Origin of the sequence: Rhodococcus rhodnii NBRC 100604 (assembly GCF_001894925.1) — a bacterium.
Lineage (GTDB): Bacteria > Actinomycetota > Actinomycetes > Mycobacteriales > Mycobacteriaceae > Rhodococcus_F > Rhodococcus_F rhodnii.
The window spans coordinates 114,759-172,429 of the sequence record NZ_BCXD01000005.1; the positions used below are offsets into that span (position 1 = coordinate 114,759).

A 57,671-nucleotide genomic window follows, 5' to 3' on the forward strand; every position below is an offset into this window, starting at 1 on the left:
GATAGTGCGGATCGTGTGCGGCAGATACGTCACGGGACGCGACCCGGCTCTCCTCGCACAGGATCTCGAGGCGATCGACGACACCGCCGGGTCCTGGGACGGGCCGCGCTGGAACGTCGCGCCGACGACGTCCGTGCCGGTCCTCGCATCGCCGCGTGGTGAGCGCCGGATCCGGATGATGCGATGGGGACTCGTGCCCCAGTGGGCGGACCCGGCAGCCGGTTCCGTCCTGTTCAACGCGCGCGTCGAGACGCTGCTGGAGAAGGCGTCGTTCGCCTCGGCGGCGCGCCGACGCCGCGCGCTCGTGCCGATGGAGGCCTGGTACGAGTGGGCGGGAGAGGGACGCGACGCGCGCCCCTACGCGGTCCGGCGGCCCGATGCGGCGACGTTCACCGTCGCCGGCCTGTGGGAGTACCGGCGCGATCCCGACGCACCGGGTGCACCTCCGCTCGTGAGCCTCGCGATCGTCACGACGGCCGCGAGCGGTGCGCTGCGCGAGATCCATCCGCGGATGCCGCTCGTCGTCGCACCGGACCATCGCGCCGCATGGCTCGACTGCTCGACGGGAGACGTCCCCGCGGACGTACCCGCGGCCGCCGACAGCGCGGCCAGGGCACTCGCGCCGTACCGCGTGTCGCGGCGCGTGGGATCGATCCGTCACGACGATCCGTCGCTGCTCGAGCCGCTGGGGACCGGCGACGACGGCGAGGCCCACGAGGCGGGAGATCAGCTCACGTTGCTGTGAGCGGCGCCGTCGTGGCGTCGAGAACGGTGACGAGGTCCGTGGGCGCGATCTCGAGTTCGAGGCCGCGTCTCCCGCCGCTGACGAAGATCCGGCCGAACGACAGCGCCGACGCGTCCAGAACGGTCGGGAGCCGGGTGCGCTGCCCGAACGGCGACACTCCGCCGAAGACGTATCCCGTCACGCGCTCGGCGTCGGCGCGCGGTGCCATCGCCGCCTTCCCCGCGCCGAGCGCGCGTGCCGCGGCCTTGAGTGAGAGCGATCGCAAGACCGGCACGATCGCGACACCGAACCGGGTCGGAGCACCCGTGAGTGCGACCACCAGTGTCTTGAACACCTGGTCGGGAGCCGCGCCCGCGGACTCGAGGGCGGCGACCGCCTCGTCGCCGAACGCGGTCGAGCGCGGATCGTGCTCGTAGGTGTGCACCGTGAACGGTGTCGCCGTCCTGCCCAGCTGGGTGGTCGCGGGGGTCGCCGAGCCTGCCATGGCGTTCATTGTGCTCGGGCGCGCGAGCACGACGACACGCGGCGCGGGAACAAGCGCCCCCGCCCGCGGGTTGAACACCCTCGTAAGCGGTATCCGTCGTGCGTGAGGTGCGCACCGCGGAGACGCCCTGCCGACGAAGGGAGACCGGCGCTCGTGACCGCAACGGTGATGGACCCTCCGCCGTCCACGCGGACGACGCCCCTGGCGGTAGCCTGGGACGCGACGGCGATCGAAGGGATCAGCGTGCACGAAGAGAACGGTGTGCAGGAAGCGACCCGGCGCGGCGACGTTCCGCCGAGCGACGAGGCGGGCAGGCGGGCGACCGAGTCGCAGGACGCCCTCGTCGAGCGGTTCGAGCGCGATGCGCTCCCGCTCCTCGACCAGCTCTACGGTGCCGCGTTGCGCATGACACGCAATCCGGCCGACGCCGAGGACCTCGTCCAGGAGACCTACGTCAAGGCGTACAGCGCGTTCCGCTCCTTCAAGGAGGGGACCAACCTCAAGGCGTGGCTGTACCGCATCCTCACGAACACCTACATCAACTCGTACCGCAAGAAGCAGCGTCAGCCGGCGCAGTACCCGACCGACGAGATCACCGACTGGCAGCTCGCGGCGACCGCCGAGCACACCTCGACGGGGCTGCGTTCCGCCGAGGTCGAGGCGCTCGACGGACTGCCGGACGACGACATCAAGGCGGCGTTGCAGGAGCTCCCCGAGGACTTCCGGATGGCCGTCTACTACGCCGACGTCGAGGGATTCCCGTACAAGGAGATCGCGGAGATCATGGGCACGCCGATCGGAACGGTCATGTCGCGGCTGCATCGCGGCCGTAAGCAGTTGCGCGGACTGCTCGCGGACGTGGCGCGCGAGCGAGGCTTCGATCGTCGGGCCGGCGTCTCCGCGGGCGAGGAGGTGTCGCGATGACCCAGCAGGACGACTTCGAGTCGCTCGACTGCACCGCCGTCCTCGCGGACGTGTGGCTGATGCTCGACGGCGAGTGCGACGAGACGTCGCGGGCGCGGCTGCAACGGCACATCGACGACTGCGGCTCGTGCCTCGAGGCCTACGGCATCGAGGAGAAGGTCAAGTCGCTCGTGGCGCGCAAGTGCGGCGGCGAGCACGCACCCGACGGGCTGCGGGACCGGTTGCGGGTCCAGCTTCGGACCGTGACGGTCGAGTACCGCGAGACCGTCGAGATCCGTGAGAGTGCCGAGATCCGTGAGAGTGCCGAGATCCGTGAGAGCGCCGAGCCGCCGCGCGGATAGCAGCGGACGGAGGGAACGGCATACGAGAACGGGGCCCGGTGAGCGATGCTCACCGGGCCCCGTTCTCGTATGCCTCAGCTGTTGGGGCGCTTGCCGTGATTGGCGGCGTTGCCCTTGCGGCTGCGCTTCTTGCGACCGCGCTTGCCCATCGCGGACTCCCTTCTCGTCGACGAAGTGTGCACCCGATGTCTCCAGTGGGTGTTGTCCTCCAGTCTTCCACGCCGCGCCGGGCCGTTTCACGCCGGGACGCCGCGATGTGATTGGCTGAATGCGCACAGAGCTGCGGCTGCGGCCACAGCGGACGAAGGAGGCGCAGTGGCGACGGACGTGCGAGCCGAGATGGTGTCGACGGTGTTCGAGGTCGTCGTGAGCCCCGGGGACCACGTCGAGCCGGGCGACACGCTCGTCGTCGTCGAGTCGATGAAGATGGAGATCCCGGTCCTCGCGGAGGAACCGGGCACCGTGGGGTCGGTGGACGTCGCGGTCGGCGACGTCGTCAAACAGGGCGATCTGATCGCCACCATCGCCTGACGAGAGACCGGCGAATGTCGACACTGAGCGATCTGCTTGCCGAGTACACCGATTTCCCCGGCGAGGCCGTCGATCACCTGCAGCGCGTCGTGGGGGAGTGGCAGCTGCTCGCGGACCTCTCGTTCGCGGACGTCCTGCTGTGGGTCCCCGCGGCGGACGACGCCCACGGCCACGATCGCATCCTCTGCGTCGCGCAGGTACGTCCCACGACGGCGTCCACCGCGTATCCCCAGGACGTCGTCGGGACTGCGGCGACCGACGTCGAGCATCCCCAGGTGCGCCGGGCGTTCCTCGAGGGTGCCGTCGTACGACCCCCTGATCACGTCGCTCACGCCGCGGTACCGCCGCACGGTGAAGCACTGCCCGTGCGGTGGAACGGACGCGTCATCGCGGCGCTGAGCCGCGACAGCAATCTCTCCAGCAGGCGGACACAGAGCCCGCTCGAGGTGGCCTACCTCGACGCCGCCGAGGATCTGTGCCAGATGGTGAGCGACGGGACGTTCCCGATCGACGACGCGAGCTCACAGGTCGGATCGACGCCGCGCGCCGGCGACGGATTCATCCGGCTCGATCCGTCGGGCCGCGTCGTCTACGCGAGCCCGAACGCGCTGTCGGCCTATCACCGGATGGGCCTGTCGACGGATCTCGTCGATCGCGATCTCGCCGCCGTGACGGGGGTGCTCGTGACCGACCCGTTCGAGTCGCGCGAGGTCGCCACGTACATTCGGGAGACGTTGCACGACAAGCCCGGTCGGCCGATGGAGATCGAGGCGCGGGGCGCGACGATGTTGTTGCGCGCGCTCGTCCTCAAGCCCGCGGGCACGATCGACGGGGCCATCGTGGTGGTGCGCGACGTCACCGAGGTCAAGCGGCGCGACCGCGCGCTGCTGAGCAAGGACGCCACGATCCGCGAGATCCATCACCGGGTGAAGAACAACCTGCAGACGGTCGCGGCGCTGTTGCGGCTGCAGGCCCGGCGCACCGAGAACGACGAGGCGAGACAGGCTCTCGCGGAGTCGGTGCGGCGCGTCACGTCGATCGCCCTCGTACACGACACGCTCTCGATGTCGGTGGACGAAGAGGTCGATCTCGACGAGGTCGTCGACCGGCTCGTGCCGATCCTGTCCGACGTCGCCTCGGTGGCGACGCCGATCACGGTGCGGCGCAAGGGAAGTTTCGGTGTGCTCGCCTCCGAACGCGCGACGCCGCTCGTGATGGTGCTCACCGAACTCGTCCAGAACGCGATAGAGCACGCGTTCGAGCCCGGCGAGGCGGGAACGGTGACGATGAGCGCGAGCCGGTCCGCGCGCTGGCTCGACGTCGTCGTGCACGACGACGGACGTGGCCTGCCACCGGATTTCCGGCTCGACCGCTCGGATCGGCTCGGCCTCCAGATCGTGCGGACGCTCGTGGGCGCCGAACTGGGTGGCTCGCTCGGGGTGCACGCCTCGCCCGACGGCGGCACCGACGCCGTGCTCCGGGTGCCGTTGGGGCGCGCCGGTGCGTCGCGTCGCGAACGTCAGGACGGCGAACGGGACTGACGGGCAGCCGGATCGGCCGGTACGGGACACCGGAGCCGGACGGCGCGCATCAGAAAGGCCCGGCACCAACGGTGCCGGGCCCCGACGGAGCGACTCGCGCTCCCGCGTCTCAGACGTTGCTGCGTGCGCGTGTCCGAGCGTTGCGACGCTTGAGCGCCCGACGCTCGTCCTCGCTCATTCCGCCCCAGACGCCGGCGTCCTGGCCGGACTCGAGTGCCCACGAGAGGCATTCGGCGGTCACAGGGCAGCGATTGCAGACGAGCTTCGCATCGGCGATCTGCGCGATGGCCGGGCCGCTGTTTCCTACGGGGAAGAACAGCTCCGGATCTTCGTCGCGACAGATGGCATTGTGCCGCCAGTCCATTCCGTGTGCTCCTTACTGGGCGCGCGTCGAGGCGCCGGGTTCGTATGTGTGGGGTGTCACGCCGTGTTCATCTGTGGAAACAGAATGTTTCAACACTGTTGCTTGTGAATGCTTTCACGAACTGGCTGGATGTCAATAGAATCCGGCGCGGCCGTGGTCGAACTCACTTTTTCGTCCGCTCGGCGGCATTCGCTCCTTTTTACCGCAGCGACGAACGTGCCGGCAGGATTATGAGCCATCGCACAACGATCCGCACGGCGAGAAGCTGGAGGAACGGACGTGAGCCGTGTCTCACTCGGCGGCGGGCGCGATCACGTCCAGTGCGTCGGGGACGGAGCGAAACTCCACGTCATCGCGTTCGCCGAGGTAGTCGCCGTCGAGTTGCAGCGGCATCGGCTCGCTCGCGGTGATCCGGATCCAGTCGACGTCGTCGGCACGGACGAGATCCGGGCTCGTCGGATCGCCGCCCTCGGCGAGCATGTTCCGGGCGGTCCGCAGGCTCTTTATCACGCCCATCGTTCGCATCGCAAAGATGCCGAGGCCGGTGTCGAAGGAGGTCCCCGGATTCGTGTGTACGGGGCGCTCGTCGAGATATGTCCACGGGCTCGTGTTGGAAACGAACGAGTAATGAACTCCGTCGATCGGCTCGGCGCCGGGGAGTGCCACGGTGAGTCGTGCGGGTGAACGCTTCTCGGTGAAGAATGTCCGAATTGCCGAGCGCACGTACTGCCCCGAGGTCGCGGCGACACCGCGCTCGCGGTGATCCTCGACACGTTTGCAGACCGCCGCGTCCAACCCGAGGCCCGCGTTGAACGTGAACCAGCGGTCGCCGCACGAGCCGAGCCCGATGCGACGGCGCTGCCGTGTGGCGAGGAGATCGATGAGCTGGTTGGTCGCGACGAGGGGATCGGCGGCGACGCCGAGTGCGCGCGCGAAGACGTTGGCGGAGCCGCCCGGCACGACCGCGAAGGGGACGTGCGGCAGCGGCGCGTCGCTCGGTGGTCCCAGCAGGCCGTTGACGACTTCGTTCACGGTGCCGTCGCCGCCGTGCACGATGATGAGGTCGGTGCCGTCCGTCCCCGCGTGATGGGCGAGTTCGGCGGCGTGGCCGCGGTGTGTGGTGTGCGCGACCGACAGCGTGAGCGTGCTCGCCAGCGCGTGTGCGAGCAGATCGCGCCCCGCGGGGGACGTCGATGTCGCATTGGGGTTCACGATCAGCAGGGCACGCACGGGTCGTCAGCGTAGCGGCAGCGTGTCCGTGATCACGCGGGCGATACACCGATGTCCGATTCGCGCGACTGGTCGATGCCGGGCCGGAGGCCGGCATCTAGGCTGGCTGCCGTGTCGAAGCAGTCGTCGTCCTCGTTCGTCCTCCCGGCTCCGCGTACGGTGCGGATCGCCGGCGCCCTCGTCGGCGCCCAGGGAGCGATCGGACTCGTCGTCGTTCTCGTGCTCGTCGTGCGCGGGCTCGGCGGCAGCGATCAGTCGGTCAGCAGCAGCTACGGCACGGCCGGCTGGTTCGCGATCATCTTCGGTGCGGTGTTCGCCGCAGGTGTCGCGCTGCTCACCGGGCGCCGGTGGGGACGTGCGATCGCCGTCGTGGCGCAGCTGCTGCTGATCCCGTTCGCGTGGGCACTGCTCACCGACTCGCATCAGACGCTCCTCGGTGCCCCGCTCGCGGTCGCGATCGCCGTGGCGATCGTGTGCCTGTTCGCGCCCGCCACGTCGCAGTGGATGGCGCAGGAGTACGGCGGCAATTCCGAACTCGACGACGCGGACCGCGGCCCGGGCACGAGCGACGGCGAGCAGGACGGCGACCCGCGCGGCTGAGCGCCCCCGTCCGGCGTCAGGTGCCGGACACGTTGTGCTGCACCACCTGTGGGACGCCGTGCTCGAAACCGAGCACCGTGTACGCCCCGGGGGAGAGGGCGAACCGGCGGCCCTCGACGACGGGAGCGTCGATCCACCGCGCGACGAGCGCCCGTGAGAAGTGGCCGTGCCCCACGAGGATCACGTCGCGAACCGGGAGCTGCGAATGGGCCACGGACCACACGAGATCCGCACGCGACTGGACGTGCTCGACCGATTCGCCCCCGGGCGTCGGATGCGTCCAGACGGTCCAGTCGGGAGTGTGTTCGCGGATTTGTTCCGTCGTGAGCCCTTCGAACTCGCCGTAGTCCCACTCCGCGAGGGCGTCCCACCGCCGAGCGATCTCGAGACCTGCGAGTTCCGCCGTCCGCACGGCACGCTCGCGCGGGCTCGTGAGGACGAGCGGGTCGGTCGGCCGGAGCGCCGTGAGCGGGCCCGCGAGGGCCGCTGCCCGACGCCGGCCCTCGTCGGCGAGCGGGATGTCGGTGCGGCCCGTGTGACGTCCGGTGCGCGACCACTCGGTCTCCCCGTGCCGGATCAGGACGACCCGGGCCGATCCGGCGCGGTCGGAATCGCGTCCGCTGCCGGGGACCGCCGCGCCGCGAGGTGCCGAGGTCACGGCGCGCCCGCGCGCGTGTGAGGCTCGCCACGAGGCTCGTAGTGAGGGAAGATCGTCACGTGACGACAGTACTGGCGGTGGCGAATCAAAAGGGTGGAGTCGCGAAGACGACCACCGTGGCGTCCCTGGGCGCCGCGCTGGTGGGTCTCGGGCAGCGCGTGCTGGTGGTCGATCTCGATCCCCAGGGATGTCTGACGTTCTCGCTGGGACACAACCCCGATCGGCTCGAGACGTCCGTCCACGACGTGCTCGTCGGCGACGCCGAGGCGCGTGACGTCGTCGTCGGCACCGAGGAGGGGGTGGACCTGCTGCCCGCGACGATCGACCTCGCGGGCGCCGAGGCGTTGCTGCTCATGCGGCCCGGTCGCGAGTTCACCCTCGCGCGGGCCCTCGCCCCGATCCTCGACGACTACGACACCGTCGTGCTGGACTGCCCGCCGTCGCTCGGCGTGCTCACGCTCAACGGGCTGACGGCGGCACGATCGGTGCTCGTGCCGTTGCAGTGCGAGACACTCGCGCACCGCGGCGTCGGTCAGCTCCTGCGCACCGTCCGCGAGGTGCAGCAGATCACGAATCCCGACCTGCAACTGCTCGGTGCGCTCCCGACGCTCTACGACGCGCGGACGACGCACAGCCGCGACGTGCTCGCCGACATCTCGGATCGATACGGGCTGCCCGTGCTCGCGCCGCCGATCCCGCGCACCGTCCGATTCGCGGAGGCGACGGCCTCGGGCGCGACGGTGCTGTCCGGGCGTGCGAACAAGGGTGCCGCGGCGTACCGCGATCTCGCGGACAATCTCGTGAAGCACTGGGCCGGTTCGGAACTCGTCACGCTGGGCTGAACCGGCGCCGCGTCACTCGTAGACGGTGACGGTCTCGCCGATCTGCTCGACCACGGCCGCCCCGACCGTCGCGGTGAAGACTGTGCCCTCGGCCTCGGGCCGGGCGAGACCGATGCTGCGCGCCGGCACCCCGGTGCGGGGGTCGAGGACCGCGATGCCCCCGTCGACGGGGGCGAGGACCTGCCCCGCCATCACGGTGCCGGGACCGAGCGTGCCGGGATAGACCCACCGCGGCGCGAGATCGGTACCGGTGAAGCCCACCAGATCGGTGCCCGACCACCACAGCACGGTGTCGCCCGAGCGGACCGACGTCGCGTCGTCGCTCGCGGGTGCGTCGAGCGGGCTCACGGTGACGAGCGTGCCCGCGCCGTCGTAGATGCCGACCCGCGGGCCCTCGTCCCCGACGGGCGGCAGATACAGCGCGGTGCGTTCGCCGGCGACCGCGACGATGCGGGGCACGGGCCCGCCGGACTGCGGTGCCTCGGTGAGAACGCGCGACGCGAACTCCTCGGGCTTCTGCGCGTCGTCCGGCGACGGGTCGAGCAATGTCAGGCGGGCGCTCGGCTCGCCGGGGCACTGCTCGACGACGGCGACGCGCTGCGAACTCGCGTCCGCGTCCAGCAGCGTGCAGCCCGACCGCGGCTGCGCGTCGGGCGTGACACGGGCGTCCACGCGCCCGTACTCCAGCGTGCGGACGAGATCCGACCGCCACACCTCGAGCCGGGTGTCGCCCCGGACGGCGAGATAGGTGTCGTTGCCGCTCGTCGTGACCTCGGAGTCGGCGTCGTTCGTGCGTTGCGCGGCTCGGACGCCGTCCGAGCCGCGCAGCGAGGTCGCCTGTGAGCACCCGCGGGCGTCCCGATACACGGCGACGGCGTTGTGGAACGCGGGTGCGACGGTGCACAGCGCGTGATCACGCTCGTATCGCCACGCCTGCTCGCCCGTGCGCGCGTCGTGGCCGACGACGGCACCGCCCTCGGCGGTCACGACGGCTCCGCCCGCGGTGACGGGCCCGGGCACGTCGCTCGTCGCCGACCACACGGGCTGCAGGGTCTCGGGGACCGACAGCGGCGTGTGGGGATCGGCGACGGGAGGTGACGCCGTCACCGACGTCGTGCCGCGGGCGTCGCTGCGCAGCCACACGACCGTGAGGGTCAGGGCGACGACGACGGCGAGCCCGACCGCGACGACGACGTCGATGCGCGAGCGGCGTTCGGGTGCGGGCACCCCCGAATGCTATTCGGTCGGTGCCGAGGCGTCGGGAGTCGCGGTGGGTGTGCCGTTCGCGCCGCCACGCGATCCGCCGCGACGGCGACGGCGACGCTTCGGTGCGCCGGTGGCGTTCTCGGCGGGTGCCGCGGTGTCGGTGGCCTGCTCGGCCGGCTGCTCGGTCGCTCCGGCCTTCGCGGTGTCGCCACCGTCCGTCCGGCCGCCGCGCGTGCGCCGGCGGCTGCGCGTGCGTGCGGGGCGTTCCCCGCGCTCGACGCGTTCGCCCCTGTCGCTGCGGTCGCTCGACGCGCCGCGGTCGCCCGCGGACGTGCGCGCTGCGGCGATCCGCCCCGTCGCGTCGTCGGGGATGCCCAGCTCGGCGAACAGATGCGGCGAGCTGCAGTAGGTCTCGACGGGGTCCGCGACGCCGAGCTCGAGCGCCTTGTCGATGAGCTGCCAGCGCGGCACGTCGTCCCAGTCGACCAGCGTCACGGCGATACCCGTGCGGCCGGCGCGGCCGGTGCGGCCGATGCGATGGACGTAGGTCTTCTCGTCCTCGGGGCACTGGTAGTTCACGACGTGGGTCACGTCGTCGATGTCGATACCGCGGGCGGCGACGTCCGTCGCGACGAGGACGTCCGTCTTGCCGTTCCGGAACGAGGTGAGCGCCTTCTCGCGCGCACCCTGGCCGAGGTCGCCGTGGACGGCGCCGACCTTGAAGCCGCGCTCGGCGAGATCGTCGGCGACCTTCTGCGCGGTGCGCTTGGTGCGCGTGAAGATCATCGTCGCGCCGCGGCCCTCCGCCTGCAGCACGCGGGCGACCAGCTCGGGCTTGTCGAGCGCGTGAGCACGGTAGACGTGCTGCGTCGTGCGTTCGTGCACGGCCGAGGTCTCGGCGTGCTCGGCGCGGATGTGCGTCGGCTGCGTCAGGAAGCGGCGGGCCAGCGTGAGGATCGGGCCGGGCATGGTCGCCGAGAAGAGCATCGTCTGGCGTGCGGCCGGAACGCTGGAGAGGATCCGCTCGATGTCCGGCAGGAAGCCGAGGTCGAGCATCTCGTCGGCCTCGTCGAGGACGAGAACCGCGACCTTGCCGAGGATCAGGTGGTTCTGGTTCGCAAGATCGAGGAGCCGGCCGGGCGTGCCGACGACGACGTCCGCACCCGCGCGCAGTGCGTCGATCTGGGCCTCGTAGGGGCGGCCACCGTAGATCGAGACGACCGAGAGCTTGCCCTTCTTGCCGCTGCCGGCGAGGTTCTTCGCGGCGCTCTCGAGGTCCTCGGTGACCTGGATGCACAGCTCGCGCGTCGGGACGACGACGAGGGCGCGCGGAGTTCCGTCGAGCGGGGTCGCGCTGCCGTCGGTGGCGCGCTGGAGCAGCGGAACGCCGAAGCCGAACGTCTTGCCCATACCGGTGCGGGCCTGGCCGATGAGATCGTCGCCGGCGAGTGCGAGCGGCAGGGTCAGTTCCTGGATCGCGAAGGTGCGATGGATCCCGGCGTCGGCGAGCGCGTCGACGATCTCGGAGCTGACGCCGAGTTCGGCGAACGTGGGAGCGACGTGCTCGGCGGGAACCTGTGCGGTCACGTCGGGCTCGGGATCTCCGGTGCCGGGTGTGCTGATGTCGGGATTGCTGATGGTGGTCAGGGTGATGCCTTCCTCGTAGCGGCACGCACGCACGAGGTGAGTCGGGACACGGACTCGTTCGGTCCGGGCCGGCCGTCGTCGGACGGCTCGAGTGCCTCTCCGAGGCGGTTCGCGTGAACTCTCGCTGCTGCGCCGGTTTCGGGACGGGCGAGCGGGCTCGCGAGCGAACCGTCGGTCGGTGCGCGCACATTTCCTTGCGGAAACCGGCGCGATGTCTGCGCTTCGTCGGTTCGACCGTGACCGCCGCATCGGGCGAGCGGCTGGGCGACCTGTCGGTTTCCGTCGCCCATTGTAAACGCCGCGCGGGGGTAGGACGATTCCGCACTAGAGTTCGGCGCATGGATTCCGACACGACTCCCGATCCCTCGCACGCGACTCCCGAGGCCCCGCAGCGGCCCGTGTCGGCGATTCCGCCGGACCATCCAGGGGTCGGGGAACTGCTCGCGGTGCTCGCCTACGGCGAGATCTCGGCGTTCTACCGGCTCGCCGACGACGCGAGGATGGCGCGCACGCTCGAGGGCAAGGTCGCGCTCGCCGCGATGGCGTCGGCCGAGATGCGTCACTTCGAGGTGCTGGAATCCGCGCTCGTGGCACGGGGTTTCGACGTCTATGAGGCGATGGATCCGTTCGTCCGGCCACTCGACGACTATCACGCGTCGACGCATCCCGCGACGTGGCTCGAGGCGCTCGTGAAGGCCCACGTGGGCGACGGGCTCGCGGCGGACTTCTATCGGGAGATCGCCCACCGGCTGCCCGCCGAGGTCGCCGAGATCGTCGAGGAGGTGCTCGCCACGACGGGGCACTCCGAGTTCGTCGTGCACGAGGTGCGTGCCGCGGTCTCCGCGAGCACGCGCGACAAGGATCGGCTGATGCTGTGGGGACGGCGGCTGCTCGGCGAGGCGATCACGCAGGCCCAGCTCGTCATGTCGCGGCGCGATGCGCTCACGGATCTCGTACTCGGTGCTGCCGGCGATCTCAACGGGCTCGCCGAGCTGGTGGGCGGCATGCAGGCCAAGCACGGCGAGCGGATGGCGACCCTCGGTCTCGTCTGACGCCGCGGCAGGGAGACACTCGCCTGCTGTGCGTGTTCGCTCTGGGCACAGCGCGGGCGGCGGCGCGGGGACTCGCGCCTGCACTAGCCTGACGAGGACAGCCGCAGTTTCGCAGATATCGGAGGTTGGTCGTGGAGGTCAAGATCGGGCTGGTCGACAGCCCGCGTGAACTGGTCGTGTCGAGCTCGCAGACCTCCGAGGAGGTCGAGAAGCTCGTGTCCGGAGCACTCGAGAACGGTGCGGGCGTGATCTCGCTCGTCGACGACAAGGGACGCAAGTACCTCATCCAGGCCTCGAAGATCGGCTACGTCGAGATCGGCGCGACCGACTCCCGCAAGGTCGGTTTCGGCGCCTCCTGACGCAGGGAATCCGAACCCGCAGGACACCGAACGAGCGACGGGCCCCAACGAGCGACGGCCCCGGATGCGATCGCATCCGGGGCCGTCGCTCGTTCGGTCGTGTGGGGGCGACTCAGCGTTCGGCCTGCAGCGGGACGTGCGAGAGGCCGCCCCACGCGAGCAGCACGGTGTTCTCGACCGCCTCTTCCTTGGGGATCGGGCGTGCGGCCTCGAGCCAGTAGCGCGCGGTGAACTGGCTCGTGCCGACGAGTCCGACGGCGAGCATCCGTGCGCGATACGGGTCGAGGCCCGAGTCGTGGGCCACGAGATCGAAGACGGCGTCGACGCACGCCTCGGTGGCCTGCTCGACGCGGCGCTGCACCTGCGGCTCGCCCATCATGTCCGACTCGAAGACCAGCCGGAAACCCTGCGAGTCGTTGTCGACGAAGTCGTAGAACGCCTGGACCGCGGCGCGTACGCGCTGGCGGTTGTCGGTCGTCGAGCGCAGTGCCTGCCGGACGCCGGAGACGAGGCTGTCGACGTAGTTCTGCAACACGGCGACGTAGAGCTCGAGCTTGCCCGGGAAGTGCTGGTAGAGCACGGGCTTGCTGACCCCCGCGCACTCGGCGATCTCGTCCATCCCGGCCGAGTGGTATCCACGGGAGACGAACACTTCGCTCGCGGCCGCGAGGAGCTGCTGGCGCCGGGCGTCTCGGGGCAACCGGGTCCCGCCGCGTCGTGCCCGGGGGCTCTCGCCCTGGGCGGCGCTCGTGCGTTCCGCGAGTTCGGTCATGTCGAATCCCATCTGCACACCATGCTGCATCCGCCCGGGGTGGGGGCGTCACGTGCTCTGCGGTTCCTCCGGTCCGGGGTCCGTCCGGGGGGCGCTGTCGCCTTCCGATTCGGTCACCGCGAGCTCACGACGTAGTGTGCGTCACATCGTGAGCGTTCGTGTCACTCTACTCGCCGGGTGTCGTCGTGAATCCGCACGGGCGGTTCGCGTGTGCAGTGTCACCCTGACCGTTCCGCGTAGCCGAACGGTGGCTGGTGCCGCGCGGCGACACGCTGTGCGACGGCGGCCGAGGCGGATCTGTGACCGCGCGGCGGCGCTGTGAGATTCTGGCGGGGTGACCGACCGGCAGAACGGCCTCGGCGACCGCGATCGCCGGGAACGCTACCTCCCGCCCTCCTACCCGCCTCGCATGCGCGGCGGTGCGGGCACCGGTCTCCACGAGGGGCCGTACGAGCGCGACCCGTACGCGCGGGGGAGCAGGGATCCCGCGCCGTACGGCGACGGCACTCGCCAGCCGCTCCGGGCCCGCTGGGATCCGACGGCGCCCGACACGCAGCGCGCGAGCCGGCGACCCACGCGCAACGTCCGCAAGCAGACCAGGCTCGGCCGGTTCGTCTCCACCTACGGCTGGCGCGCGTACGCGATTCCGGTGCTCGCCGTCGTCACGATGCTCGTGGTGGCGGATGCCGTGCGAGGACAGCCCGACGTCGTCGCGGGGCCCGATGCGGGCATCACGCAGGAGGCCGAGCCCGCGCTCGATCCCGGGACACCGCCCGCGGCCGACGGCGACTTCGCCGCGAGCCTGCCCTCCGGTGTGCTTCCGGACGGCGGGCCGTTCACCGAGCGCGGCGCCGGCACGTGGCGCGTCGTCCCGGGCACGACCGAGCGGATCGGCCAGGGCACCGAACGCGAGTTCACCTACACCGTCGAGATCGAGGACGGCGTCGACACCTCGGGCTTCGGCGGCGACGACTCCGTTGCGCGGATGGTCGATCAGACGCTCGCGAATCCGAAGAGCTGGATCGGAGACGAGCGGTTCGCGTTCTCGCGCGTCGACACCGGTGAACCCGACTTCCGCGTCTCGCTCACCTCGCACCTCACGGTGCGCGACACGTGCGGCTACGCCATCCCGCTCGAGACGTCCTGCTACGACCCGGACATCTCGCGGGTCGTGCTCAACGAGGCCCGCTGGGTGCGCGGCGCGGTCGCCTTCCAGGGCGACATCGGCTCGTACCGGCAGTACCTCGTGAACCACGAGATCGGCCACGCGATCGGGTACGCGGCGCATCAGCCGTGCGAGACGCAGGACGGCCTCGCGCCGATCATGATGCAGCAGTCCTTCGGGACGGCGAACGACGCGATCGCCGACCTCGACCCGGGCGGCGTCGTCCCGCGGGACGGCCTGGTGTGCCGGTTCAACCCGTGGCCGTATCCCCGTGCATGAGCGACCCCACGGGAACGAATCCGGTCGTACGGGTGTTGACTTCGTGCACGTACGTCTGTGAAGGAGCCGACCGTGCCTGACGCGCCGAACACCACGCTGCCGCCGCTCGTCGAACCGGCCGCCGAACTGAGCCGCGAGGAGGTCGAGCGCTACAGCCGCCACCTCATCATTCCCGACGTGGGGACGGTGGGGCAGCGACGACTGAAGAACGCGAAGGTCCTCGTCATCGGTGCCGGCGGGCTCGGTTCGCCCGCGCTGATGTATCTCGCCGCCGCGGGCGTCGGGACACTGGGGATCGTCGAGTTCGACGAGGTCGACACGTCGAATCTGCAGCGCCAGATCATCCACGGGAGCTCCGACGTCGGCCGCCCGAAGGCCGAGAGCGCGCGCGACTCGATCCGCGAGATCAACGAGTTCGTCGACGTGCGGCTGCACGAGTTCCGGCTGGAACCGGACAACGCCGTCGAGCTGTTCGAGCAGTACGACCTCATCCTCGACGGGACCGACAACTTCGCGACCCGTTATCTCGTCAACGACGCCGCCGTCCTCGCGCACAAGCCGTACGTCTGGGGCTCGATCTTCCGGTTCGAGGGTCAGGCGTCGGTGTTCTGGGAGGACGCCCCCGACGGCCGTGGCCTCAACTACCGTGATCTCTACCCCGAGGCGCCGCCGCCGGGGATGGTCCCGTCGTGCGCCGAGGGCGGCGTGCTGGGTGTCCTGTGCGCGTCGATCGGGTCGATCATGGTCACCGAGGCGGTGAAGCTGATCACCGGGATCGGGGAGACGCTGCTGGGTCGGCTCATGGTGTACGACGCACTCGAGATGAGCTACCGCACGATCCGCATCCGGCGTGATCCCGAACGCGAGCCGATCACCGGCCTCATCGACTACGACGCGTTCTGCGGTGTCGTCTCCGAGGAGGGCACCGAGGCCGCGATCGGATCGACGATCACGGCGACCGAACTGTCCGAGATGCTGTCGTCCGGCCGCGACATCGCCGTCGTGGACGTCCGCGAACCCGTCGAGTGGGACATCGTGCGGATTCCCGGGGCGACTCTCGTGCCGAAGGACCGCATCCTCTCCGGCGATGCGCTCGCGGAACTGCCGCAGGACCGGCCGATCACGTTCTACTGCAAGACGGGGATCCGCTCCGCCGAGGTGCTGGCCGCGGCCAAGAAAGCGGGCTTCTCCGATGCGACCCACCTGCAGGGTGGCGTCGTCGCGTGGGCCAAGCAGGTCGATCCCGCACTGCCCGTCTACTGACGTCGCCCCCCGCGGGTCTGCACCCGATCGGCGTGTCGTGGGCGGTAGCGTGTCGCTCGTGAGCACAGGTCAACCTCCCGAGCACGTGTGCTCCACGTTCGGCCTCAAAGGCGTCGAGCCCGTTCCCCTCGGAGCGGACTGGGACGGCGGCTGGCTGTGTGGAGACGTCGTCCTCTCGCCGGTGGCGGATCACGCCCGTGCGGCGTGGTCGGCGAAGGTCCGCGAGACGCTCGCCGTCGACGGTGTCCGCCTCGCACGTCCGGTGCGCTCGACCGACGGCAGGTACGTCGCGTCGGGGTGGCGGTGCGACACCTTCATCGAGGGATCGCCCGAACCCAGGTACGACGAGGTCGTGTCGATGGCGGGCCGGCTGCACGCGGCGACCGCGCAACTCGAGCGGCCGCGGTTCCTCACCGCCGCGCCCGTCGCGCCGTGGGCGGAGGTCGATCTGTTCGCCGCCGCCGATCGCGCGGCCTGGGAGACGACGCCCCTGCGCAGCGCGCGCGGCGCGCCCGAACTCGACGATCCGTCGCCGGATCGGCGCACGAGCCTCGATCTGATCGGTTCGCTCGCGACGCTCCGGACGCCCGTCGCGTCCCCGGATCAGCTCGTCCACGGAGACCTGTTCGGGACGGTGCTGTTCTCGGGTGCGCTCGCCCCGGGGATCACCGACATCACGCCGTACTGGCGTCCCGCTGGGTGGGCCGCGGCGGTCGCCGTCGTCGACGCGATCTCGTGGGGCGGTGCCGACGACGAACTCATTCGCCGCTGGGAGGATCTGCCCGAGTGGCCGCAGATGCTGCTGCGCGCGGTGCTGTTCCGCCTCGCCGTCCACGCGTTGCATCCACGATCCACCGAGGACGCGCTCCCGGGCCTGACCCACACGGCCGACGTCGTGCGGCTCATGCTCTAGCAGTTACAGATCGCCCCACAGTTCGTCGAAGAGCGAGCGTGCCGCAGCGACGGCGGCCACGGGGTCGCCCGCGGCGACGGCCTCGACGAGCGCGGCGTGATCGCCGTGGAAGCCGCGGTGCGTCGCCGCGACGTGCTGGGTGATCACGTCCTCGATCGTCGGCAACAGCGAGTCGTAGAACTCCAGGTAGACGGCGTTGTGGCTCGCCTCGACGATGCCGCGGTGCAGTGCGACGTCGGCGGTGACCGCGTCGTCCCACCGCTCCGCCTCCCACTGCGCCGCGCGCTCGTCGAGCCGTGCCCGGAGCATCGCGATGTCGTCGTCGGTGCGGCGCCTCGCCGCGAGTTCGGCGGCGGTGAGGTCGAGTGCGGTGCGGAGTTCGAGCACGTCGCGGCTGTACGACGTCGCGAAGAACCGGGCGAGGGTGATGCCGACGTCGGACGTCCCGACGACGTAGGTGCCGGAGCCTTGGCGGCGCTCGAGCAGCCCCGCGTGGACGAGGCCCTGGACGGCCTCGCGCACGGTGTTGCGGCCGGTGCCGGTCAGTTCGGCGAGTTCGGGTTCGGTCGGGATGCGCGTCCCGACCGACCACCGTCCGCTCCGGATCTCCTCGCGCAGTTGTTCTGCGACCTGACTCACCAGGCCGCTGCGACGGACCCTCTTCACATCTGTCATCCGGTCATCCTATGATTTCTTCGTGAGTGTCGTACGTGGTCGTCTGCTGGTGTTCGTCGCGATCGCGGTGTCCGCACTCGTTCTCCGTCTGGCCGTCACGTCGTTCAGCCCGCTCGCCGCGGAGATCCGCGACGACCTCGGCTTCTCCACGACCGTAACCGGTGTCTTCGGGATGCTGCCGACCGTGATGTTCGCGGTGTTCGGGCTCGCGACGCCCGCCCTCGGTCGCAGGATCGGGCTCGAGTACACCGCGCTCGTGGCGATGACGGCGGCAGCGCTCGGCCTCGTCGGCCGCGCCCTGGCGCCCGAGACGGCGTCCGTGCTCGGGTTCGCGGCGCTCGCCTTCGCGGGGATGGGAATCGGCAACGTCGTCGTTCCGCCGCTCGTCAAACGGTACTTCTCGCACCGTCTCGCGGTGATGAGCACCGTCTACATCGTCGGCGTGCAGATCGGGACGATCGTTCCCGCGTTCGCGGCGGTCCCGCTCGCGGAGGCCGCGGGCTGGCGCGTGTCCCTCGGGCTCTGGGCCGTCGTCGCGATCGTCGCGGCCCTGCCGTGGATCCCGCTCGCACTGCGCGCGTCGCGCACGGCCGTCCCCGTCCCGCAGCATGCGGAGCGCACGTCCGGACGCGCGTGGCGGTCGCCGGTCGGGCGGTCGCTCATGACGATGTTCGCCGGGACGGCGCTCGTGTCGTACACGATGTTCGCGTGGATTCCGGAGGTCTTCGCGGACGCGGGCGCCTCGGCGGCGTTCGGCGGCGCGATGGTCGGGCTCTTCTCTGCGCTCGGACTCGTGTCGGCGTTCGCGGCGCCGAGCGTGTGCGTGCGGCTGCGCAACCCGTTTCCCGTCGTGGCGGTGTGCGCGGCCCTGTTCGTCGTCGCGTTCGCCGGGCTCCTGTTCGCGCCGATGGCCGCGCCCGTGCTCTGGATCGTGCTCGCCGGACTCGGGCCCAGTACGTTCCCGATGTCGCTCACGCTCATCAACCTGCGTGCGCGGACGCACGACGGCGCGGCCGCACTCAGCGGATTCACCCAGGGCGTGGGGTACGTCGTCGCGAGCACCGGGCCGCTGCTCTTCGGTGTCCTGCACGACGCGACCGGCGGATGGATCGCGCCGTTCGGCTTCCTGACCGCTGCGGTCGCCCTCGTCGTGATCGGCGGCTGGGGAGCGTGCAAGCCCCGCATGCTCGAGGATTCGTGGGGCACCGGCGACGCCGACCGTGCGTCTCACACCGAGTCCGCGTCCACGGTGAGCACAAAGTGATGCCGCGATAATCCGGCGCAGCGTCGGCGCAACACCCGCTTTCTACGGTGGCCTCATGACGCCGACACGTACGACGCCCCTGCGACGCGAGCATCACATCACCCACTGGGATCCCGAGGACACCGAGGCGTGGGAGGCCGGCGGCAAGAACGTCGCCCGCCGCAACCTCGTGTGGTCGATCGTCGCCGAGCACGTCGGGTTCTCCGTGTGGTCGGTGTGGTCGGTCATGGTGCTGTTCATGCCGACCGAGGTGTACGGCATCGACGCGGCAGGCAAGTTCTTCCTCGTCGCTGTCCCGACGCTGGTCGGATCGCTCCTGCGTATCCCGTACACCGCCGCGACGGCACGCTTCGGCGGCCGGAACTGGACGATCTTCAGCGCCCTCGTGCTGCTGGTGCCGACGATCGCGACGCTCGTGCTCATGGCGAACCCGGGCGCGTCGTACACGACGTTCCTGCTCGTCGCCGCGCTCGCGGGTGTCGGCGGCGGCAACTTCGCCTCGTCGATGACGAACATCAACGCGTTCTACCCGCAGCGGCTCAAGGGATGGGCGCTCGGACTCAACGCGGGTGGCGGCAACATCGGTGTTCCCGTCGTGCAGATCATCGGCCTGCTCGTGATCGCGACGGTCGGCAACACCGCGCCGTGGATCGTGTGCGCCGTGTACCTCGTCTTCATCGCGGTCGCCGCGCTCGGTGCCGCGCTGTTCATGGACAACCTCGACAACCAGCGCGCCGACCTCCGTGCGATGGGAACCGCGCTGCGCTACCGCGATTCGTGGATCATCAGCTTCCTGTACATCGGGACGTTCGGGTCGTTCATCGGCTTCGGTTTCGCCTTCGGGCAGATTCTGCAGATCAACTTCCTCGCGGGCGGCGACACCGCAGCGCAGGCTGCGCTGCACGCGGCGCAGATCGCGTTCCTCGGCCCGCTCCTCGGATCGCTGTCGCGGCCGCTCGGCGGACGGCTCGCCGACAAGCTCGGCGGCGGCTCGATCACGACGTGGACGTTCGTCGGAATGTCCTTCGCTGCAGGTGTTCTCGTCGTCACAGGCACGATCGACGACGGCCGTGACGGCGCCGCGAGCACCGGCATCATGACGGCCTACGTGCTCGGCTTCATCGCGCTGTTCCTGCTGTCGGGCATCGGCAACGGTTCGGTGTACAAGATCATCCCGCAGGTGTTCGTCGAGCACTCGCGGCGGATCCCAGGCGCGACCGACGACGAGCGCGCGCAGTGGGCACGGTCGATGTCCGGTGCGCTCATGGGATTCGCCGGCGCGATCGGTGGTCTCGGCGGCGTCGGCATCAACATGGTCCTCCGTGCGTCGTACGCCGGTGAGGCCGCGTCCGCGACGATGGCGTTCTGGGTGTTCCTCGCGTTCTACCTGGTCTCCATCGCCGTCACGTGGACGGTCTACGTGCGCAGGCGCCCGCGCTCGCCGGAGGTCCCGGCAGAGCCCGCGCCCGTGCCGGCAGCAGTGTGAACGAGATCGACGTGGCAGGAGTGTGTGAGATGAGCACGGTGGAAACGAGTACCCCGGATACGAACACGTCGGTGGTCGTGGTGGGGCACGGCATGGTCGCGCACCGCTTCGTCGAAGCGCTGCGGGCCCGCGACCCCGAGGGAACCCGCACGATCACCGTCCTCGCGGAAGAAGCGGTCCCGGCGTACGACCGCGTCGGGCTGTCGGGATACGTCGGCGCGTGGGATCTCGGCGCCCTCGCGCTCGCGGGCAACGACTACGCGGGCGACACCCACGTCGACCTGCGTCTCGGTGACGCCGCGACCCACATCGACCGCGAGGCCCGCACCGTCACGACGGCGCGCGGCGACGTCGTGCACTACGACGAACTCGTCCTCGCAACCGGCTCGTATCCCTTCGTTCCGCCGGTGCCCGGGCGGGAGGATCCGCGGTGCTTCGTCTACCGCACGCCGGGCGATCTCGACGGCATCCGCTCGGCGGCCGAGGCCGCGGAGCCGGGCGCACACGGCGTCGTCGTCGGCGGCGGACTGCTCGGTCTCGAGGCAGCCAATGCGCTCGTGAAACTCGGAATGACGGCGCACGTCGTCGAATTCGCGCCGCGGCTCATGCCGCTGCAGGTCGACGTCGGGGGCGGCGCTCTGCTGCGGCGGCTGGTCGAGGAACTCGGCGTCCACGTCCACACCGGCGTCGGCACGAGCGCGATCATCCCTGCGGGCGACGGCATCTCGGTGGAGTTGTCCGACGGCAGCGTTGTCGACGCGGCCCTGCTCGTCTTCTCGACGGGGGTGCGACCGCAGGACGCGCTCGCACGCGAGTGCGGACTCCCGGTGGGCGAGCGCGGTGGCGTCGTCACGGACGAGACGTGCCGCACCGAGGACCCGCACGTGTGGGCGATCGGGGAGTGCGCCGCCGTCGCGGGGACCTGCTACGGGCTCGTCGCGCCCGGCTACCAGACGGCCGAGATCGTCGTCGACCGGATCCTCGGCGGCAGCGGGGCGTTCGAGGGTGCGGACACCTCCACCAAGCTCAAGCTCATGGGTGTCGACGTCGCGAGTTTCGGTGACGCGCAGGGGGAGACGCCCGGTGCGCTCGACGTCGTGATCGACGACGCCGCGCGCGGCACGTACGCGAAGATCGTCGTCTCCGACGACGCGTCGACGCTGCTCGGCGGCGTCCTGGTCGGCGACGCGTCGGCCTACGCGATGTTGCGTCCGCTCGTCGGCCATCCGCTGCCGGGCGATCCGGTCGCGCTCATCGCGCCGATGGGTGAGGCGCCGGGCGCGGGCTCGCTGCCGGGAGACGCGCAGATCTGTTCGTGCAACGCCGTCGACAAGGCGACGATCTGCGGGGCCATCGCGGACGGCGCCACCGACGTCGCGGCGATCAAGAGCTGCACGAACGCGGGGACGACGTGCGGCGGCTGCATCCCGTCGATCACGCAGCTGCTCGCGGAATCGGGCGTCGAGCTCTCCACGGCGCTGTGCGAGCACTTCACCGTCTCCCGCGCCGAACTCTTCGAGATCGTGCAGGCGACGGGGATCCGCACGTTCTCCGAGCTCGTCCGGCGCTACGGAACGGGCAGCGGATGCGCGGTGTGCAAGCCCGTCGTCGCATCGATCCTCGCCTCGACGGGGCCGGACCACATCCTCAGTGCCGAGCAGGTGGGCTTGCAGGACACCAACGATCGCTTCCTGGCGAACATGCAGCGCAACGGCACCTACTCGGTGGTGCCGAGAATGCCCGGCGGCGAGTGCACGCCGGAGCAGCTCATCGTGATCGGTGAGGTCGCGCGCGATTTCGGGCTGTACGTGAAGATGACGGGCGGTCAGCGGATCGACATGTTCGGCGCGAGAGTCGAACAGCTGCCGGCGATCTGGAAGCGGCTCGTCGATGCCGGAATGGAATCCGGGCAGGCGTACGGCAAGTCGCTGCGTACCGTGAAGAGCTGTGTCGGTTCGACGTGGTGCCGCTTCGGCGTCCAGGACTCCGTGGGGATGGCCGTGCGGCTCGAGATGCGGTACCGCGGCCTGCGGTCGCCCCACAAGCTCAAGTTCGGTGTCTCCGGCTGTGCGCGCGAATGCGCCGAGGCCCGCGGCAAGGACGTCGGCGTCATCGCGACGGAGAACGGCTGGAATCTCTACGTGTGCGGCAACGGCGGGCAGACCCCGCGGCACGCGCAGCTGCTCGTGAGCGGACTCGACGACGAGACGCTCGTCCGGTACATCGACCGCTTCCTCATGTACTACGTGCGTACCGCCGATCGTCTGCAGCGGACGGCGCCGTGGCTCGAAGGGCTGACGGGCGGGCTCGACCGCGTCCGCGAGGTGGTGTGCGAGGACGCCCTCGGTATCGGGGCCGATCTCGAGGACGCGATGGACCGTCACGTCGCCGGTTACCGCGACGAGTGGTCGGGTGTGCTCGAGGATCCGGAGAAGCTGGCGCGGTTCGTGTCGTTCGTCAACGCACCCGACCAGGAGGATCCGACCGTCCGGTTCGACGAGGGCGGCCCACGCAAGACGCCGGTGTCGCCGGATCCCGTCCTGCTCGGCCTCCCCGCTACGTCCCGGTAACAACGACGACATCGCCTGGAAACCCGGGCTGACGACCATGACAACCAGACAGCAGCCCGACACCGACGGAGGACGCCATGACCGTGACCGACAGCCGCCCTGTGGATCCCTCTCGTTCCGGTCTCGGCGACGGCGGACGCTGGACCACCGCATGCTCGCTGGCCCGGCTCGCGCCGGGCGCGGGCGTCACCGTGCTGCTGCCGGGCGGTGAGCAGGTGGCGCTCTTCCTGCTGCCGGACGGCACGCTCCGCGCGGTCGGCAACATCGATCCCTACGGCCGGGCGGCGGTGATGTCGCGTGGCATCGTCGGCGACCGCGCCGGTGAGCCGATCGTCGCGTCACCGCTGCTCAAACAGGTCTTCTCGCTCGTCGACGGCCGCTGCGTCGACGACCCCGCGGTGAGCCTTCCGGTGTACGACGTGCGGACGTGGGCGGGCCTGGTCCAGGTGCGGCCCACCGAGCACAGCCGCTCGCCGGGTGACGACCGGTGACCCTCGCTGAGACCCCGCGGGCGGTCGCGGAGAAGCCGCTGCTGGGCTTCACGATCGGGATCACCGCCGCGCGGCGCGCCGAGGAGTTCGCGACGCTGCTCGAGCGCCGCGGCGCGGGCGTCGTCCACGCACCCGCGATCCGCATCGTCCCGCTTGCCGACGACACCGAACTCGAGCGCGTCACACGCGAACTCGTCGCGGATCCGCCGAGCATCGTCGTCGCGACGACGGGAATCGGATTCCGCGGCTGGATCGAGGCCGCCGACGGGTGGGGACTCGCCGAGAAGCTGGGATCGGCCCTCTCCTCGGCGCGTCTGCTCGCGCGCGGACCCAAGGCGAAGGGCGCCATCCGCGCGGCCGACCTGCGCGAGGAGTGGTCGCCACCGTCGGAGTCGTCCGCCGAGGTCCTCGACAGACTGCTCGACGAGGGCGTCGACGGCGTCCGGGTCGCGGTGCAGCTGCACGGCGCGACGGCCGAGTGGGAGCCCATCGCCGACTTCTGCGAGGTGCTGCGCTGCGCGGGCGCGCAGGTCGTCCCCGTCCCGGTCTACCGTTGGACGCCGGCGTGCGATCCCACGCCGATGGATCATCTCGTCGGGCTCGTCGCGTCGCGCGGCGTCGACTGCGTGAGCTTCACGAGCGCGCCCGCGGTCGTCGCGATGCTCACCCGCGCGCGGGAGACGGGCATGTTCGACGCGCTCGTGCAGTCGCTGCGGCAACGCGTCGTCGTGGCGTGCGTCGGGCCAGTGACGGCAGCGCCGTTCGAGGAACTCGACATCCCGACCACCACACCGGCGCGCTACCGGCTCGGCGCGCTCGCGCGGCACATCGCCGACGAACTCCCGCGCCGCGACCGCGTGTTCAGCGCCGGCGGCCACGAGATCGCGGTACGCGGCGGCGGCGCGGTGGTCGACGGCGAGGTGCGGGTCCTCCCGCCGGCGGCACTGTCGTTGCTGCGGGCGCTCGCGCAGCGTCCCGGTCGCGTCGTCTCGCGTGAGGCACTGCTCGCGGCGCTGCCCGGCGGGGGAGACGACACGCACGCCGTCGAGACCGCCGTCGCGCGGCTGCGCAGCGCGCTCGGCGCCCCGAAGGTCGTGCAGACCGTCGTCAAACGCGGGTATCGGCTCGCGATCGACCCGTCCGAGTGCGGTGACGTGTGATGGCGCCGTCCTCGAACTCCGGTGCACCGACGGTGTTGCTCGTCGCGCACGGCACCCGTGATCCCCGCGGCGTCGCCGCGATCGGCGACCTGGCCGATGCCGCGGCGTCGCGCACGGGAGCGCCCGTGCGCGTCGCGTTCGTGGACGTCCTCGGCCCGACACCCGACGAGGTCCTCGCCGACGCCCCGGGCCCAGTCCTCGTGGTGCCGGTCTTCCTGGCGTCGGGCTTCCACGTCCACACGGACGTGCGGGGCGCCGCGGAACGAAGCGGCAGGGCGGACGTCGTCGTCGCGCCCGCCCTCGGGCCCGATCCGGCACTGGCACGCCTGCTCGCCGATCGGGTGGCGGAGGCAGGTCCGTGCGACGCCGTGATCCTCGCGGCAGCGGGATCGTCGGATCTCCGGGCGATCGCCGACATCGAGACGGCGGCAACGCAACTCGCGGAGCACACGGGCGCAGCCGTGAGTACGGCATACGTCGCGACCGGAACGCCGCGAGTGCCCGACGCCGTGCAGAGGGCCCGCGCCGCAGGCGCCGACCGCGTTGTCGTCGCCACCTATCTGCTCGCACCGGGGCTCTTCCATTCCCGGCTCGCCGACGCGGGCGCCGACGTCGTGACGGCGCCGCTGCTGAGCGCGGGCGGGACGGCGCGCGTCGCCGACCTCGTCGCGGAGCGCCACGCCGCCCATCTCGATTCGGCGCGATCGACCCGGTAGCGACCTCAGGGCAGCGGGACGATCTCGCACACGACGTCGCCGCGGGCGAGCGGCGGCACCACGGCGAACGCGGCTGCGCCGACGAGCCCCACGAGCGTCGCCGTCCCGTGCCCGCGGCGCACGTGCCACGTGCCGTCGGGCAGCGCGTCGACGGCGACGATCCTGGCGCCGTCCGCGGCGTCGTCGACGTGGACGATGCCGCGGCGTCGCGACGGTTCGGCGGCGAGCGCGGCATCGACGACGGCGGGCAGGATCGTCACGAGCGTCGCGATCGCGGCGAACGGATTCCCGGGCAGTCCGAGGACGACGCGCCCGTCGGGCAGGACGGCCGTCAGCTGTGAGCCGCCGGGACGGCACCGCACTCGCCCGACGACGATCTCGCCACCCGCACGGGTGATCGCGTCGCGCAGGCGATCGGCCGCGCCGCCGCCCGTTCCGCCGACGACGGCGAGGACGTCCGCGTCGCACGGGCCCGAGAAGAGCGCATCGACGTCGGCTGCGGTGTCGCGCAGGTGCGTGACCTCGAGTGCCTCGGCGCCGCACGCCCGCACGAAGGACGCGACGACCGGGCCGACGGCGTCGCGGGTCTCGCCGCGGGCGAGCGGCCCCGACGTGCGGATCTCGTCGCCGGACAGAATCGTCCGGACGCGGAGCGGGCCGCGCACCGCGAGGCTCGGCACCTCCGCGGAGAGCGCCGTCGAGAGGACCGCCGGGGAGACGACCGTGCCCGCCGGAGCGAGGTGCGCGCCTGCGTGCCAGTCCTCGCCGATGCGCCGGGTGTCGTCGCCGTCGGCGTTCCCCGGCAGCGGCGTCACGAGCGAGTCGGTGACGTCGAGGTGCTCGTCGCGGACGACGCGTTCGGCGCCGTCCGGCAGCACCGCGCCCGTCGCGATGCGCACGGCGTCGCCGGGTTCGAGGACGACGGTGCTCGCACCACCGGCCGTCACGACGTCGGCGAGCGGGCGCCACGGCGGCGCGCCCGCGACGGCGTAGCCGTCCATCGCGGACCGGTCGGCGGGCGGGTGCGCCGCGGCCGCCACGAGCGGCGTGGCGAGGACGCAGCCGAGCGCGTCGACCGTTGCCCGCTCGGTGGGCTCGAGCGGAGCGACCGCGCGCGCGATCGCGGCGCGGGCGGCCCCGAGGTCCCAGCGAGCGGCGGCGCGGGCCCGGTCGAGGTCCTCGCGCGTGTCGAGGTCGCCGCAGTTCGGTACGCGCACCGCCGCGAACGAGTGCGGGAGAAGCTGTTTCATCGCGGCGTCGGTGACGTCGACGGAGTCGAGTGCGTCGCGCAGTGCGTCCGCACGCCAGGCCGCGAGCAGGAACTGGAGTCGGCCGTCGTCGTCGATGGCGACGGCGGCGGGTGCGTCGGTCTCGACGACTCGGGCGACCAGGGCGTCGATCGTGGCCGCGGTGACGTCCGGAAGGTCCGCGGCGAGCAGAACGACGATGTCGGCGTCGTCGGGCGCCGTCGCCAGGAGACCGGCCGCGACGGCGGCGACCGGTCCCGCGCCGGCGGGACTCTCGCGTACCTGCATGATCGACTCGGGCAGTTCGCCGCGTGGCGGGCCGACCACCACGACGCGGTCGGCGGACGCGACGGCCTCGAGCGCCGTGTCGAGGAGGCGGCGTCCGGCGACCTCGAGCGCGGGTTTGTCGACGCCGCCCATCCGCGAGCCGCGACCGCCGGCGGCGACGACGGCGAAGGTGCGGGGGAGTTGCCGGGCCGTCATGACACCGATCGTGCCGTACGGGGCGGCGGGCACGCTCGCGACCCGCGGGGGAGGGGCGGAGGACGGCGAGTCCACGTGAGGATTGCGCAGAATGCAAACTTGCACATGATGCAACAGCGAGCGCATACTTTCCCCGTGCCCGACAGTCAGGAACCCGGCCTGCGCGAACGCAAGAAGCTGCGGACCCGCCGCGAGATCGCGACCGCCGCGTTCGACGCCGCCGCCGAACTGGGATTCGACGCCGCGACGGTCGAACTCGTCGCCGAGCGAGCGGGTGTGTCGACACGGACCTTCTTCAACTACTTCGAGTCGAAGGAGGACGCCGTCGTCGCCGTCGTCACCGACGCCTTCGATCGCTTCCGCGACGCCCTCGACGCTCTCGATCCGAGCGGTGACCCGGTCGCGGACGTGCGCAGCGCCCTCGTCGACTTCGTCCGCACCGAGCACGCCGACATGGCGGTGCGGCAGAGCGTCTTCCGTCGTCTCGTCGACGAGAACCCGCCGCTGCACCGCGGTCTCGCCGCCGCGTTCGGCCGGATCGGATCGGAGTCGGCGGCGACGCTGGCACGGCACTATCCCGAGCGCCCCGGCGCCCAGCGCGAGGTGTCCGTCGCTCTCGCCGTCGGATTCGCGCTGCTGCGACTCGTCGTGATGGGGCAGAACGCCGACCCGGCCGACCCGGTGCGCGCCCTGCTCGACAACTACGACGTGCTCGCGACGTTCCCCGTCACGCACTCCTGATCCCGCACTCCCGACCTCCGCACTGCCGCCTCGCAGCGCGTTCCCGATCACCGCGTCACTTCGTTCACTACCGAAAGCAGTCATGACCGATTCGACCGTCACCTCCGACGTCCCCGCGCCGGGACCGGGGGAGCACCAGCCGATGGTTCTCACCCAGAAGACCGTCTGGCTCATCTTCGGCGCGCTCATCGCCGGAATGTTCCTGTCCTCGCTCGACCAGTCGATCGTCGGGCCCGCGATGCCGACCATCGTGGGCGAGCTGCACGGCGTCGAACATCAGGCCTGGCTCATCACGATCTACATCCTCGCGGTGTGCATCACGATGCCGCTGTACGGCAAGTTCGGTGATCTCTTCGGTCGCCGCGCGCTGTTCATCGCCGCGATCACGATCTTCACGATCGGTTCCGCCGGAGCGGGTTTCGCCGGGATGCTCACCGACCCGGCCTCGACGATCGGGTTCTGGGAGCTCGTCGCGTGGCGCGGCGTGCAGGGAATCGGCGGCGGCGGTCTCATGATCCTGTCGCAGGCGATCATCGCCGACATCGTCCCCGCGAGCGAACGCGGCAAGTACATGGGCCCGATGGGTGCGGTGTTCGGAATCTCGGCCGTCGCAGGCCCGCTGCTCGGCGGCTTCTTCACCGATCACCTCGACTGGCGCTGGTGCTTCTGGATCAACGTGCCCGTCGGCATCGTCGCCGTCCTCGTCGCCGTGAAGTACATGAAGCTGCCGTCGCACCGGACCGACGCGCCGATCGACTACGCCGGCATCGTCGCGATGATCCTCGCGACGGCCGGACTCGTCCTCGTCACCGATCTCGGCGGCAAGACGTACGCATGGGGCTCGCCGCAGATGATCGCGCTCATCGGCGCGACCCTCGCCGCGATAATTGTGCTCGTCCTCGTCGAACGCCGTGCCGTCGAGCCGATCCTGCCGCTGCACCTGTTCCGCAACCGCGTGTTCGTCGTGTCGACGATCGTCGCACTCGTGCTCGGCGTCGGCATGTTCGCGGCGATCGGCTATCTGCCGTCGTTCCTGCAGATGTCGTCGGGCGAGTCCGCCGCGGTCTCGGGTCTCATGATGATCCCGATGATGGTGGGTCTCATGCTCACGACGATCGGCTCGGGCCTCGCGATCTCGAAGACCGGCCGCTACCGGGTCTATCCGATCCTGGGCCTCGTCATCGCGACGGTCGCGCTGATGTGCCTGACGACGCTCACCGAGAACACCCCGATCTGGGTGATCGGCGTGATGATCTTCGGCTTCGGCGCCGGCCTCGGCTTCGTGATGCAGGTCATCGTTCTCGCCGTGCAGAACTCCGTCGACCCGCACGAGATCGGCGTCGCGACGAGCTCGAACAACTACTTCCGCGAGATCGGCGCGGCCGTCGGGACGGCATGGTTCGGGTCGCTGTTCACGGGCCGGCTCGTCGACGGCCTGACCGGCGTCGCGGCGGAGAATCCCGAGCAGGTCGCGCAGGCCGGCTTCGATCCGGGATCGATGACGCCGAAGATCGTCTCGATGCTGCCGGAACCGTTGCACGACGCCGTGATCGGCGCGTACGCACACGCCCTCGCGCCCGCGCTGTGGTACGTCGTCCCGCTGTTCGTGATCGCGTGTGCCGTCGCGATCTTCCTGCCGCAGGTGGCGCTGTCCGACGAGGCCGGGATGGTCGCGCGCGGCGAGGCCGTGAAGGGCTGAGAGCAGCGAGCACACGACCGCCGGCGCGGGCGGGTTCAGGCGAGCGGAAAGCGTGCCGAGGCGAGATCGATGCGGCCGTCGTGGACGGCGACGCCTTCCGCGACGAGCCGTTCGAGCTGCCGGCGCCGCAGGTGCGGCGCCGGCCTGCCCGACGCCGGGACCACCCGGTGCCACGGCAGGTCGGCGCTGTCGGTCCGCATGATCCACCCGACGGTGCGTGCGCTCGAGAGCTCGGCGGCGTGCGCGACGTCGCCGTACGTCACCACCCGGCCGGGGGGGAACCGAGCCCACGAGCTCGCGGACCCGCTCGACGTCCGCCTCGGTCGTCGCCGCCACCGTCAGAGCACCGACCGGACGAGCGCGGCGACGTCCTCGGGGCGCGCCTGCGGCACCATGTGATCGCAGTCGAGGTCGACCTCGCGCAGGTGATCTCCCAGCCGCTCGCGGAGCGCGCCGCGCAGCGCGTCCGTGACGTACGGGGGCTCGACGCGTGCGGCCCGGACGAGGATCGTCGGCACCGGCTCCGCGGGCACGACCAGGTCGCGGGAGAGCTCGCCCCACGCGGCGACGAGCGCCGGGACCGAGTACCGCCAGTGGGCGCGGCCGCTCGGCTCGACCACGAGATGCTCCGCGATCTCCGCATCGAGGATCTCGGGCGCGACGTCGGCCCACGCACCGTGGATCTTCTCCGAGCGGGCCTGCTCGGCGTCGTCGTAGTCGGGCGAGGCGATCGTCGCGTCGGCGACGGCGCGCATCCGCGACGGTGCCTGACCGATCGCCGGATCGAGCAGGACGAGCGCGCGCACCGCGTCGGGACGATCGTGCGCGAGGTGCAGGGCGAGGGCGCCGCCGAACGAGTGCCCGACGACGACCGCGGGCCGGTCGGTCCGCTCGCGCAGCGCCGCGAGTGCGGACGCGACGTGGCTCTCGATGTGCCACGGCGGCTCGTACGTCGAGTGGCCGTGGCCGCGCAGATCGGGCGCGATCCATCGGGCCTCGGGCACGTGGTTCTCGGCGAGGTTCGCCCACCTGCGGCCGTGGCCGGTCACACCGTGCAGGGCGAGGACGACCGGGCCGTCCTCGGGACCGTGGACGTAGGTGTTCAGCGGATCTCCCGACGCCGGCTCCGGTGCGGCGAGATCGGGCGACGGGCGTGCGGACGAGGCGGCGGAGGACATTCGCTCACTATGCCGCATTCGTCACGTACCGCCGCGGGGTGCACGGGCTGTCGGTGAGGTCTGCTGGAATGGGTGCCATGATCGACGCCGCGCCGACCCGCGCACGTGTGGGACTGCGCGCCCGGCGCGCCTCGGCGCGCGCCGTCCGTGAGTGGCCGGCCGCCGTCCGTCCCGTTCTCGACGGGCCCGCGCCGTCAGGTGGGCCGTGGCAGGTGCTCGGCGGGCCCGGCACGGGAAAGACCTCGCTCGTGATCGACGCCGCCGTCGCGCGGATCGCGTCGGGCGTGGACCCGGAGTCCGTCCTCGTCCTCACGGGCTCGCGCCGTTCGGCGCAGTTCGTCCGGGGTGAGATCACCGCGGCGCTGCACGCGTCCGGGACCGCGCACGGGGACGTGCGAGCCGCCGCCGTGACACGGGAACCGCTCGTGCGGACTCTCCACTCGTATGCGTTCGCGGTGCTGCGCGTGCAGGCGTCGCGCGACGGAATGCCGCCCCCGCGGCTGCTCACGGGCGCCGAACAGGACGCCGTCGTCCGGGAGATGCTGCGCGGCGAACTCGAGGACGGCGCGCAGCAGTGGCCGCCGTCGCTGCGGTCGGCGCTGGGCCTCGCCGGGTTCGCCGCGCAGGTTCGCGAGCTCATGTTGCGCTGTGCCGAACGCGGACTCGGCCCCGAGGACCTCGACCGGCTCGCCCACGAGCACGACCGGCCGGAGTGGGCCGCGGTCGCGCGGTTCGCGGTGCGATACGAGCAGACGATGCTGCTGCGCGCCGCGGTCGGTGCGGCGGCGCCCGAGGCCACCGCACCGGCGCTCGACGCCGCCGAACTCGTGTCCGCGGCCGTGGGTGCACTGCTCGGTGATCCCGGTCTGCTGCGCGCCGAGCGCGCACGGATCCGTCACGTCCTCGTCGACGACGCACAGCATCTCGACCCGCAGGCCGCGCACCTCGTCGGGCTGCTCACGAGCGCGGCCGAGTCGAGCGTCGTGACGGGAGATCCCGATCAGGCGGTGTTCGGGTTCCGCGGCGCCGATCCGTCCCACCTCGTGGCGATCGCCGATCGCGGCGACACCGACCGCGTCGTGCTGCGGACCGGGTACCGATGCGCGCCGGAGATCGCGGGCGTCGCACACGCCCTCGTCCGGCGGCTTCCCGGCGCGTCCGAGCATCGCGGCTGGGCACCCTCGGAATCCGAACCGGACGCGTCCGAGCCCGGCGCCGGGGGAGTCTCGGTCCGGGTGTTCGCGAGTCAGGCGAAAGAAGCTGCGGCGGTGGCAGATCTGCTGCGGCGTGCCCACATCCACGACGGCATCGCGTGGTCCGACATGGCCGTCGTCGTGCGCTCGGTGCCCGCGGTGTCGCCGCCGCTGCGGCGGGCGCTGCTCACGGCGGGTGTGCCGATGGTGACACCGGCCGCCGAGACGTCGCTCGCACGTCGCCGCGGCGTGGCCGCCCTGCTCGGCGTGCTGCGGATCGTCGGGGGAACGGACTTCACCGCCGACGACGCGCTCGCGCTCCTGTCGGGCCCCATCGGTGGCGCCGATCCGGTGTCGTTGCGCAGGCTGCGCCGCGGCGTCCGGCGCGCCGAGCTCGCCGCGGACCGGGCCGGAGCCGACGGCGAACGCGACTCCGCCGAGCTGCTGCGACTTCTCGTGCTGGGCCACGATCTGCCCGAGATCTCGCGCGCGCTCACCGATGTCGAGCGTCGCCCACTCGACCGCGTGCTGTCGGTCGTCGCCCGCGCACGGACGGCAGCCGAGCGCGGCGACGGCGTCGAGGACGTCCTGTGGGCGGCGTGGCAGGCGACGGGGCTCGAACGACGGTGGGCCGCCACCGCGGCACGCGGCGGCTCGCTCGGGGCCCAGGCGGATCGCGATCTCGACGGCATCGTCGCGCTGTTCGACGCCGCGGCGGGGTACGTCGACCGGCTGCCGGGCGCGCGGATCGCGGGATTCACGGCCTACCTCGAAGGACAGGAACTCGCGACCGCCCCGCGCGGCACGCGCGCCGAGCCCGACGCCGTGACGCTCCTCTCGGCGCACGCCGCCGCGGGGCGCGAATGGGACGTCGTCGCGGTGTGCGGAGTGCAGGAGGGCAGCTGGCCGTCGGTGCGCGCGAGCGCGAGCGTGCTGCGCACCGAACTTCTCGTCGATCTCTGGGACGGCGTCCCCGCGGGGGCGACCGTCTCGCGCACGGCGCCACAGGTCGTCGACGAACGCCGCCTGCTGCTCGTCGCGTGCTCGCGCGCGCGCCGCGGGCTGCTGGTGAGCGGCGTCGACTCCACGGGCGGCGACGCGGACCTCGTGCGGTCGCGGTTCGTCGACGAACTCGCTACGGACATCGGTGCGGTCACCGACGAACCGCTCGCGCCCGAGCCCGGGCCGCGCCGCGTCCTCGCACTCCCGTCGCTCGTCGCCGAACTGCGCTCGGTCGTGTGCGATCCCGGCGCCACCGAGGAGCGCCGCGATCGCGCGGCACGCCACCTCGCGCGGCTCGCCCGCGAAGGCGTGCGCGGGGCACACCCCGACGAGTGGTACGGGCTCGCCGCGCTGTCCACCGACGCGCCGCTGTGGCAGCCCGACGACGGCCCGGTCCCGTTGTCACCCTCCACGATCGAGCTGCTGTCGAACTGCCCGCTGCGGTGGATGCTCGAACGGCACGGCGGCGCCACCCCCGACGATCCGCGCGCCGTGACGGGCACGCTCGTCCACACCCTCGTGCAGGCGCTCGCCGGCAACATCCCGCCCGATCGCGTCGAACACGAACTCGCCGAGGCGTGGACGGGAATCGACTTCGGGTCGCCGTGGTTCTCGCGCCGCGAACTCGAACGCACGCGCACGATGCTCGAGACCTTCGCCGAGTGGCTGCGGCGCACGCGCACCGAACTCACCGAGGTGGGCGTCGAGGTCGAGGTCGACGCCGTCGTGCCGCCCGACGACCCGGACGCGCCGTCGATCCGGATCCGTGGCCGGGTCGACCGGCTCGAACAGGACGCGCAGGGCCGTCCCGTCGTGATCGACGTCAAGACCGCGAAGACGCCCGTGAGCAAGGCCGCCGCCGCCGAGCACGCCCAGCTCGCGGCCTACCAGCTGGCGGCGGCGCTCGGCGCGATCGACGGCGTCCCGGCGGGCGATCCCGGGGGAGCGCGGCTCGTCTTCGTCGCCAAGCCGAGCGCGAAGGAGGGTGCGACGCAACGGCTCCAGCCGCCGCTCGGGCCCGAAGGGCTCGACCACTGGCTCGACGTCGTGCGCGAGGCCGCGGAAGCGACACGGGGACCGGAGTTCACGGCCCGGCTCGGCGACGGCTGCCGGCACTGCCCGGTGCGGTCGAGCTGCCCCGTGCACGACGAGGGCCGTCAGGTCGGAGGAGAGGTCGGATGACGAGCATGCGCACCCCGGCGAACCCGATGGAGATGGCGAACCCGGTCGAGACGGTGGACCCGATCGAGCTCGCCGCCGGGCTGGGCCAGAACCCGCCGACGCCCGAGCAGGCCGCCGTCATCGCCTCGCCGCTCGAACCCGTGCTCGTCGTCGCGGGCGCGGGAGCGGGCAAGACCGAGACGATGGCGGCGCGTGTCGTGTGGCTCGTCGCGAACGGGATCGTCGCGCCGGGCGAGGTGCTGGGACTGACCTTCACACGCAAGGCCGCCCAGCAGTTGACGTCCCGGATCCGGCAGCGGCTCGCGCGGCTCGCGGGCTCGCCGGTGCTGCGCGAACTCGACCCGTCGGGAGAGATCCGCGAGCGGATCCTCGGTACCGAACCCGAGATCGGCACGTATCACTCGTACGCAGGCCGGTTGCTCTCCGAACACGGGCTGCTGCTGCCGATGGAGCCGAGCGCGGCGCTGCTCTCGGAGACGGAGCTGTGGCAGCTCGCGCATCGCGTCGTGAGCACGTGGGACGGCGAACTCGACACCGAGTCCGGGCCGCCCGCCGTGACGGAAGCCGTGCTCGCGCTGTCGTCCCAGATCGCCGAGCATCTCGTCGATCCCGACGATCTGCGTTCCGCCGCGGACGAGTTCGCGACACTCGCCGAGTCGCTGCCGCCCGGGCCGAAGCAACGCGCCGATCCGTCGCAGACGTTGCGTGGGTACGTGTCGGCGCAGCGCCGCCGCGTCGCGCTGCTCCCGCTCGTCGCCGCACTCGGTGACGCCCTGCGACGCGACAACGCCCTCGACTTCGGAGCCCAGATGTCGCTCGCGGCACGGCTCGCCGCCGAGCATCCGGAGGTCGGTGCCGCCGAGCGCGAACGCGTCCGGGTCGTGCTGCTCGACGAGTACCAGGACACGGGGCACTCGCAGCGCGTCCTGCTCTCGGCGCTGTTCGGGCGAGGCGCCGGTACGGGTGCCACGGCGGTCACGGCCGTGGGCGATCCGATGCAGTCGATCTACGGCTGGCGTGGTGCGTCCGCCGCGAACCTGCCCCGATTCACGACCGACTTCCCCCGCACCGACGGCACACCCGCCGGTGTGCTCGAACTCTCGACGAGCTGGCGCAATCCCCGCGAGGCGCTCGCGCTCGCGAACGCCGTCGCCGAGCCGCTGCGGTCCGGCGCCGTCGCGGTGGGCGAGTTGAGGTCGCGTCCAGGTGCGGGCGCGGGCGACGTGCGCCTCGCCCTGCACACCGACGTCACTGCCGAACGGGAGTGGGTCGCCGCCGCGATCGCGCGCGAGTACCGGGCGGCACACGAGCGCGGCGAGGCGCCCCCGACGGCCGCGGTACTCGTGCGCCGCAACGCCGACTCCGCACCGATCGCGGAAGCCCTTCGGGCTCGAGGACTTCCGGTCGAGGTCGTCGGGCTCGGCGGGCTGCTCCACACCCCCGAGGTCGCCGACGTCGTCGCGATGCTGCGGGTGATCGCCGACCCGCTCGCAGGCGGTGCCGCGCTCCGCCTGCTCACGGGCGCGCGGTGGCGGCTCGGGGCCGCCGACATCCGGGCGTTGTGGCGGCGTGCCTCCGATCTCGGTGTGCGCGCGGCGCGCGGCGTCGGTGGTGCCGTCACGGACGCCGATGCACTCGCCGACGCCGTGGGGGCCGCGATGCCCGGCGACATCGCCGAGCGCGCCGGCCTCGTGGACGCGATCTCCGACCCCGGGCCGGAACGCGCGTATTCGCCCGCGGGATACGAGCGGATCGTCGACCTCGGGCGCGAACTCGCCTCGCTGCGCGATCATCTCGGCCAGCCGCTCACCGAACTCGTCGCCGAGGTCGAGCGCGTGCTCGGTGTCGGGATCGAGGCCGGCGCACGCGCCACGGCGGGTTCCGGTCGCGAGAACCTCGACGCGTTCGCGGACGTCGTCGCCGGGTACGCGGCCAGGGGTGCGGCGACGACGAGCGGACTGCTGTCGTTCCTCTCCGCCGCCGAGACCGTCGAGGACGGGCTCGAGCCCGGCGAGGTGCAGGTCGATCCGGATCGCGTCCAGGTCCTCACTGTGCACTCGGCCAAGGGGCTCGAGTGGCAGGTCGTCGCGGTGCCGCACGTCACCGCGAAGGTCTTTCCGTCGGGCGCCGCGTCGGCGACCTGGCTCGGCTCGCCGGCGGAGCTCCCGCCGCAGCTGCGTGGCGATCGCCGCAGGCCCGACGCCCCCGACGGCATCCCGATCCTCGATCTCACCGGCCTCGAGGACCGCAAGGAACTCGAGAGCGAGATCACCGCGCACCGAGGCGAACTCGCTGACCGGCGGCTCGACGAGGAGCGTCGGCTGTTCTACGTCGCCCTCACGCGGACCGAGGGGACGCTGCTCGTGTCCGGGCACCACTGGGCGGAGACGGGCGATGCGCCGAAGGGGCCGTCACCGTTCCTGACCGAGCTCCGCGAACTGGTCGACCACAGGGCCGAGCGCGGCGACGGCGATGCCGTCGTCGAGGTCTGGGAGCCGGCGCCCGAACTCGATGCGAGCAACCCCCTCACCGCATCGCCCGTGACGGCGACGTGGCCGCCGGATCCGCTCGGTGTTCGCCGTGAACGCGTCGAGGAGGGAGCGGCGCTGGTACGCGCCGCACTCGACGCTCCGCCCGCCCCCGAACCGGTCGACGAGGGCGCGGAACCCGGACAGGAGGACGATCCCGACGACGTGTGGGCGGCCGACGTCGAGGCACTGCTCGCCGAACGCGCGGCACTGCGCACGCGAGGTGAGCGCACCGTCGCGTTGCCGTCGCAGCTCTCGGTGAGCGCGCTCGTCGAACTCGGTGCCGATCCCGGCGCGTTCGCCGCCCGGCTGCAGCGACCGCTGCCGATGAAGCCCAGCCCGCTCGCGCGCCGCGGCACCGCGTTCCACGCCTGGCTCGAACGGCGTTTCGGCGGCGAGCGGCTCCTCGACTTCGACGAGCTGCCGGGCGCGGCCGACGACGACGCCGCCCCCGACGCGGATCTGGCCGTGCTGCAGAGCGCGTTCCTCCGCAGCGAGTGGGCCGAGCGTGAGCCGCACGAGGTCGAGGTGCCGTTCGAGACCTCGATCGCGGGCATCGCGCTGCGCGGCAGGATCGACGCAGTGTTCGCCGACCGCGACGGGGGCTGGACCGTCGTCGACTGGAAGACCGGCGCCGAACCGTCGGCGGAACGGGAAGCCGCCGTCGCGGTGCAGCTCGCGGTGTACCGGCTGGCGTGGGCGGAACTCGCCCACGTCGACCCGCAGCGTGTGCGGGCCGCGTTCCACTACGTGAGGTCCGGGCGCACGATCGCGCCGGAGACACTGCCCGGCGTCGCCGAACTCGCGGGCCTGCTCAGTCCCGAGGACCCCGCCGGGCCGCGAGAGCCTGCGTGACGAGCGGAATCTGAACGGGCAGCCGGGCGACGACGAGCACCTTCTCGATAGGTGAGCGCCGGGAACTGCGCAGCCAGTCGACGGTCATCTGGGCGTTCGCGGGGAACACGGCGACGAACAGCGCCGCGGCGAGCGTTCCGCCGAGCCGGCGGGTCCGCGGCACGGCCAGGGCGGTGCCGACGGCGATCTCGGCCGCCCCGGACACGTACGTGTACGTCCGCGCTTCGCCGGGAAGCGAGCGCGGGACGATGGAGTCGAAGGGGCGTGGCGCGGCGAAATGCGTGACGCCCGCACCGATCAGGAGCGCGGACAGGCGCAGCGCCGCGGCGCGTGCCGCCCGGTCGGATGCTTTCGGAGTCATGCCTCCCACAATGCCGTACGGACGGCCCGCCCGCGCGGCGCGGTCACGCAGGGACGCCCGGCGGGGTTAGGCTCCCGGAGGCAGCAGCGGTAGCGGGACCACACGGACGGGCAGGGCGGACACAAGCGATGGCGACGAGGTTCCGCGATCGGTTCCGCCGATCGGAGAGCTTGACCGATCGGCCGGACTTCGCGCTCGTGGGTGTGCTGAAGATCCCGCAGGATCCGGTGAATCCGGCCGCGGCGATCTGGAAACGCGTCGTGCTCGCGATCAGCCTGCTCGCGCTCGCGGTCGTCATCGTCTACATCGGCCGCGACGGATACCGGGACGCGCAGGGCAACGACCTGTCGCTGCTCGACTGCATCTACTACGCGACGGTCTCGCTCTCGACGACGGGCTACGGCGACATCACGCCGATCACGCCGACCGCACGTGTGGTCAACGTCGTCGTCATCACCCCGCTTCGTATCCTCTTCCTCATCGTGCTGGTCGGCACGACCCTCGCGGCGCTCACCGAATCGTCGCGCCAGGCACTGAAGATTCAACGTTGGAGGCGTCGCGTGCGTAACCACACCGTCGTGATCGGCTACGGCACGAAGGGACGGACGGCGGTCGACGCGATGCTCGGCGACGACGTCCCGCCGAACGAGATCGTCGTGGTCGACACCGATCAGACGGTGCTCGACGTCGCGGCCGCGCAGGGCCTCGTCACCGTGTTCGGCTCGGCGACGAAGTCCGACGTGCTGCGGCTCGCGGGCGTCCAGCACGCGGCGGCCGTCGTCGTGGCGACGAACCGCGACGACACGTCGGTGCTCGTGACGCTCACCGCGCGGGAGATCGCACCGAACGCGAAGATCGTCGCCGCGATCCGGGAATCGGAGAACACACATCTGGTCCGGCAGTCGGGCGCGGATTCTGTCGTCGTCTCGTCCGAGACGGCGGGGCGGCTGCTCGGACTCGCGACGACGACGCCGAACGTCGTGGAGATGATGGAGGACCTGCTGACGCCGGAGGCGGGCTTCGCCATCGCGGAGCGTGTCGTCGAACGCGAGGAGGTGGGCGGCTCGCCGCGTCACCTCTCCGACATCGTGCTCGGTGTGGTCCGGGACGGCAGGCTCGTGCGGGTCGGTTCGCCCGAGGTGGACGCCCTCGAGAGCGACGATCGCCTGTTGTACGTCCGCGTCGTCGGGCACTGACGGGGTGGGTGGCGTGCACTTCGGGCTGGAGCGCATTCCGTCGCTGTCACGATCGGGGGTCGGCAGGGCCGAGGAACTCCGCTCCGATCACGACGCGCTGCGCGCCGGATGGGCGGGCGCGCTGCTGCTGTACGTCGACCGCACCGGCAGGTTCCGCGCGACGGCGGAGGGCGCGCTCGACTTCGCCGAGCCGTCGTCCGCCGAGCCCGAACCCGGCGCCGTCTTCATGGGGACCCGTGACGGCAGGCACGTGTGGGCGGCGCGCCGGCCGGCGCTGTCCGGTGACCTCGCCGATCTGATGTCCGTGGGTGCGGCCCTGTCCGACGACGACGCGGGCCTGGTGACGGGCGCCGTCGCCGTCCTCGGCTGGCACGATCGCGCGCGGTACAGCGCACTCGACGGTTCGGAGACCGAGCCCAGCCTGTCGGGGTGGTCGCGGATCTCCGCCACGAGCGGACACGAGGAGTTCCCGCGCACCGATCCCGCCGTCATCTGTCTCGTCCACGACGGCGCCGATCGCGTCCTGCTCGCGCGGCAGCCGACGTGGCCGCAGCGCCGCTTCTCGGTGCTCGCGGGGTTCGTCGAGGCGGGGGAATCGCTGGAAGCGTGTGTCGCGCGGGAGATCGCCGAGGAGGTCGGCGTGACGGTGCACGACATCCGTTATCTCGGGAGCCAGCCGTGGCCGTTCCCGCGGTCGGTGATGATCGCGTTCGCGGCGGTCGGCGATCCGTCGCAGCCGCTGCGCTTCCAGGACGGCGAGATCGCGGAGGCCGCGTGGTTCACGCGGGACGAGGTGCGCCGCGCGCTCGGCTCCGGTGACTGGGCGAGCAGCGCGGACGCACCTCTGTTGCTGCCGGGATCGATCTCGATCGCCCGGGTGATGCTCGAATCCTGGGCGAGCGAGTCGGTAGCGGACTGATCAGGCGCCGAGCGCCTGCTTGACCTGCGCGAGAGTCGGATTCGTCGCGGTCGATCCGTCCGGATAGCGGACGGTGGGGACGACGTGATTGCCGCCGTTGACCTTGCCGACGAAGTCGGCCGATTCGGGGTCCTGCTCGATGTCGATCTCGACGTACGAGATGCCGTTCTCCTCGAGCTGCTTCTTGAGTCTGCGGCAGTACCCACACCACGTCGTGGAGTACATGACCATCGTGTCGCTGTTGCTGTCGGTGCTCGTCACGGTGTTCATAACATCACGACCGCGCGGGCTGTTCCCACACGCCGCTCGCCGGGCGTTCGGGCACCGTCGGCGGTGGCTGCCATGATGGAGGCCATGTCCGTCGACGTTCCCGCCGAGTCCGGCTCTCGTTCCCGAACCCTCGAGGGCCTCGATCCGCAGCAGTCCGCCGCCGTCCTCGCGCCACGGGGACCGGTGTGCGTGCTGGCCGGTGCCGGCACGGGCAAGACGCGCACCATCACGCGGCGGATCGCTCACCTCGTCGCGGCGGGGCACGTCGCACCCGGGCAGGTTCTCGCGGTCACCTTCACGGCGCGTGCCGCGGGGGAGATGCGCGGACGCCTGCGGTCGCTCGGCATCGGGGAAACCGGTGCCGCGGTCCAGGCCCGCACCTTCCACGCCGCCGCGCTGCGGCAGTTGCGCTACTTCTGGCCCCAGGTGGTGGGGGACACGCCGTGGCAGCTGCTCGACCGCAAGTTCCAGGCCGTCGGCAACGCCGCGAACCGGGTGGGTCTCGCGACCGACCGCGACACCGTCCGCGATCTCGCGAGCGAGATCGAATGGGCCAAGGCGTCGCTCGTCGGGCCCGAGGACTACCCGAGTGCCGCGGCGCGGTTCCATCGCGACTCACCCGACGATCCCGAGAAGGTCGCGCAGGTCTACGCCGCGTACGAGCAGCTCAAGACCCGCGGCGAGGACGGCATGCTCCTCGACTTCGACGATCTGCTGCTCCACACCGCCGCGGCACTCGAGAACTCGCCGGCCGTCGCGGAGGAGTTCCGCGACCGCTACCGCTGCTTCGTCGTCGACGAGTACCAGGACGTCACGCCGCTGCAGCAGCGCGTGCTGGATGCCTGGCTCGGCGAGCGCGACGACCTCACCGTCGTCGGCGACGCGAACCAGACGATCTACTCGTTCACGGGAGCGACGCCGAAGTTCCTGCTCGACTTCTCGCGCACTTATCCGGACGCCACCGTCGTGCGGCTCGAGCGCGACTACCGCTCGACGCCCGAGGTGGTCTCGCTCGCGAACCGTGTCATCGGCGCCGCACGCGGCCGGATCGCCGGTACGCGGCTGCAGCTCGTCGGCCAGCGTGCGAGCGGGCCCGAGCCGTCGTTCGCGGAGTACGACGACGAGCCCACCGAGGCCGCGGCCGTCGCCCGCGCGATCGAACGGCTGATCGCCGGGGGAGTGCCCGCCGCCGAGATCGCGGTGCTCTACCGCATCAACGCGCAGTCGGAGGCGTTCGAAGAGGCGCTGACGCAGCGCGAGATTCCGTATCAGGTCCGCGGCGGTGAGGGCTTCTTCCAGCGCACCGAGGTACGCCAGGCGATCTCGGCGCTGCAGCAGGCGGCACGCCGCGACGATCTGCCCGACGCCGTGGGCACCGAACTGGTCACCCTCGTGCGAGCGGTGCTCGCGCCGCTCGGTCTCTCGGACACCGAACCGGCGGGTGCCCAGGCCCGCGAACGCTGGGCGTCGCTGCGGGCCCTCGTCGAACTCACCGTCGAGCTGGCCGACCGCGACACGACGCTCGGTGTCGCGGAGCTGCTGCGTGAGCTCTCGGCACGCGCGGAGGCGCGGCACCCTCCCGTCGTGCAGGGCGTCACGCTCGCGTCGTTGCACGCCGCGAAGGGTCTCGAATGGGACGCGGTGTTCCTCGTCGGCGCCGTCGACGGCACCCTGCCGATCGCACACGTGCTCGGCGACGCGTCCTCCGGTCCCGACGAGGCCGGGATCGAGGAGGAGCGGCGCCTGCTCTACGTCGGCGTCACGCGTGCGCGCGAGCACCTGCAGCTCTCGTGGGCGCTCGCGCGCAATCCCGGTGGCCGTCGCGGCCGGCGCCGCTCCCGGTTCCTCGCCGGGCTCGTCCCCGAAGACTCGCCGGCGTCGCTCGTCGCCGCACCGAAGAAGGCGAGCCGGTCGCGGCCACGCTGCCGGGTGTGCGGGAAGGCCCTCATCGGGTCGACGGCGACGATGCTCGGCCGGTGCGAGTCGTGCCCGTCGAACGTCGACGACGCACTGCTCGTGGACCTCAAGGAATGGCGGCGCGAGACCTCGCGTGAGCTGAAGGTGCCGGCGTACGTCGTCTTCAGCGACAACACGCTGCTCGCGATCGCCGAGCAGTGCCCGCGCGACGACGCCGCGCTCGTCGCGATTCCCGGGATCGGCCCCAAGAAACTCGCCACGTACGGCGAGGCGGTCCTCGACATCACTCGCCGCAGAGCCGACTGACCCTTCGGCGACGATCGGAAGAATCCGTCGTGCGGCGACGAAACCGCAGGTAGAAAAATGGTTGTGCCCGCCGGGGGCGGTCCGTACTGTAGTCGGAGTTGCCGGCGGACATTCGGCACGACGTCGCTCGCGGCCCGATCTTCGGCCTCGGGCACACGAGGACGGTCCGCAGGACACGAACCAGCCCGGCACAACGACCGCCGGGCCGCAACACGATCGAAGACGATCGAAGACGATCGAGCACGAACACCCGACACGATCGAGCGAGAGGAGGCACGAAGCGATGTTCACCACGCAGTCGACCACGACACAGCTGTTCGCAGTCGCAGCGCCGCTCCACGCACGCGGCACCCTTCGCGCCCCCGCGGTCCTCGTCGATCGCGACCGTCGCGCAGGGGCTCCCGCGTCGGCGCTGCCGATCGCAGCAGCGTGGAATGCGCTCCCCGCAGGGTTCGTGCCCAGGTGTCGAGGAACGGTGTCACACCACCCACCTCGATAGCTCGGTATCTCGGTTTCTCACGAGGCCACGGACCCGCACCAGCGCGGACCGTGGCCTTCGTCGTTTCCCGGCGACGGCGTCGGTTCGCCATCACGACCGAATCCGGTTTCACGAGAACTGGATTCACGAACCAGCATCACGAGAACCGAGGAGGACGCATGTCGACGACGACGTGTCGAGGGGCTACTCACCACCACCGCGCCGTACACGCGGTGCGCGTGGCACGAGAACTGCCGTGCCGGAGCGGCGACGCCGATCTGTGGTTCGCGGAGGCACCCGCAGATCTCGAGCACGCCAAGCAGTTGTGCGGGTCGTGCCCGATCCGGCGACGCTGCCTCGAGAAGGCGCTCGATCGCGCCGAGCCGTGGGGCGTCTGGGGCGGTGAGATCCTCGATCAGGGCAGGATCGTCGCCCGCAAGCGCGGCCGTGGCCGTCCGCGCAAGCACCCCGTCCCGGCATGTGCATGATGGCCGGGACCGCACACACGCGACCCCGCACCGCCGACGGCATCGTCCGTCGGGGTGCGGGGTGCGGGGTGCGGGGTCGCGGCGGCGTGAGGGGGCGCGAACGCTACTCGGCGGCGCTGTCGGTGTCGTCGAAGCCCGGGAGCCACTCGGTGAGGATGCGCATGTACGGCGCGTACGCGTCGAGTTGCGCGCAGATCCCGACCGAGCCCATGAGCACGCGGAAGATCATGAGGTACTCGGGCGGCAGGTTGAGGGACCGGCCCGTCCGAAACTGCGGGCTGCCCCACTCGGCGGCGACGCCCGCGGCGCTCTGCAGCCACTCGCGCGTGAAGTGGAACGAGTCCGCGTGGATCGGATCGGTGAAAGGTCGTAGATAGTCGGCGATCTCGTCGTCGGACACCGTGTGGCCGGGCAGCACGAATCCGTTCTCGTGGAGCAGTGCCGTGAGGCGGTCGAAATTCTCGTCGACTGCGAGCCGCACCATCTCGCCCATCACGGGGGGGGGGCAGCCCGTCCGGGAAGGGCGCCGCCGCACCGAAGTCGATGACGCCGAGCCTGCCGTCGTCGCACAGCATGAAGTTGCCCGGGTGCGGGTCGCAGTGCAGCATGCCGACGAGTGCGGGCGATGCGAGATGGAACTCGGCGAGTCTGCTGCCCGCGATGTTGCGCTGCTCACGGGTGCCGTCGGCGATGATCGCCGCGAGCGGCGTCGCGGTCATCCACTCGGTGACCACGACCTTCGGCGCGCTCGCGACGACGCGGGGGATCACGAACCGCTCGTCGTCGGCGTAGACGCGGGCGAATGCCCGCTGATTGTCCGCCTCGATCCGGTAGTCGAGTTCGTCCTCGGTGCGCGCGTTGAACTCCTCGATGACGGGGCGTGTGTCGACGCCCGGCATCACCGTGGAGATCAGTCCCGTGAAGCGCGAGAGGGTTTTGAGATCGGCCCGCAGTGCTTCGTCGGCGCCCGGGTACTGGACCTTGACGGCGACGTCGCGGCCGTCGTGCCACACCGCGCGATGCACCTGACCGATGCTCGCCGAGGCCGCGGGATCGTCGTCGAACTCGCGGAACCGCGATCGCCAGTCGGAGCCGAGTTGGCGTGTCAGCATCCGGTGGACGTCCCGCGTCGGCATGGGCGGGGCTGCCGACTGGAGTTTGGCGAGCGCTTCGCGATACGGCTCGGCGAGATCCTCGGGAACCGCGGCCTCCATGACGCTCAGTGCCTGCCCGAGCTTCATCGCGCCGCCCTTGAGTTCACCGAGTACGGCGAAGAGCTGTTCGGCGGCCCTGGCGCTGTTGCGGGCCTCGATTTCGGCGCGGTCGCCGCCGGTGAGCCTGCGGCCGAGGCCCACGGCCGCGCGGCCCGCCATCCCGAGCGGCAGACTTGCGAGTTTCGCGGTTCGGGACGAGCTTCTGCGGGGAATCTCTGACACCACACCATCATGGCGGAGAAAACGTCCCGATGCTCTGATCGGACAGGGCGTGGCTCCGACCGGGCAGCGCGCGCGCCCATGCGCAGGAACAGTCGTCGCGACGGGCCCAGTGGCGCGTGTCGATCCGCTGTCCGCCGTCGTCGATCTCGAGGGTCGCGTCGAAGGATGCGGGCGGGCGATCCGCGGCGCCGCGGAATGCGAGATCGAGTTGCGCGAGTGCGACGGCGACCGTGGTCGTGACCACCGGTGGAGTCGCGCGTCCGGATCGGTCGACCAGCTGTGCGGCGAGGTGTGGCCAGCCGGTGTCGAGTTCCGCGCGGACGAGTTCGACGCAGCGCAGGCACGCCGTGCGTCCCGGCAGTACGAACGGCCCGACGAGGCCGCCGCCGTCGCGTAGCCGCACGTGCAGGTGCGGAATGCCGGCGGCGACGAGATCGTGGACGAGCCGGGGATCGACGACGGACGCGTCGGTGAGCACGACGCACCGCTCCCGCCACCGGCGTGCGTCACGGTCGATCGGATAGCGCGTCGAACGGCTGACGATCGTCCCCGTGGCGGTGAGTGCCGCGGCGATCGCGTCCGACAGCGGACCACGACCGTGGACGCGGACGGTGGGGCACTCGCGCGGCGGGGCGGGAGCGAGAAGTGCGCCGGCGCGGGTGAGGACGTCGAGCAGTCGCGCGGTGGCGCGCGGATCGAAGCCGAGTCGTGCGGCGTCCCACACCAGTTGCGGCCTGGTGCGCGCGCCGTCGATCGTGCGCAAGAAGTCCGCGAAGCCTGTCGGTGTGGCGCCGTGTGGCGGCGCGACGAGGATCGCGCGCTCGGGACTCCAGCCGAGCTGGATCCGGCCGTCGGGCCGGACGAGGACGTCGAGACGGGGGTCGAGCGACGGCGCGCCGACGCGGCGCCGAGCGGGTGCGACGATCTCCATCGCCGCAGTGTGCCGGAGACGTCGGGCCCGACACTCCGGTCACGCCGGGTTGTCCACAGCCCGCCGTGCCTGTGGACAACCAGGAGAGTGCAGGTCAGGCCTTCGGATCCGGCCCGTCGTCGTCCGAATCGGAATCGCTGCCGGGTTCGGTGTCGTCGGCGGAACCGGCGTCGCCACCGCGGGCTTCCCGTTCCGCCCGCTCCCGCGCCTCGGTCTGCTCGAGCTGCGCGATCGGGTCGTCGAAGTCGCTCACCGTGCCACCGCCGACGACACGATCGATGAACGACGCGGGGGAGTCGAGGTCCGACGTGTCGGGAAGCAGGTCCGGGTGTGCCCAGACGCCGTCGCGCGCATCGGTGCCCGCGCCCTCCGTGAGCCGGCGCCACAGCGTCGCCGCCTCGCGCAGCTTGCGCGGCCGGAGCTCGAGGCCGACGAGCGTCGCGAACGTCTGCTCGGCGGGACCGCCGCTCGCGCGGCGGCGGCGCATCGTCTCGGTGAGTGCCGCGACGCCGGGAAGCCGCTCGGACAGCGCGTCCGTGACGACGACCTCGACCCAGCCCTCGACCAGCGCGAGCAACGTCTCGAGACGTTCGAGCGCCTGCTTCTGCTCGGGCGTCGTCTGCGGCTCGAACGCGCCCTGCTGCATGAGTCCCTCGAGCTGCGAGGGATCGGTCAGTGCGCTCGGGTCGAGATTCTTGGCGAGGTCCTCGATGGCAGAGAAGTCGATCGTGATGCCGCGGGCGTACTGCTCGACGCTCGCGAGCACCCGCTGCCGCAGCCAGGGGACGTGGGAGAAGAGCCGCTGGTGGGCGGCCTCGCGCGCCGCGAGGAACACGAGCACTTCGCGTTCGGGCTGCTCGAGGCCCTCGGAGAACGACGAGATCGCTGCGGGCAGCAGCGCCGCCGTGCCCTCGGGTCCGAGCGGAACGCCGATGTCGGTGGAGGTCAGGACCTCCTTGGCGAGCTGGCCGAGGGCCTGACCGAGCTGCGAGCCGAACGCGAGCCCGCCCATCTGGGTCATCATTCCCATCATCGGGCCCATCATCTGCTGGGCTTCCTCGGGCAGACCTTGCACCCACATGCCGGCCATCTTCTCGGCCACGGGATCGCACAGCCGCTTCCACGTGTCGAGCGTGCCGTCGAGCCAATCGTTCGGCGACCACGCGACCGTGCGCGTCGCACCGGCAGGGAGCGTCGTGACGGGGTCGAGCCACAGTTCGGCGAGCCGTGTCGCGTCCGCGGCGGCCTCCGCCGACCCGCGCGTGACGGGCGAGGAGTTTCCGATCGCCTGGCGGGCGAGCTTCTTGGCGACGTCGTAGTTGACGGGGCCGCCCGAGGCGTCGCCCGACGCCATCGCTCCGCCCATGCCGCTGAGCATCTGCCCGAACTGGCTGAGCATCTGACCGAGCGCCGACGGGTCGAACGCGCCGCCGAACGGATCACCCTGACCGGAGTTCTTGTTCTTGTCCCGGTCGGGGTCGTCGTCGGAATTCGAGAAGCCGAACGGCATGTTGCTCATGTCTCGAGCGTACAAGCAAGTGCTGTCCGGTTCAGTCTCCCGATCACGCCGTCCGCGAACACGGACGGGGCGGCGGCCGGACGCGCCTGTCCGGGGCGATCCGTGGTGCGCTCTACGCTGGGCACGTGACTCGACGGATCGTGACGCTGGTGGCCGCCCTTCTGCCGATCGTGCTGATCGGGATCGTCGGCAGTTCCGTGACCGTCCCGTTCGTGGCGATGGGACCGGGGCCGACCTTCGACACACTCGGCGAGGTGGAAGCCGGCGACGGCGAGGTCGTCGACGTCGTCGACATCGAAGGTGTCGACACCGATCCCACGACCGGCAACCTCAACATGACGACGGTCGCGGTACGCGATCAGCTCAACGTGTTCGAGGCCGTCGGGCTGTGGCTGAGCGGCAGGCAGGGCCTCGTTCCCCGTTCGGAGGTGTACCCGCCGGGACGCACGCGTGAGGAGATCACCCAGCGCAACACCGCGGAGTTCACACAGTCCGAGGTCGATGCGGAGGTCGCCGCGCTGCGCCAGCTCGGCGAGCCGACCGCCGTCGAGGTGGCGGCCGTCGCGGAGGACGGCCCGGCAGGGGACGCGCTGCGCGAGGGCGACCGCATCGTCGCGGTGGCGGGGACCCCTGTCGGCACCGCCGCCCAGGTGCAGGAGGCCGTAGCCGCACGCGCACCCGGCCAGTCGCTCACCGTCGACGTCGTCCGGGGCGACGAACCGGTCGCGGTCGACATCGAGCTGGGAGCACGGCCGGACGATCCGGAGAGCGGCTTCCTGGGTGTCACGCCGCGGGAGGTGTCCGACGCGCCGTTCGACATCGAGTTCAACCTCGCCGACATCGGTGGTCCGTCCGCAGGGCTGATCTTCGCTCTCGCCGTGGTCGAGAAGCTGACGCCCGGCGATCTGAACAACGGTGACTTCGTCGCGGGGACGGGAACGATCAGGCCGGACGGCACGGTCGGTCCGATCGGCGGCATCCGTTACAAGCTCGTCGCGGCGAACGAGGCGGGCGCGACGAGCTTCCTCGTACCGTCCGCGAACTGCGACGAGGCTCGGCTCGACGCCCCCGACGGGCTCGAGCTGGTCCGCGTCGAGACCCTGCAGGGTGCGGTCGACGCGCTCGAGGCGCAGGGGCGCGGCGAGCCGGTGCCGACCTGCGGCTGACCGCGGGGAGCGCCGGTCGCCGGAGATGGCCGGCCGTCAGTAGCGGCCGGCTGTCAGTAATCGTCGGGATCGGCGTCGAGCGTCGCGTACAGCGCATCGACGAGATCGGCACCCAGGCCCTCGTAGGTCACGAGTTCGCCCTCGCCGTACGGATCGTCGTCCTCGGGCTCGAGGTGCAGGAGCACGAGCGACGGACCGTTCCGCACCACGCCCACGGCCAGCCGCGCGCGGCGACCGTCGGGGTGGCTGTGGGCGGCGGCGCGTGCCTGCTGGTCGGTGGGCTCGGCGTCGACCGTCTCCGACGCCTCGGGGGGAAGGACGAGGATCTCCTCGACGAGCGCGCACCCCGCGACGGAGGCGGGCCAGCGCAACGTTCCCAGGTACTCGTCGAGCGCGGGAGAGCCGCCCTCGACGTCGTCCGGAACCGGCTGCTGCTCGATCGCCGTCAGCTCGACGCCGTCGTCGAGGCGGTCGGCCAGGTGAGGTTCGGCGACGGCGAGGGCTTCGGTGGGCACGAGTGCGAACAGCGCCGGCGGCTGGTCCCACCCGGATCCTTCGACATGGGTGAGGGCGTCCTGCAGGCTGTGCGACAGCGCACGCTCGGGATGCCGGACGGAGTAACCACCGAATTCGCTCACGCCGGACATTCTCTCATCCATTTCGGCGCCGACTCGCCGTGTGCGGTCGTCTCGCGTGGGACGGGGCCGTAGGGTGAGAGCGCGGTCCAGCCCGCTCCCGGTCGTGTTCGCCGAAGTCGCGACCCGTACAGTGGGCGAAACGGACACGTCGGACAGCGGTCGGGTCCGAGCGAGAAGAGCCAGCCGCGGCGCCTGACGCCGCCGAACGTGATGGAGCGTGGCACGTGGGCATGCGGCCCCCCGCAAGTATCCCGTCCCTGTCGAGGCGGAATCGGGTGTTCGCCGGGATCGGCGCAGTGCTGCTGGTACTGCTGCTGCTCGGCCCGAGACTGATCACGACGTACACCGACTGGCTGTGGTTCGGCGAGACCGGTTTCCGCGGTGTGTTCACCACGGTCCTGCTCAGCCGGGTCGTGCTGTTCCTCGTCGTCGGCGTCGTCGTCGGCCTGATCGTGTGGGTGGGGCTCCTGCTCGCGTACCGGTCGCGGCCCGTCTTCGTGCCGACGGTGGGCCCGAACGATCCGGTCGCGCGGTACCGCACGACGGTGACCGGCCGACTGCGGCTGTTCGGCATCGGCATCCCTGCCGTGGTGGGTGTTCTCTCGGGTCTCGTCGCCCAGTCCAACTGGGTCACGGTCCAGATGTTCCTCAACGGCGGCGAGTTCGGGACCACCGACCCGCAGTTCGGCCTCGACGTCGGCTTCTACGCCTTCGACCTGCCGTTCTACCGCTTCGTGCTCAACTGGCTCTTCGTCGCGGTCGTCCTCGCGTTCATCGGAAACCTGATCACGCAGTACATCTTCGGCGGCATCCGCTTCGGTGGCGGCGCGTCGGGCAGCTCGATCAGCAACGCGGCCCGCATCCAGCTCGCGATCCTCGCCGGCGTCTTCGTCCTGCTCAAGGCCGTCGCGTACTGGCTCGACCGGTACGAGCTGCTGTCGAGCAGCCGTAAGGAACCCACGTTCACCGGTCTGTCCTACACCGACGCGAACGCCGTGCTCCCCGCCAAGCTCATCCTGCTCGCGATCGCCGTGGTCTGCGCGATCGCGTTCTTCGCCGCGATCTTCCTGCGCGACCTGCGGATCCCCGCGATGGCGACGGCGCTGCTCGTCCTGTCCTCCGTGCTCGTGGGTGCGGCGTGGCCGCTCGTCGTCGAGCAGTTCTCGGTGCGCCCGAACGCCGCCGACAAGGAGAGTCCGTACATCCAGCGCAACATCGAGGCGACGCGCGCGGCGTACGGGATCACCGACGACGACGTGACGTACGAGGACTATCCCGGTTTCAGCACGCAGGCCCCTCGCGACATCCCGGCGGACCAGACCACCATCGAGAACGCCCGACTGCTCGATCCCAACCTGCTGTCACCGACCTTCACGCAGCAGCAGCAGCTCAAGAACTTCTACGGCTTCCCGCAGTCGCTCGACATCGATCGCTACGAGATCGACGGCGAGACGCGCGACTACGTCGTCGCCGCTCGTGAGCTCTCGCCGCGCAGCCTCACCGGCAACCAGACCGACTGGATCAACCGCCACACCGTCTACACGCACGGCAACGGCTTCATCTCGGCGCAGGCCAACCAGGTCAATGCCGCAGCGTCGGACTCCGCCGAGGAAGCCGCGAACAGCAACAGCGGTTACCCCGTCTACAACGTCTCCGACATCGCCTCGCAGCAGAGCGACCAGGATCAGCTGATCGAGGTCGACCAGCCCCGCATCTACTACGGCGAGGTCATCGCGGACACCGACGCGGACTACGCGATCGTCGGTTCGGCCGAGGGCGAAGGCCCGCGCGAGTACGAGACCGACACGTCGCAGTACACGTACACCGGTGAGGGCGGCGTCCCGATCGGCAACTGGTTCAACCGGCTCGCTTTCGCGGCGAAGTACACCGAGCGCAACATCCTGTTCTCGAGCGCGATCGGCGAGAACTCGAAGCTGATCTTCGACCGCGATCCTCGCGACCGCGTCACGAAGGTCGCGCCGTGGCTGACCGCGGACGGCAACACCTACCCGGCGGTGATCGACGGCCGGATCCAGTGGATCGTCGACGCCTACACGACGCTCGACAACTACCCCTACGCGCAGCGCAGCTCGCTCGACGGGCTGCTCGAGGACAGCATCGACCAGACGACCGGTCGTCCGCTGCCCCGCAAGGAGGTCAGCTACATCCGCAACTCGGTCAAGGCGACCGTCGACGCGTACGACGGCTCCGTGACGCTGTACCAGGTCGACCAGAACGACCCGGTGCTCGACGCCTGGATGAGCGTCTTCCCCGGCACCGTCCAGCCGGAGGAAGAGGTCTCCGACGAGCTCCGCTCGCACTTCCGTTACCCGGAGGACCTGTTCAAGGTCCAGCGCGAGATGCTCGCGAAGTACCACGTCGACGATCCGCGTGAGTTCTTCACGAACAACGCCTTCTGGTCGGTGCCCAGCGACCCGACGATCGACACGCAGGCGAACCAGCCGCCGTACTACGTCACGGTCGGTGAGCCGGAGACCGGGGAGCCGTCGTTCAACCTGACGAGCGCGATGGTGGGCTTCAACCGGCAGTTCCTGTCGGCGTACATCTCGGCGAAGTCCGACCCCGAGAACTACGGCGAGATCACGGTGTTCCAGCTGCCGACGGATTCGCAGACGCAGGGTCCGCAGCAGACGCAGAACTCGATGATCTCGGATCCGCGCGTGGCCTCGGAGCGGACACTGCTCGAACGCTCGAACCGGATCCAGTACGGCAACCTGCTGACGTTGCCGATCGGTGACGGCGGCATCCTGTACGTCGAGCCGATGTACACCGAGCGCAACTCGCAGAACCAGGACAGCTCGACGTTCCCGCAGCTCTCGCGCGTCCTCGTGAGCTACCGCGAGGGCCCGCCGAGCAACAGCATCCGCGTCGGGTACGCGCCGACGCTGTCCGAGGCGCTCGACCAGGTCTTCGGCGCCGGCACGGGTGCCGCGGCGACCGACCCGGTCACCGATGCTCCGGCCGAGGGAGGCACCCCGGCGGGCAGCGAGGGCGCTGCGCCGCAGCCGACCGAGCCCGCGGAGCCGGCCGCGCCGGCTGCGCCGTCGGGTGACCGCGACTCCGCCGTCGCCGAACTCGACTCCTCGCTCGCTGCCCTACGCCAGGCACAGCAGTCGGGTGACTTCGGTGCCTACGGTGCGGCACTCGATCGCGTCCAGCGCGCGGTTGCCGCGTACGAGGCGCTGCCGAGGTAGCGGACGCGCTCACGGCAACGGCCTCGGGCTCGTCACCATCCGGTGACGGGCCCGAGGCCGTTTCGCGTGAGAGAAGGCCGTCAGCGGACGGCGGCCTGCGCGATGTCGTAGATCTCGCCGTAACCCTGTTCGTAGGCGCCGGCGCGAACGCGATCGAGGACCTGCCTGCCCTCGGGGCTCGCGGCGAGTTGCCGGGCGCTGGCGATCACGGCCCGGACCTCGGGCGGAAGCTGGCTCTCCACCGTGATCGGCACGTCCGGAGCCGGTTCGGGTACGGGGAGTTCGGGGTTCGCCGGCCAGGGTGTCGTCGGGAGTTCGCCTTGCGGCTGGAAGTCCGTCGACGGTGGTATCTCGGCCGGATCGAGTGCGGGGGAGGGCGTACGTGCCGACTGGCCGGGGCTGGACGTTCCCGGGCTCGACGTTCCCGGGCTGGATGTTCCCGGAGTCAGATACTTGCCGCACACCGGCCATGCCCCGACGCCCTGCGTCTGGAGGACGCGTTCGGCGACGGCGATCTGCTCGGCCTTGCTGGCGTGATGGGCGTAGCCGCGCCCGCCGTGTTCCGTCCATGTGCTGTGAGAGAACTGGAGGCCGCCGTAGTAGCCGTTGCCGGTGGAGATGGACCAGTCGCCGCTGCTCTCGCACTCCGCGACGCCGTCCCAGTTGTGCGGTGCAGCGGTGGCCGTGCCGACGCCGAGGGTGAGGGGGAGAGCGACTGCGGCACCGCCGGCGGCGATGCTTCCGAGAACACGGATGAGGGATCTGTGTGTGGTCATGTCTGCTCGTGAGGCTCTTCGCACCCTGCGGTCGGCGGATCGCCGCTCACCCCGAAGGCTCGATGTCGAGGCTGGGGCATCGCGGTCACCGCGGGCGAGTGGAATCGCAGGGCGGCGATGACCACGTGGTCCGTACGGACCCGGTCGTTGTCGGGTGAGCGACGACCACGATCACGGCGTGCCAGGGGAGAGGTGTGGGAGGCACTCGTTCGAGTGCCTCCCACACCTTCTCTCACCCGGTCAGAGGTTCGCGCCGCACGTGGGCCACGCACCCGGGCCCTGTCCGGCGAGGACGTTCTCCGCGATCGAGATCTGGTGCTCACGCGACGCGTCCGACGGCAATCCGGTGCCGCCGTACGCCTGCCACGTGCTGAGGCTGAACTGAAGCCCACCGTAGTAGCCGTTGCCGGTGTTGGTGGCCCAATTGCCGCCACTTTCGCACTGGGCGACTGCGTCCCAGTTGCCGGACTGGGCCGAAGCCGTGCCGGTGCCGAACACGATGGGCATTGCGACTGCAGCACCCGCGACGGCGGTGGTTCCGAGGACGCGCTTGACGGTGTGAAGCTTGGTCATGCAGTTGATTCCTCTCGCGTAAGCAGACGATCCGCTGTCCATGCGCGGCACACACCGGTCGTGCTCGGGGAGTGTGTGCGAGGCGAATGGACGGGCCGCGCCGGCGTGATGCGGGCCGGTGCGCGGCGGACGGTGCGTCCCCTGCCCCTCGAGGTCGAATGGGTCCGGCTCGCGGGGGCAGGTGAGCTGCGACGAACCGGCGGCGCCCGAAGGTTCTCGGGCTGCAACCGAAGCTAGCAACCCCGTCACGGCGTGGTCACGGGTTTCGGTTCTGCGACATCCGTCCTACTTCCGTGTTGCGGGAATCGTGTCGGCGCAGGTCGATTCGCGGTTGTGGGGTGTCGATCACACGCGGTACGCCGGTACAGGATGTGTCGAGAGTCACCGGGAGAAAGGGACATTCGGGACGCGCTGTCGGCCGTTTCGGGGTCCGTCGACACCCGTTTCGCGACCGAGTCGGTTGCCGTGAAAGTCGATTTGCGATCTGCGACGGCGCATGTGTAGCGTTGCCGACGCAACGCGGGGTGGAGCAGCTCGGTAGCTCGCTGGGCTCATAACCCAGAGGTCGCAGGTTCGAATCCTGTCCCCGCTACCAAGTAACAGGCCCTGACCGGCAATCGCGCCGGTCAGGGCCTGTTTCGTTCGCGGAACCGGCTTCGCGTGGCTGTCAGGTCTCGTGAGAGGTGCCGGAGTCCCACAGCGGTGTGTGCGCCGACCAGGGGAATTCGTCCGGTGTGGTGGTCATCGGGGGCACCGTGGCGTCTTCGGTGCGGGCATGTGGGCAGATCACGTCGAGAACTCGTTCGGCGAGGCTCTGGGCACTGTGTCCCGTGGTGTCGACGAGCACCTCCCGGCAACGACGGTCGGCGAGTTCGCCTCCGGAGTGTTCTGCCGCCCACTGAGCAGTCAACGACGGATCGTCCTCGGCGTCGACGAACACGAGGTGAGGTGTGTCCGGAAAGCGCTGCGCCCACCATATCGGCGACGCGCTGCTCGCCGGGGGGGCCGAATGAGGACCGTCAGGATGACTTCGGGTTCGGGCACTGTGTGACAGTAGCGTTGGCGTGGTGGCGATCCCGTCGCGCGGCGATTCGGGCGTTCTGGTAAGAACAGCGCGTGAAGAAGACGCTCGCGGTCACCGCTGTCCTGTGCTCGTTCGCCCTCACCGCCTGCGGTGGTTCGGACTCGACGTCCGACGCCGAATCCGATGCGCCCGAGACCTCGTCGGCCGCAGAGCCCACCACGATGCCCGAACTCGGTTCGGACGCCGTCACGTTCGACACGTCCGCTGCGGGTGTGACGACCGCCGTCAACGGTGTCGAGGCGGACACCGCGTCGGCGAGCTACACCGAGGCGTGCGCCGACGCGACCGCGTGGCTCGGCTCGGCGGACGAGAAGTCGGCCGAGGCGTACCTCGCACAGCTGCAGCATGATCCGGAGTCGGCGTGGCACGACGCAACTCCCGAGAGCCAAGCAGCGACGATCGCCGCCGCAGAGGCCGCTGCAGCCGGAAGCTGCTGACCGCACCCACGCACGGCAGTCGTATGCACTCGTGTGGATGAACTCAGCGACCCCAGCCGCTCGAATTGAAATCGAAGATGGGGGTGCGGGTGCCGTCCGGTCGTCGCGGAGAGACGGAAGCGTAGCGGCTAGGTCGCCGGTCACCCATGAGCCCGAGAGCCCAGGAGTACAGCGCGCGAAGGCGCTCTCGAGCTGCACGGCGGCGAGATCGAGCTCCCTCGTCGCTCTGCTTTCTGCGTCGCGAGTCCGGCCAGCGAAGGCCCCGAACGGAATCCGTTCGGGGCCTTCGCTGTGGGTGTGGTGCTTATTTGAGTTCGGCGGAGGAGAGGCCGAGCAGTCGCCGGGCGACGATGAGCTGCTGGATCTGCTGCGTCCCCTCGAAGATGTCGAGGATCTTGCTGTCGCGGCCCCACTTCTCGAGCAGTGTGTGCTGCGAGTAGCCCAGCGTGCCGGCGAGTTCGACCGCCTTGAGCGTGACGTCCGTGCCCGTACGGCCGGCCTTGGCCTTGGACATCGACGCCTCGAGCGAGTTCGGCTTCTTGTTGTCCGCCATCCACGCCGCGCGCAGCGCGAGCAGGTAGGCGGCCTCCCAATCGGCCTCCATCCGGAGGAACTCGGCTGCGGCAGCGTGCTGGTTCATCGCCGGTGTGTCGTAGGAGATCTCGACGCCCGCCCCGGTGAGGATCGAGCGCAGTTCCTCGAGTGCCGCACGGCCGACGCCGATCGCCATCGCGGCGACCATCGGGCGCGTGTTGTCGAAGGTCTGCATGACCCCGCCGAAGCCCTTCTTGACGTCCACCTCGGGGCTGCCGAGGATGTTGTCCTTCGGGATCCGGCAGTCCTGCAGCAGCAGAACGGCGGTGTCGGACGCCTTGATACCGAGCTTGTGCTCGAGGCGTGCAACCGACAGGCCCGGTGCGTCACGCGGGACGACGAACGACTTGATCGCCGCGCGGCCCTTGCTCTTGTCGACGCTCGCCCACACGACGATGTGCGTCGACCGCTCACCCGCGGTGACGAAGATCTTCTCGCCGTTGAGGACCCACTCGTCGCCGTCGAGCGTCGCCGTCGTGCCCACGGCTGCGGAGTCGGAGCCGAACGACGGCTCGGTGATGGCCATCGAGGCCCACACCTTGCCGAAGCGCTCGAGTTGCTCATCGGTCGCGACGGCTGCGATCGCGGCGTTGCCGAGACCCTGGTAGGGGATCGACAGCATGAGACCGACGTCGCCCCAGGAGGTTTCGAGGGCGTTGAGGAGGGCGGACATGTTGCCGCCGTTGCTGTTGGCGATCTCGGTCGACGGCGTGCCGTCGCCCGACGCACGGCCACCCGCGGCGCCACCGATCTCGCCGCCGGAGTCCTTGAGTCCCTCGACCATGGCGGCCATGGTGTCGAGTTCGACGGGGTACTCGTGCTCGGCGAGGTCGTATTTGCGCGAGACGGGTCGGAAGATCTCGGCCGCGACCTGGTGCGCCTGGTTCGCGGATGCCTTCAGCTTCTTGGGAAGTTCGAGGTTGTACATGGGATTTCGTTCCTCGGTTCTGGGACGGAGGGCGGTGAGCGATCCACCGGGGATCGGGACGACTCAGATGAGGACGACGCCCTCGGCGACGCCGATCGCACGAAGGTCGCGGTACCACCGTTCGACGGGGTGCTCCTTCGTGTAGCCGTGGCCGCCGAGCAGCTGGACGCCGTCGAGGCCGATCTGCATGCCCTTGTCCGTGGCGAGCTTCTTGGCGAGAGCGGCTTCGCGAGCGAACGACTTGCCCTGCTCGGCGCGCGACGCGCCGCGGAGAGTGACGAGCCGCAGGCCGTCGAGTTCGATCCCGATGTTCGCGACCATGAACGCGACCGCCTGACGGTGGCTGATCGGCTCGCCGAAGGCGACACGCTCGTTGACGTAGGGGATCACGTAGTCGAGGACTGCCTGGCCGGTGCCCACGGCGAGCGAGGCCCAGCCGAGGCGGGCGAGGCGCACGGCGTCGGCGTAGTCCTCGGTGCGCTGATCGCCGTCGATCTCGCCGAGCAGCGCCGACGTGGGGACGGCGACGTCGGTGAGGACGATCCGGCCGAGGCCCGCTGCACGCAGACCCATGCTCGGGTCCGCCTCGACGACGAGTCCCTTGCTGTCGGACTCGACGATGAACAGCGACGGCCTGCCGTCGAGTTCGGCTGCGACGAGGAACAATTCGGCCGACGCCGCGGCGGGGACGAGGCTCTTGACGCCGTTGAGACGGTAGCCGCTCGGCGAGCGCGTCGCCTTCGTGTCGAGCGCGAACGGGTCGAACAGGGCCCGCGGCTCCGCGACGACGACGGCGGCACCGGGAACCTGCTCGCCCGTGAAAGCGGGGAGGTAGGTCTTCTGCTGGGCGTCGCTGCCCCACTGGGTGAGGGCGACCGCGACACCGCTGGGCGCGAGGATCGGCAACGCCAGTCCCATGTCGCCGTGGGCGAGTGCCTCGGCGACGAGCGAGTTGGTGACGGCGCCGCGTTCGGACGCCGCGCCCTCGAGCTCCTCGGGGACGTTGATGAGGGTGATGCCGAGTTCGGCGGCGCGCTTCGCGAGATCCTCGGG

General features: G+C 71.0%; 49 protein-coding genes, 1 tRNA gene and 3 pseudogenes (1 of these 53 only partly in view). 30 read left to right on the forward strand and 23 right to left on the reverse strand.

All coding sequences use genetic code 11. The annotated features are described in order from the left end of the window. The first annotated feature begins 13 nt into the window (after nt 1–13). Nucleotides 14–745, forward strand: a complete 732-nt coding sequence (locus tag RR1_RS05055; RefSeq protein ID WP_040774368.1) for an SOS response-associated peptidase — start codon at nt 14–16, stop codon at nt 743–745. On the opposite strand, the gene RR1_RS05060 is transcribed toward RR1_RS05055, so the two are convergent. Further along, nucleotides 732–1,229 carry an aminoacyl-tRNA deacylase gene (locus tag RR1_RS05060; protein ID WP_040774286.1) on the reverse strand — a complete coding sequence of 166 codons (498 nt, stop codon included), beginning with the start codon at nt 1,227–1,229 and terminating at the stop codon, nt 732–734. The two genes, RR1_RS05055 and RR1_RS05060, sit on opposite strands and share 14 nt — an antisense overlap. 168 nt (nt 1,230–1,397) lie before the next feature. Between RR1_RS05060 and RR1_RS05065 the strand changes: the two genes are divergently transcribed. Next, nucleotides 1,398–2,153 carry a sigma-70 family RNA polymerase sigma factor gene (locus RR1_RS05065; protein ID WP_040774283.1) on the forward strand — a complete coding sequence of 252 codons (756 nt, stop codon included), beginning with the start codon at nt 1,398–1,400 and terminating at the stop codon, nt 2,151–2,153. Then, on the forward strand, nt 2,150–2,494 hold the full coding sequence (gene rsrA / locus RR1_RS05070) for a mycothiol system anti-sigma-R factor (protein ID WP_010839184.1): 345 nt from the start codon (nt 2,150–2,152) through the stop codon (nt 2,492–2,494). Before RR1_RS05065 ends, rsrA begins: the two co-directional genes overlap by 4 nt. 74 nt (nt 2,495–2,568) lie before the next feature. On the opposite strand, the gene RR1_RS23080 is transcribed toward rsrA, so the two are convergent. Further along, nucleotides 2,569–2,643: a 50S ribosomal protein bL37 gene (locus RR1_RS23080; RefSeq protein WP_110293457.1), complete on the reverse strand. Its 75-nt coding sequence runs from the start codon at nt 2,641–2,643 to the stop codon at nt 2,569–2,571. A 166-nt stretch (nt 2,644–2,809) separates the two neighbouring features. Here RR1_RS23080 and RR1_RS05075 point away from each other — a divergent pair, with 166 nt between their 5' ends. After that, nucleotides 2,810–3,025, forward strand: coding sequence for a biotin/lipoyl-binding carrier protein (locus tag RR1_RS05075; protein ID WP_010839182.1), 216 nt, complete (start codon nt 2,810–2,812; stop codon nt 3,023–3,025). Between the two features lie 14 nt (nt 3,026–3,039). Next, complete coding sequence (locus RR1_RS05080) at nt 3,040–4,566, forward strand: sensor histidine kinase (protein WP_010839181.1); 1,527 nt, start codon at nt 3,040–3,042, stop codon at nt 4,564–4,566. A gap of 109 nt (nt 4,567–4,675) precedes the next feature. On the opposite strand, the gene RR1_RS05085 is transcribed toward RR1_RS05080, so the two are convergent. Beyond that, a complete protein-coding gene (locus RR1_RS05085) occupies nt 4,676–4,930 on the reverse strand; it encodes a WhiB family transcriptional regulator (protein WP_010839180.1) in 255 nt (84 codons plus the stop codon). A gap of 291 nt (nt 4,931–5,221) precedes the next feature. Then, nucleotides 5,222–6,160 (reverse strand): diacylglycerol/lipid kinase family protein, encoded by a 939-nt coding sequence (locus RR1_RS05090; protein ID WP_010839178.1) that lies wholly within the window; start codon nt 6,158–6,160, stop codon nt 5,222–5,224. Between the two features lie 111 nt (nt 6,161–6,271). Between RR1_RS05090 and RR1_RS05095 the strand changes: the two genes are divergently transcribed. Continuing rightward, nucleotides 6,272–6,760 (forward strand): hypothetical protein, encoded by a 489-nt coding sequence (locus tag RR1_RS05095; RefSeq protein ID WP_010839177.1) that lies wholly within the window; start codon nt 6,272–6,274, stop codon nt 6,758–6,760. A gap of 16 nt (nt 6,761–6,776) precedes the next feature. Here RR1_RS05095 and RR1_RS05100 read toward each other — a convergent pair whose 3' ends face one another. Continuing rightward, the gene (locus tag RR1_RS05100; RefSeq protein ID WP_010839176.1) at nt 6,777–7,418 is read right to left on the reverse strand and encodes an acid phosphatase; all 642 of its coding nucleotides are present in this window, start codon (nt 7,416–7,418) and stop codon (nt 6,777–6,779) included. Between the two features lie 59 nt (nt 7,419–7,477). Between RR1_RS05100 and RR1_RS05105 the strand changes: the two genes are divergently transcribed. Further along, on the forward strand, nt 7,478–8,260 hold the full coding sequence (locus RR1_RS05105) for a ParA family protein (protein ID WP_040774280.1): 783 nt from the start codon (nt 7,478–7,480) through the stop codon (nt 8,258–8,260). Between the two features lie 12 nt (nt 8,261–8,272). On the opposite strand, the gene RR1_RS05110 is transcribed toward RR1_RS05105, so the two are convergent. Then, nucleotides 8,273–9,487 carry an Rv3212 family protein gene (locus RR1_RS05110; protein ID WP_010839174.1) on the reverse strand — a complete coding sequence of 405 codons (1,215 nt, stop codon included), beginning with the start codon at nt 9,485–9,487 and terminating at the stop codon, nt 8,273–8,275. A 9-nt stretch (nt 9,488–9,496) separates the two neighbouring features. Next, nucleotides 9,497–11,142: pseudogene (locus RR1_RS05115) on the reverse strand (DEAD/DEAH box helicase). Nucleotides 11,143–11,451: 309 nt separating this feature from the next. Here RR1_RS05115 and RR1_RS05120 point away from each other — a divergent pair. Further along, complete coding sequence (locus RR1_RS05120) at nt 11,452–12,165, forward strand: ferritin-like fold-containing protein (protein ID WP_081634206.1); 714 nt, start codon at nt 11,452–11,454, stop codon at nt 12,163–12,165. A 131-nt stretch (nt 12,166–12,296) separates the two neighbouring features. Then, nucleotides 12,297–12,524, forward strand: coding sequence for a DUF3107 domain-containing protein (locus RR1_RS05125; protein ID WP_040774277.1), 228 nt, complete (start codon nt 12,297–12,299; stop codon nt 12,522–12,524). Nucleotides 12,525–12,636: 112 nt separating this feature from the next. On the opposite strand, the gene fasR is transcribed toward RR1_RS05125, so the two are convergent. Next, entirely contained in the window at nt 12,637–13,296 is a 660-nt protein-coding gene (fasR, locus tag RR1_RS05130) for an HTH-type transcriptional activator FasR (protein WP_040774358.1), read from the reverse strand. 409 nt (nt 13,297–13,705) lie between these two features. On the opposite strand from fasR, the gene RR1_RS05135 reads away from it, so the two are divergent. The 3 genes from RR1_RS05135 to RR1_RS05145 all read left to right on the forward strand — a co-directional run bounded on the left by RR1_RS05135 (nt 13,706) and on the right by RR1_RS05145 (nt 16,916). Further along, complete coding sequence (locus tag RR1_RS05135; protein WP_010839167.1) at nt 13,706–14,740, forward strand: DUF3152 domain-containing protein; 1,035 nt, start codon at nt 13,706–13,708, stop codon at nt 14,738–14,740. A 72-nt stretch (nt 14,741–14,812) separates the two neighbouring features. After that, the gene (gene moeZ, locus RR1_RS05140) at nt 14,813–16,003 is read left to right on the forward strand and encodes an adenylyltransferase/sulfurtransferase MoeZ (RefSeq protein WP_040774355.1); all 1,191 of its coding nucleotides are present in this window, start codon (nt 14,813–14,815) and stop codon (nt 16,001–16,003) included. A 58-nt stretch (nt 16,004–16,061) separates the two neighbouring features. After that, nucleotides 16,062–16,916, forward strand: coding sequence for a TIGR02569 family protein (locus tag RR1_RS05145; RefSeq protein WP_040774352.1), 855 nt, complete (start codon nt 16,062–16,064; stop codon nt 16,914–16,916). Between the two features lie 3 nt (nt 16,917–16,919). Here RR1_RS05145 and RR1_RS05150 read toward each other — a convergent pair whose 3' ends face one another. Beyond that, entirely contained in the window at nt 16,920–17,591 is a 672-nt protein-coding gene (locus RR1_RS05150; RefSeq protein WP_010839164.1) for a FadR/GntR family transcriptional regulator, read from the reverse strand. A 22-nt stretch (nt 17,592–17,613) separates the two neighbouring features. Here RR1_RS05150 and RR1_RS05155 point away from each other — a divergent pair, with 22 nt between their 5' ends. The 6 genes from RR1_RS05155 to RR1_RS05180 all read left to right on the forward strand — a co-directional run bounded on the left by RR1_RS05155 (nt 17,614) and on the right by RR1_RS05180 (nt 25,278). Further along, on the forward strand, nt 17,614–18,855 hold the full coding sequence (locus RR1_RS05155; RefSeq protein WP_010839163.1) for an MFS transporter: 1,242 nt from the start codon (nt 17,614–17,616) through the stop codon (nt 18,853–18,855). Between the two features lie 55 nt (nt 18,856–18,910). Further along, on the forward strand, nt 18,911–20,341 hold the full coding sequence (locus RR1_RS05160) for an MFS transporter (RefSeq protein ID WP_010839162.1): 1,431 nt from the start codon (nt 18,911–18,913) through the stop codon (nt 20,339–20,341). 29 nt (nt 20,342–20,370) lie between these two features. Next, nucleotides 20,371–22,911, forward strand: coding sequence for a nitrite reductase large subunit NirB (nirB, locus tag RR1_RS05165; RefSeq protein ID WP_051111257.1), 2,541 nt, complete (start codon nt 20,371–20,373; stop codon nt 22,909–22,911). A gap of 77 nt (nt 22,912–22,988) precedes the next feature. Further along, nucleotides 22,989–23,402: a nitrite reductase small subunit NirD gene (gene nirD, locus RR1_RS05170; RefSeq protein WP_010839160.1), complete on the forward strand. Its 414-nt coding sequence runs from the start codon at nt 22,989–22,991 to the stop codon at nt 23,400–23,402. After that, entirely contained in the window at nt 23,399–24,562 is a 1,164-nt protein-coding gene (locus tag RR1_RS05175) for a uroporphyrinogen-III synthase (RefSeq protein ID WP_010839159.1), read from the forward strand. Before nirD ends, RR1_RS05175 begins: the two co-directional genes overlap by 4 nt. Beyond that, the gene (locus RR1_RS05180; protein WP_010839158.1) at nt 24,562–25,278 is read left to right on the forward strand and encodes a sirohydrochlorin chelatase; all 717 of its coding nucleotides are present in this window, start codon (nt 24,562–24,564) and stop codon (nt 25,276–25,278) included. Before RR1_RS05175 ends, RR1_RS05180 begins: the two co-directional genes overlap by 1 nt. 5 nt (nt 25,279–25,283) lie before the next feature. Here RR1_RS05180 and RR1_RS05185 read toward each other — a convergent pair whose 3' ends face one another. Continuing rightward, a complete protein-coding gene (locus tag RR1_RS05185; RefSeq protein WP_072713605.1) occupies nt 25,284–27,008 on the reverse strand; it encodes an NTP transferase domain-containing protein in 1,725 nt (574 codons plus the stop codon). Nucleotides 27,009–27,143: 135 nt separating this feature from the next. On the opposite strand from RR1_RS05185, the gene RR1_RS05190 reads away from it, so the two are divergent. Next, nucleotides 27,144–27,749, forward strand: coding sequence for a TetR/AcrR family transcriptional regulator (locus RR1_RS05190; protein WP_051111081.1), 606 nt, complete (start codon nt 27,144–27,146; stop codon nt 27,747–27,749). 82 nt (nt 27,750–27,831) lie between these two features. Further along, a complete protein-coding gene (locus RR1_RS05195; RefSeq protein ID WP_010837312.1) occupies nt 27,832–29,448 on the forward strand; it encodes an MDR family MFS transporter in 1,617 nt (538 codons plus the stop codon). Nucleotides 29,449–29,483: 35 nt separating this feature from the next. On the opposite strand, the pseudogene RR1_RS05200 reads toward RR1_RS05195, so the two are convergent. Both RR1_RS05200 and RR1_RS05205 read right to left on the reverse strand, forming a co-directional pair. Then, nucleotides 29,484–29,784: pseudogene (locus RR1_RS05200) on the reverse strand (MGMT family protein). A gap of 2 nt (nt 29,785–29,786) precedes the next feature. Next, complete coding sequence (locus RR1_RS05205) at nt 29,787–30,626, reverse strand: alpha/beta fold hydrolase (RefSeq protein WP_010837310.1); 840 nt, start codon at nt 30,624–30,626, stop codon at nt 29,787–29,789. Between the two features lie 68 nt (nt 30,627–30,694). On the opposite strand from RR1_RS05205, the gene RR1_RS05210 reads away from it, so the two are divergent. Then, nucleotides 30,695–34,003 (forward strand): ATP-dependent helicase, encoded by a 3,309-nt coding sequence (locus RR1_RS05210; RefSeq protein WP_143153709.1) that lies wholly within the window; start codon nt 30,695–30,697, stop codon nt 34,001–34,003. Between the two features lie 5 nt (nt 34,004–34,008). Then, nucleotides 34,009–37,386: an ATP-dependent helicase gene (locus tag RR1_RS05215; RefSeq protein WP_010837308.1), complete on the forward strand. Its 3,378-nt coding sequence runs from the start codon at nt 34,009–34,011 to the stop codon at nt 37,384–37,386. Here RR1_RS05215 and RR1_RS05220 read toward each other — a convergent pair. Next, nucleotides 37,346–37,747, reverse strand: coding sequence for a DoxX family protein (locus RR1_RS05220; protein ID WP_010837307.1), 402 nt, complete (start codon nt 37,745–37,747; stop codon nt 37,346–37,348). The two genes, RR1_RS05215 and RR1_RS05220, sit on opposite strands and share 41 nt — an antisense overlap. 128 nt (nt 37,748–37,875) lie before the next feature. Here RR1_RS05220 and RR1_RS05225 point away from each other — a divergent pair, with 128 nt between their 5' ends. Together RR1_RS05225 and nudC are read left to right on the forward strand one after the other, a co-directional pair. Then, nucleotides 37,876–38,943: a potassium channel family protein gene (locus RR1_RS05225; protein ID WP_010837306.1), complete on the forward strand. Its 1,068-nt coding sequence runs from the start codon at nt 37,876–37,878 to the stop codon at nt 38,941–38,943. Between the two features lie 4 nt (nt 38,944–38,947). Beyond that, on the forward strand, nt 38,948–39,862 hold the full coding sequence (gene nudC / locus RR1_RS05230) for an NAD(+) diphosphatase (protein WP_010837305.1): 915 nt from the start codon (nt 38,948–38,950) through the stop codon (nt 39,860–39,862). Here nudC and RR1_RS05235 read toward each other — a convergent pair whose 3' ends face one another. Continuing rightward, nucleotides 39,863–40,132: a mycoredoxin gene (locus RR1_RS05235; RefSeq protein WP_010837304.1), complete on the reverse strand. Its 270-nt coding sequence runs from the start codon at nt 40,130–40,132 to the stop codon at nt 39,863–39,865. Nucleotides 40,133–40,204: 72 nt separating this feature from the next. On the opposite strand from RR1_RS05235, the gene RR1_RS05240 reads away from it, so the two are divergent. Both RR1_RS05240 and RR1_RS05245 read left to right on the forward strand, forming a co-directional pair. Beyond that, nucleotides 40,205–42,355 (forward strand): ATP-dependent DNA helicase UvrD2, encoded by a 2,151-nt coding sequence (locus RR1_RS05240; protein ID WP_010837303.1) that lies wholly within the window; start codon nt 40,205–40,207, stop codon nt 42,353–42,355. A 657-nt stretch (nt 42,356–43,012) separates the two neighbouring features. After that, on the forward strand, nt 43,013–43,321 hold the full coding sequence (locus RR1_RS05245; protein ID WP_051111083.1) for a WhiB family transcriptional regulator: 309 nt from the start codon (nt 43,013–43,015) through the stop codon (nt 43,319–43,321). Between the two features lie 103 nt (nt 43,322–43,424). Here the strand turns inward: RR1_RS05245 and RR1_RS05250 are convergent. From RR1_RS05250 to RR1_RS05260, 3 genes and pseudogenes are all read right to left on the reverse strand, one after another. Next, nucleotides 43,425–44,757: pseudogene (locus RR1_RS05250) on the reverse strand (ABC1 kinase family protein). A 7-nt stretch (nt 44,758–44,764) separates the two neighbouring features. After that, on the reverse strand, nt 44,765–45,688 hold the full coding sequence (locus tag RR1_RS05255; RefSeq protein WP_010837300.1) for a hypothetical protein: 924 nt from the start codon (nt 45,686–45,688) through the stop codon (nt 44,765–44,767). Between the two features lie 94 nt (nt 45,689–45,782). Continuing rightward, nucleotides 45,783–47,207 carry a zinc-dependent metalloprotease gene (locus RR1_RS05260; protein WP_010837299.1) on the reverse strand — a complete coding sequence of 475 codons (1,425 nt, stop codon included), beginning with the start codon at nt 47,205–47,207 and terminating at the stop codon, nt 45,783–45,785. Between the two features lie 125 nt (nt 47,208–47,332). Between RR1_RS05260 and RR1_RS05265 the strand changes: the two genes are divergently transcribed. Then, nucleotides 47,333–48,373, forward strand: a complete 1,041-nt coding sequence (locus tag RR1_RS05265) for a YlbL family protein (RefSeq protein WP_010837298.1) — start codon at nt 47,333–47,335, stop codon at nt 48,371–48,373. A gap of 53 nt (nt 48,374–48,426) precedes the next feature. Here the strand turns inward: RR1_RS05265 and RR1_RS05270 are convergent, their stop codons facing one another. Beyond that, nucleotides 48,427–49,020 carry a PPA1309 family protein gene (locus tag RR1_RS05270; RefSeq protein ID WP_010837297.1) on the reverse strand — a complete coding sequence of 198 codons (594 nt, stop codon included), beginning with the start codon at nt 49,018–49,020 and terminating at the stop codon, nt 48,427–48,429. A gap of 215 nt (nt 49,021–49,235) precedes the next feature. On the opposite strand from RR1_RS05270, the gene RR1_RS05275 reads away from it, so the two are divergent. Beyond that, nucleotides 49,236–52,226, forward strand: coding sequence for a UPF0182 family protein (locus RR1_RS05275; RefSeq protein ID WP_174555400.1), 2,991 nt, complete (start codon nt 49,236–49,238; stop codon nt 52,224–52,226). Nucleotides 52,227–52,306: 80 nt separating this feature from the next. On the opposite strand, the gene RR1_RS23015 is transcribed toward RR1_RS05275, so the two are convergent. Then, a complete protein-coding gene (locus tag RR1_RS23015; protein ID WP_010837295.1) occupies nt 52,307–53,002 on the reverse strand; it encodes a transglycosylase family protein in 696 nt (231 codons plus the stop codon). 240 nt (nt 53,003–53,242) lie between these two features. Next, nucleotides 53,243–53,575, reverse strand: coding sequence for a transglycosylase family protein (locus RR1_RS05285; protein WP_040772438.1), 333 nt, complete (start codon nt 53,573–53,575; stop codon nt 53,243–53,245). 518 nt (nt 53,576–54,093) lie between these two features. Between RR1_RS05285 and RR1_RS05290 the strand changes: the two genes are divergently transcribed. After that, nucleotides 54,094–54,170, forward strand: a tRNA-Met gene (locus RR1_RS05290). A gap of 72 nt (nt 54,171–54,242) precedes the next feature. On the opposite strand, the gene RR1_RS05295 is transcribed toward RR1_RS05290, so the two are convergent. Next, a complete protein-coding gene (locus tag RR1_RS05295; protein ID WP_010837293.1) occupies nt 54,243–54,515 on the reverse strand; it encodes a hypothetical protein in 273 nt (90 codons plus the stop codon). Nucleotides 54,516–54,691: 176 nt separating this feature from the next. Between RR1_RS05295 and lpqV the strand changes: the two genes are divergently transcribed. Further along, nucleotides 54,692–55,096: a lipoprotein LpqV gene (gene lpqV, locus RR1_RS05300; protein ID WP_010837292.1), complete on the forward strand. Its 405-nt coding sequence runs from the start codon at nt 54,692–54,694 to the stop codon at nt 55,094–55,096. Nucleotides 55,097–55,400: 304 nt separating this feature from the next. Here the strand turns inward: lpqV and RR1_RS05305 are convergent, their stop codons facing one another. Both RR1_RS05305 and RR1_RS05310 read right to left on the reverse strand, forming a co-directional pair. Beyond that, the gene (locus RR1_RS05305) at nt 55,401–56,618 is read right to left on the reverse strand and encodes an acyl-CoA dehydrogenase family protein (protein WP_010837291.1); all 1,218 of its coding nucleotides are present in this window, start codon (nt 56,616–56,618) and stop codon (nt 55,401–55,403) included. Between the two features lie 63 nt (nt 56,619–56,681). After that, nucleotides 56,682–57,671 carry the 3' portion of an acyl-CoA dehydrogenase family protein gene (locus RR1_RS05310; RefSeq protein ID WP_010837290.1) on the reverse strand. It continues 411 nt past the right edge of the window, so only the last 990 of its 1,401 coding nucleotides appear in the window; the start codon falls outside the window, past its right edge — the gene reads right to left on this strand; it ends in the stop codon at nt 56,682–56,684.

Bases quoted from the DNA above. Each gene is read 5' to 3' on its own strand.
- RR1_RS05060 (WP_040774286.1), bottom strand. From the start codon at position 1,229: ATGGCAGGCTCGGCGACCCCCGCGACCACCCAGCTGGGCAGGACGGCG.
- RR1_RS05065 (WP_040774283.1), top strand. From the start codon at position 1,398: ATGGACCCTCCGCCGTCCACGCGGACGACGCCCCTGGCGGTAGCCTGG.
- rsrA (WP_010839184.1), top strand. From the start codon at position 2,150: ATGACCCAGCAGGACGACTTCGAGTCGCTCGACTGCACCGCCGTCCTC.
- RR1_RS05080 (WP_010839181.1), top strand. From the start codon at position 3,040: ATGTCGACACTGAGCGATCTGCTTGCCGAGTACACCGATTTCCCCGGC.
- RR1_RS05085 (WP_010839180.1), bottom strand. From the start codon at position 4,930: ATGGACTGGCGGCACAATGCCATCTGTCGCGACGAAGATCCGGAGCTG.
- RR1_RS05120 (WP_081634206.1), top strand. From the start codon at position 11,452: ATGGATTCCGACACGACTCCCGATCCCTCGCACGCGACTCCCGAGGCC.
- fasR (WP_040774358.1), bottom strand. From the start codon at position 13,296: ATGACCGAACTCGCGGAACGCACGAGCGCCGCCCAGGGCGAGAGCCCC.
- RR1_RS05135 (WP_010839167.1), top strand. From the start codon at position 13,706: ATGCGCGGCGGTGCGGGCACCGGTCTCCACGAGGGGCCGTACGAGCGC.
- RR1_RS05150 (WP_010839164.1), bottom strand. From the start codon at position 17,591: ATGACAGATGTGAAGAGGGTCCGTCGCAGCGGCCTGGTGAGTCAGGTC.
- RR1_RS05160 (WP_010839162.1), top strand. From the start codon at position 18,911: ATGACGCCGACACGTACGACGCCCCTGCGACGCGAGCATCACATCACC.
- nirB (WP_051111257.1), top strand. From the start codon at position 20,371: ATGAGCACGGTGGAAACGAGTACCCCGGATACGAACACGTCGGTGGTC.
- nirD (WP_010839160.1), top strand. From the start codon at position 22,989: ATGACCGTGACCGACAGCCGCCCTGTGGATCCCTCTCGTTCCGGTCTC.
- RR1_RS05180 (WP_010839158.1), top strand. From the start codon at position 24,562: ATGGCGCCGTCCTCGAACTCCGGTGCACCGACGGTGTTGCTCGTCGCG.
- RR1_RS05185 (WP_072713605.1), bottom strand. From the start codon at position 27,008: ATGACGGCCCGGCAACTCCCCCGCACCTTCGCCGTCGTCGCCGCCGGC.
- RR1_RS05195 (WP_010837312.1), top strand. From the start codon at position 27,832: ATGACCGATTCGACCGTCACCTCCGACGTCCCCGCGCCGGGACCGGGG.
- RR1_RS05205 (WP_010837310.1), bottom strand. From the start codon at position 30,626: ATGTCCTCCGCCGCCTCGTCCGCACGCCCGTCGCCCGATCTCGCCGCA.
- RR1_RS05210 (WP_143153709.1), top strand. From the start codon at position 30,695: ATGGGTGCCATGATCGACGCCGCGCCGACCCGCGCACGTGTGGGACTG.
- RR1_RS05215 (WP_010837308.1), top strand. From the start codon at position 34,009: ATGCGCACCCCGGCGAACCCGATGGAGATGGCGAACCCGGTCGAGACG.
- RR1_RS05220 (WP_010837307.1), bottom strand. From the start codon at position 37,747: ATGACTCCGAAAGCATCCGACCGGGCGGCACGCGCCGCGGCGCTGCGC.
- RR1_RS05225 (WP_010837306.1), top strand. From the start codon at position 37,876: ATGGCGACGAGGTTCCGCGATCGGTTCCGCCGATCGGAGAGCTTGACC.
- RR1_RS05235 (WP_010837304.1), bottom strand. From the start codon at position 40,132: ATGAACACCGTGACGAGCACCGACAGCAACAGCGACACGATGGTCATG.
- RR1_RS05240 (WP_010837303.1), top strand. From the start codon at position 40,205: ATGATGGAGGCCATGTCCGTCGACGTTCCCGCCGAGTCCGGCTCTCGT.
- RR1_RS05245 (WP_051111083.1), top strand. From the start codon at position 43,013: ATGTCGACGACGACGTGTCGAGGGGCTACTCACCACCACCGCGCCGTA.
- RR1_RS05255 (WP_010837300.1), bottom strand. From the start codon at position 45,688: ATGGAGATCGTCGCACCCGCTCGGCGCCGCGTCGGCGCGCCGTCGCTC.
- RR1_RS05260 (WP_010837299.1), bottom strand. From the start codon at position 47,207: ATGAGCAACATGCCGTTCGGCTTCTCGAATTCCGACGACGACCCCGAC.
- RR1_RS05270 (WP_010837297.1), bottom strand. From the start codon at position 49,020: ATGTCCGGCGTGAGCGAATTCGGTGGTTACTCCGTCCGGCATCCCGAG.
- RR1_RS23015 (WP_010837295.1), bottom strand. From the start codon at position 53,002: ATGACCACACACAGATCCCTCATCCGTGTTCTCGGAAGCATCGCCGCC.
- RR1_RS05285 (WP_040772438.1), bottom strand. From the start codon at position 53,575: ATGACCAAGCTTCACACCGTCAAGCGCGTCCTCGGAACCACCGCCGTC.
- RR1_RS05305 (WP_010837291.1), bottom strand. From the start codon at position 56,618: ATGTACAACCTCGAACTTCCCAAGAAGCTGAAGGCATCCGCGAACCAG.